Here is a 56,913-nt window from a genome sequence, read left to right as displayed (position 1 = left end):
TGTGAATTCCATTCCAAAGGCCTTACAAGCAAAAAATCCAGTGGCTGATCCCAAGGCAAAAAAAGGGGGTAGGATTCGCATCTATTCCCACCAGTTTCCCAAGTCTTTGAACTATTACTTAGACCAATTCACAACAACAGCACGAATCTTTACAAGTCTCTATGAGCCACTTACGGCTTACCATCCTCTCACATTAGAAACTATCCCTCATTTGGCTCGTGAATGGAAGATCTCTCCTGACAAAAAGAAGTTTACGTTTTATTTGGATCCGAATGCACGTTGGTCGGATGGAAAACCCGTCACTGCAGATGATGTGATTTTTACCTATGATACGATTATGAATCCGAAACATGGAACGGCTGTATTTCGCATTTCTTTATCCAGGTTTTTGAAACCTGTGAAATTGGATGAGTTAACCGTTTTATTTGAAGCAAAAGAAGTACATTGGAATAATTTTAATGATATCGCATCTTCTATCTTTATTTTACCAAAACATCATTTTGAAGGAAAAGACTTTAACAAAGAAAATATGGAGTTCCCTGTAGTATCTGGTCCATACAAAATCACGGAAGTCAAAAAGAACCGTTACATCAAATTAGAACGTAGAGGTGATTGGTGGCAAAGAGCTTATCCTTTTAACGAAGGAAGGAACAATTTTGATCAAATCGTCTATAAGGTATACAACGAAGAAGCTGTTGCCTTACAAGCATTCAAAAAGGGTGATATCGATATTTATCCTGTTTATTCAGCCTTTGTTTGGGTGGAAGAAGCAAAAGGAGAATCCTTTGATAAAAATTGGATCGCCAAACAACGGATTTTTAATTTAAAACCAATTGGATTTCAGGGTTGGGCAATGAACTCAAGAAGACCAATTTTTTCTGACAAACGAGTGAGAGAAGCAATGAACTTACTCGTAGATAGGAAATTGATGATCGACAAACTCGCGTATGGTGAGTATGATCCAACCAATAGTTATTATCCAGATTTTTATTTAGGTGGTGAACCTAATCCCAATACTCCTACAAAGTTTGATATTGAAAGAGCAAGGAAGTTACTTGCGGAAGCAGGTTGGAAACCAAACGCAGAAGGAATTTTGGAAAAAGATGGAAAACCGTTTCAGTTTTCTATCTTAGATCGGGATAAAAAAACAGAAAAATACTTCACTGTCTTTTTGGAAAAAGCAAAGGAAGTGGGAATTCGTGCTTCGATCGATACACTTGATTTAGCAGCTTGGAGTGAACGTGTTGACAAATATGATTTTGATATGACATGGGCTGCTTGGGGTTCTGGAATTTTTAAAGATCCTGAATCCCAATGGTTGTCCAAGCATGCCGATGAACAAGGCCAACCCAATCTTCCTGGACTAAAGATCCCTGAAGTGGATAAACTTATTGAAAAACAAAAAACGGAATTTTCTGTAACAAAACGAAATGAAATCTTAAAACAAATTGATCGGATTGTATATAAGGAATACCCATATGTTTTGTTATGGCATTTGCCTAGCACAAGACTTTTGTATTGGCAAAAATATGGAATGCCAAGTTTACCACTGGGAAAATATGGAGATGAAAGTTTTTCTTCAGATTATTGGTGGTATGATGCCGAGAAGGATCAAAAACTTTCGGAGAGTCTTTCTAAAAAAGAAAAGTTCTTCGACTATGAAGCCATTGTTCGTTGGAAGTAAACATCTCTCGTGACTGAGAAACAAGGTCCAATCAAAGGGATCCGAGATAAGATCTCACAATTATGGAATCAATATCCAAATTGGGGAAAAATTCCCCAATTTTTGGAGTTATTGGAAAAGGGTCTCGACAAAGAGCTGTTTGTTGACCCTAATAAAAAACAAGAACCAATTCCACTGGAAGATCTTCCCGTGGATGAAGTTCTAAGAAAGTCTGGTTTCATTCGTAACTTTTACGAACGATTATTTCCCGTATCCCATGTCTTTCGGATGACCTATCGTTACGATCGTGAGTTCTTAGACAATTTTATGCCATTGTCTACCGATGGATATATCGGACGTGGCTCTTATAAATTTGTTTATAAACTTCCTTGGAACCAAGTCGTTAAAATAGGAAAATCGAAACTACCTTCTGATGTGATTTTTGGTTCCTTATTTAAAGAAGTGGGAAGGGATTTACCTCGTTTTTTAAAACCAGAAGAAATTGAATTACGAGATTTTTTAAAAGCTCAAACCTTTCGTGATTCCAAAAAAGATGAAATTGATTTTAAATTCAAACGATTGGGTTTGGAACGTTTGCATTATTGGAAATTAAAATCACTCATTCCTGACCTGGTCGTTCCCACCCGATTTTTTATGGGAATGCGAGTGCGAAAAAATCCATTTGGAATTCCCAATATCACGCTTACCCCATGTGACCAACAACCACTCCTTGCTGGGAAACATTTAAAAGAATTTACCATCCGCAATGAAAAATTAGATCAAAATCCGATCTTGGATAAACTGTTTCCCAAATGGAAATTGAACTTTGATTCTCATCGTTTCGGTGTGATCTCGAAATCTAAACTAAAAAAAATCGCAGTTGACTTTAATCGAGTGATTGAAGTTACCAAATACTTAGCTGAAGAAGAAAAATTGATTTTTGACATCCATGCAGAAAATATCATCATCACACTCCCTGACTTTGAATTGAAAATTTTCGACTTTCACGTGTTTGATGACTATTTATATGAACCTTCTTTGGAAAATCCAACACCCGAGATGGATCACATCAAAATCATTGAAGAGTTTATTAAATCATTTGAATTGGATTAATTGATGTTTGTTTCGAATCGGAATTTTCCTTCCTTTACCATTTTATCAATATTGATCATTGGGTATGCTTGTTACCAAAGTTTTGTTTGGAGATGGATTTGTGATGACGCTTACATTAGCTTTGTGTATGCACGAAATTTATGGGAAGGAAATGGCTTTGTTTTTAACTTGGAAGAAAAAGTTGAAGGTTATACCAATTTTCTTTGGACAATTTATTTGTCTCTCGGTTATGGAATCGGGTTTCTTCCGCAGTCTCTCTCTGTTTATACAGGAATCTTTTTTTATCTCTCGTTGCTTGTTTTGTTTTTTTATGTAGAATACAAAGAATCGTTTGGCAGTTTTTATCCACTTCTACTTGTTCATTTAGGACTTTTTTATCATCTCTATATATTTGCGAGTTCTGGATTGGAAACGGCCATGTTTACTTTTTTTGTAAACATGGGTTTCCTCTTTTGGGAAAAAAAGAAAGATGCTGTTTTTATTAGTTTTTTGTTAGCAAGTCTCACTCGTCCAGAAGGGGTTTTGTTTTTGCTTTTTGTATCTCTGGATTGGTTGCGTAAAAAAAGGTTCAGAACACCCATTCTTTTTGGATTTCTTTTTTTCATTTTTCTTCTCTTTCGGTTCGGTTATTACCAAGATTTTTTTCCAAATACCTTTTATGCGAAGGGAAATAAAGGAAGTTATCTTTCACAAGGGTTTTATTACCTAATGTATTTGTTTCAGACGTATCCTTTGTATCCTTTTGTGATGGTTCTTTCTGGCATTCAGATGTACCAAAGGTTTCGCCAAACAAAGGAAGATCTTTTTACTCATGCTGCTTTACTCCTGTATATAGTGTATGTCCTCTATGTGGGTGGAGATTTTATGGGGAATCGATTTTGGATCCCGATCCTGCCTTATCTTTCTTATTTGGCATTTCAACAATTGCAGTTTTGGACAAGGGAATCTCAAATTGAATCAAATCAACAAAAGTTATTTTACCGTTTGTATTCCAAAAATTCAATATTGTTTTCTCTCATTTTTATCCTTTCCTCTGCCATTCATATCGATCCATTGAAAATGGATGGAAATCGTATTCCCGATTGGCATGGAATCGTAGAAGAACGGATGTTTTATGATCAACATTTAATGGATGTTCGTGGTTATGATGAAGGGGCTTTGCAAGAATTTCGAGTAGCCTTTTTTGGTGCGCAAGCTCATTTTATTTATTATTTAAAACCTCAATTTGCCTTTGAAGCTGAATCGGGCTTAACCGACAAATCGTTTGCAAGAAAACCGATTGCTGTGCGAGGTCGGATTGGTCACGAAGGAAAACTCAGTTACGAAGACTTAAATGTTCGAAAGATCGATTTGTTATTAGACAATCGTTTGCCTGAGTTAGAACTTCCTTTTGTGATCTATACCTGGCGAACCATTCCACTTCGTTTTTATGTATGGAATTATGATCCTAAGAAAATGAATCTGTTATGTGAAAGAAAGGATTGGAACTGTGAAGACCTTAGACATCGTTTTAAAAAAGAAAATTGGGATCTGCATTCTTCTTTGTTTTTGGGTAAGGTCAGCTCTCCATGAGAAAAGAAATTTCTCTTCCTTATGGTAAGGTTGTCTTTGGCTCTTTGGGAAAAAAAGATTTAACTACTTCTCTTTCGGATGTATATGGTTTTCCAAAGTCTCCCATTGAATGGAGTAACTTTACGAAGTCGGTTCTCGCCAAAGAAACAAACCTTCCCAGTTCCCAGATCACCTGTTTAAACCAAGTTCATGGAGACCAAATCGATTGTGTGAGTGATTCGACCATGGAAGATCCGGGGGAAGTTCCCATCGGAGACGGATTGTATACGAGTCAGAAAAACCAAGTTTTGGTAGTGAGAACCGCTGACTGTGTACCTGTTTTTTTACATTCCACAAAACGACCGTTTGTTTCTGTTTTGCATTCCGGATGGAAAGGAACAAAGTTAGGGATCACAGAAAAAATGATCCAAACTCTACTGGATGAGGGTGATTTTTTAGAAGACTTGTCACTGGAATTTGGACCCTACATCCAAAGATCCAATTACGAAGTAGGGGAAGACGTCGCTACTGATTTCCAAAGTTTAGGGAACGATGTGTGTATGCCAAAAGGAAACGGAAAATTTCTTTTGGATGTGGGGCTTGCGATTGAAACGAGAGTGAAACGTCAGTTTGGCGATAAGCTTCAGATCAGAAATGATCATGTGGATGTGTTCCAGAGCCCTCTTTACTTTAGCCACAGGGCCAAAGAAGAGGGTCGTAATTTGAATTTTATACTTTGGGAATCTTAATGAGAGTTTCTTTGATTTTCTCTAAGATTTTTTCCCGTTTGATTGGTTTCACAATATAGTCCATCGCACCATTTTCTAAAAGTGCTTTGATGACAGATGGTGTGTTTTCTTCTGAGATAAAAAGAATCCTTGGCAAAACTCCCATCTCTTTCATATCCCAAAAGGCAGCAAAACCATCTACTTCTGGTAAAAAGATTTCAATGGTGACAAGGTCGATCTGTTGGCGATTTTCCTTGTACATCTTTAAGAGTTCTTTTCCTGTTTCGGCAATTCCTAAGATTTTGAAACCTTCTGATTCCAAAATCTGTTGGAGTTGTTTGGACTGGAATTTGGAATTCTCAGCGATGAGAATCTGATATGGTCTACCTGTGGGTCCTATGCCTGCTTGCATGATGTTCTAAGTACCTTATCCAAGTGCCTTTTCGATTTCAACCCCAATTTCTTTGGTTCCAAGGACTGTCGTGCCTTCTTCGGCGATATCACGAGTCCTGAGTCCTTTTTTGAGAACGGAACGAATTGCGTTTTCGATGGATACTGCTTCTTTTTCCATTGAGAAAGAATATCGTAACATCAGAGCTCCAGAAAGAATTTGAGCAATTGGATTGGCGATTCCTTTTCCTGCGATATCAGGCGCTGATCCACCAGATGGTTCATAGAGTCCAAACCCAGATTCAGAAAGAGAAGCAGAAGGTAACATTCCAATCGAACCTGTAATGATGGAAGCTTCATCGGAAAGGATGTCTCCAAACATATTTTCACAAAGCATCACATCAAATTGTTTTGGTTTTACGATGAGCTGCATTGCGGCGTTGTCCACATAGAGGTGTTCCAAAACACAATCAGAGTATTCTTTTTTATGAAGTTCGACTACCACTTCTCTCCACAATACAGAAGTGGTAAGAACGTTTGCTTTATCGATGCTCGTTACTTTTTTATTCCGTTTTTTAGCAGCTTCGAATGCTGTGCGTGCGATCCGTTCAATTTCTCTTCTAGAATAACGCATTGTGTCATAAGCAAATTCTTCAGGCCCACTTCCTTCACGACCTTTGGGTTTTCCAAAATAGATTCCAGAAGTTAACTCGCGTAAGATGAGAATGTCAAGGCCATCACCGATAATATCACCACGGATGGGACTTGCTTTTTTTAACTCAGGATAGATGATCGCTGGGCGAAGGTTTGCAAATAAATCAAAATGTTTGCGAAGAGGAAGTAGGGCACCTCGTTCTGGTTGTCTATCAGGTGGGAGTCCTTCCCATTTAGGTCCACCTACAGAACCAAAAAAAATCGCACTGGATGATTCACAAAGTTTTAATGTTTCTTCTGGGAGAGGAAAACCAGTGGCATCAATCGCAGCTCCTCCAACTAATGCGTGTTCAAAGCTAAATTCGCTAAATTTTGTTCCTAATGCTTTCCTTACCACTTGTAAGGCAACTTCCATTACTTCTGGGCCGATTCCGTCACCGGCAAGTACTGCTACTTTTTTCATTTCATTTCCTTTAAAACTGATTCTAAAATATCCAATCCTTCTGTCGCTTTTTCGATGCTTAAGATGAGTGGAGGGATAATACGAATGACTTTTCCTGCGGTGCTATTCACCACAAGACCACGTTTCAAACATTCTTCCACAACGGGTCTTGATTCTGTATACAATTCCACACCGATATGTAGCCCACGTCCGCGAACTTCTTTGATTTTCCCAGTGGACTCCATGATTTGTTTTAGGCGTAGGAACATTTGTTCCGAGATTGTGGAAACATGATCGAGTAAGTTTCGAGAAAGGATGATTTTAAATGTTTCATAGGCAGCAACACAGGCAAGGTGGTTTCCGCCAAAGGTTGAACCATGCATCCCTTTTTCCAATACGGATTCGTATTCTTTGGAAACAACAAGGGCACCCATTGGAAATCCAGACCCAAGTGCTTTGGCAAGTGTGAATGCATCGGGATACATACCGTAATGTTCAAAACAAAACATCTTACCAGTTCGTCCCATCCCTGTTTGAATTTCATCAAACACAAGCAGGGAATTGGTTTCTTCCGTGAGTTTACGTGCGAGGTTCACAAAGGATTGTGTGAGTGGGATCACTCCACCTTCTCCAATGATGAGTTCCATGATAATCCCTGCAATGGAACCACCATACTGTTCGAATGCTTGGATGAGAGAATCTTCATTATTGGGTTCCACAAAATGGACGTCAGCTGCTAGTTCTCCAAATCCATTGCGAACCGATTCATTGCCCGTCATGGACATAGCTGATAATGTTCTGCCATGAAAACTGGAGTGGAGCGCTAATATCACTGGACTATCAATGTTTTGGTTCACACCATGCCTACGCATCAGTTTGAATGCAGCTTCATTGGCCTCAGTTCCCGAATTACATAAAAACACTTTTCCAGGAATACTGTTTTCAATGATTACTTCTGCGAGTTTCGCCTGTTCTTCAGAGTAATACAAATTGGATGAGTGAAGGATTTTATCCATTTGGTTCCGTAAAGCTTCGATGAGATCTGCTTCCCCATGACCTAAATTAGATACCGCAATTCCAGCTAAAAAGTCAATATAACCTTTGTTATCTTGGTCAAAGATCATCTCTCCGACACCATATTGGAAAGCTACAGGATATCTGTTGTATGTACCAAGTAAGTATTTGTCAGAAAGTTGTTTGATACTATCAAATTTGGTTTTGGTTTCGGAGTTCATAATAGGCCTGCTAGTTGTAAAAAGTCTTTTTCAGCGCGAGAAATTTCAGATCCAAGAGTTTCCCAAAGGCCTGGGATCTCAGAAGATTTTTTTGGTTTTTTCAGAGAAGCAAAAGAGGAATATACTTTTACCTTAGGTTCTGTCCCTGAAGGGCGGATGGTGAGTTTTGCATTTCCTTCTAGTTCCACTTGGATCACATTTGATTTTGGCATCCCTTTGAATACAGAAGCTTTGCCTTTACCAGATGGTTTCTGTGTTTCATAATCAAGAACACTGACTACCTTTCTTCCCCCAATCATCTTTCCAATGAGGTTTTCTTTTCGTAAAGCCTCAATGGATTCTTTGATTTTAGTTTGTCCAGAACTTCCTTCTAAGGTAAGAGAATACAAACTTTCGCGGTACAGTCCATACTTCAGATAAATTTCATTCAGGTAAGAGAGTAGATCTCCTTTTTCTGCTAGGATCTCTACAAACAGGAGGGCACTGGAAAGGGAATCTTTGTCTCGTACAAAAGGTACGGGAAGGTATCCGTAAGATTCTTCACCACCGAATAGAAACAAATTGTTTTTCTTTGTTTCAATTTGTTTCATTTCTTCTGCAATGTATTTGAACCCAGTGAGAACATTTTTGATTTTGATTCCATTTTTTTTCGCAATGGCTTCTTGTAAGTCGGTTGTGACAATGGTTTTGACTAAGTGGTATACTTTGCCTTTTGTTTTTTTACGTTCAGAAAGGTAAGCTGCCATAATGGATCCAATTTGGTTTCCATTCAGATATTCATATTCCCCGTCGGATTTTCGAACACCCACACCCAACCTGTCTGCGTCTGGGTCAGTGGCAATGAACACTTCTGCTTTTTTCTTTTTAGCGTGAAACTCACATAAGGCGAGAGCTTCTTTTTCTTCTGGATTCGGGTATTTGACCGTTGGAAATTCGCCATCTGGTTTTTTTTGTTCAGGAACTAAAAATACAGATTTGTATCCAAAAAAGGATAACATTTCTTTCATATAATCTCCACCTGTCCCGTGTAACGGAGAGTATACGATTTTTAAGTTCTTACGAGTTTTTGGTTTGGCTTTTGATTGTACATTCGCATTTTTTAATTCTTTTAAATAGGATTTGAAACAATCGGCCCCGACAGACTTTACAAATTTTTTATAAACTTTGTCGGATTTGGAAATCATAGGAATCGAAGACCAATCTTCAATTTCACCAATCCGTTTGATGATAAAAGCATCGTCGGGAGGAACAAGTTGACCTCCATCAGCCAAATAGGCTTTGAATCCATTGTATTCTGGTGGGTTATGGGATGCAGTGATCACAATCCCACCACTGGCTTTGTAATACCGAATGGCATACGACAAAATGGGAGTCGGTGTTACCTTCGGAAATAGATACACCTTCACACCAAGAGTGGCACCAATCCCAGCTGATAGTTCTGCAAATTCTTTGGATAATCTTCGGGAATCATAGGCGATGACAATCGAAGGATTTTCTTTTGTGTCTTTTAAATAACTAAGGAAACCGAGAGCGGCACGACCAACGGTATACAGGTTCATTTTACCGATCCCATTTCCAATTTTCCCGCGGATCCCCCCGGTACCAAAACTGAGTGGGTGTGCATATGAATCGACGAGTTCTGAGGTGATTCCTTTTTGCCAATCTTCGTAAGCCTTTTTGGCCTCGGATTGGATTTCTGTAGAAAAAGGTGATTTCGTCCAAGATAGGATATTGTCTTCTGGTTTCAACATAGCTTACATACTAGTCTTTTGAAGCTAAGTAGTCTGGAAATCAATTTTGGAACCAAGAGAATTTTTCATAGAAGACAGACTGGAACGATTCCGTCTGAACGCATTTTGTAATTTAGGGGAAAGTGGCCTTTCCCATTTTACCATGGAGGAGATGCTTTCTTTGGCAGGTCTCACAGGGAAAGATCTTTCCAAAATTCCTATGTATGATGCACCAAACCAAGGCTCGTACGAACTTCGCCAAACGATCGCCAACTTGTATCCAGGTGTTTCCCCGGAGGAAGTCCTTGTCACCACAGGAACAGGGGAAGCCTTGTACATCGCCTTTCAACTTTTGGTGAAGCCTCAATCAAAACTGGCGCTAGTTTGGCCAGCCTTCCAAGCTCTGTATGAAATCCCAAAAATGCTCGGTGCAGAAATCCTTCCCGTCCCATATGCAAACGCATTTGCTGCTTCCACTTGGGAGGGTGTCGATGCAGATCTCTATGTGCTGAACCACCCGCACAATCCATCTGGTATGACCTTCTCCCCAAACGAGTGGGATTCACTTCTCACTCTTTTACATCAAAAAGAGAAACCCGTTGTATTTGATGAACACTACCGATTTTTACCAAAGGGTGGAGGAATGGGAAAAACGGGTGTGGATCCCAAGCATCTATTTTATGGAACAGGTTCCTTTACTAAATGTTTTGGAGTCACTGGCCTTCGGGTAGGTTGGCTCATTGCAGACAAAGACTTTATCAAACGAGCGAGGTCGTTTAAGGATTATCTCACACACACAGTAAACCCGATCTCCGAACGGATTGCACTTGGCCTTCTCAAAGAAAAAGATTCATTTCTTCCTTCCATTCAAAAACGTGTACAAAATAATATAGACCACTTCACTTCTGTTTGGCGAGAGTTACCAAACGTAGAATTTTTTTCCCCACCAGAAGGTGGGCTTGTGGGATGGCTTCGTTTACAACCAGGGATTCGTTCTGAAGACTATGCCGATCGACTCATGGAACGAACAGGAGTTTTTGTATTGCCCGGTTCCAATTTTGAAATGGAAGGGTTTCTTCGGATTGGATTTGGTGCCAAGGAAGATGTGTTTTTAGAAGGATTGAAACGGTGGAAATCATGTACGGATCTCATTTAAGACAAAGCCTCCAACTCTTTCCTGGCATCGGTGAAAAAAAAGAAAAACAATTGAGTGGGGTTGGAGTGTATGATTGGACTTCACTCATCCAATACCAAAAAACAACAAACGATCCACTTCTCTCTTCTGTATCCATTTTAGAAGAGCGTTTGGAACAGTTGGAAACGGAATTTCAGGAGGCCAATTTTTCTTTTTTTACAAGTGAACTTCCAAGCCTTGAGTATTGGAGACTTTGGCAAAACTTTCCAGAACGATTTTGTTTTTTGGATATAGAAACTACTGGGATCTCAGAATCCTCAGTCACAACCGTTGTGAGTTTGTTTCAAAAAGAAACCATTCGCACCTTTGAACGAGGAAAAGACTTAGAGTTTTTATTTGATTCCATTTTTCCCGAAGACATCATCGTTACTTATAATGGAAGGCGATTTGACATTCCGTTTTTAGAAAGAGAATTCCACTACCGTGTGAAAAACCCACAACTCGATCTGATGAATCTTTTACATTCCATAGGAATCAAAGGGGGCTTAAAAAAATCGGAAATCCAACTAGGCCTCGTGCGACCAGAAGCCATTGCAGGAATGGATGGAAGGGAAGCACCTCTGCTTTGGTATTCTTACCAACAGACAAACAACAAAGAAGCGCTTGATAAATTAATCGCGTATAACAGAGAAGATACGAAGAATCTTAAAATTGTTTTAGAGAAAACAATTGATTTGTTAACAGAAAACAGATTGTTTTAGTGTGGGCCATACATATACTCTCGGAGGATATGCATCTCAGCTTGTGTTTTGTTTAGTTTGGTTTTGACCGCATCACCGATGGAGATGAGTCCAATGATTTTGTCACCATCAAGGACTGGCATATGGCGAAATCGTTTTGTGATCATATTGTTCAAAATATCATCCACGTCTTCATCGGGACCAGCAACAGTGAGTTGAGTGGTCATCACATCTTTTAATTTGATTTTGTCAAGATTAGCATGGTCTTTGGCAACCACTCGCATCAGGTCTCTTTCGGTAAAGATTCCCACCAACTTTCCTTCGAACGTCACAATGAGTGATCCTACTTTGGCACCCACCATCATCTGAGTGGCTTCCAATACATTTCTATCTTCTTCGATGGAAAGAACGGAGGAGGCTTTGTCTTTGAGGATTTCTTTTACGGACATGACACCAAAGGTGTACCGGAATGACTCTCAGATAGCAAGAAATTTTTAAAAGGGGGAGAAAGAGAAAACGGGTTTTTGGAGCGTATCGGGATCGAACCGATGACCTTCTGAATGCAAATCAGATGCTCTCCCAGCTGAGCTAACGCCCCGTTTCTTTTATGGGCCTGACAAGACTTGAACTTGTGACCCCTCGCTTATCAAGCGAGTGCTCTAACCAACTGAGCTACAGGCCCGGGATACGAACAGTATTTTTCGAGAGGGGTCTATGGGCAATCTTTTTTTAGGATTATTTTGCCAATCCAAAGAGAAAAATCAATTGGTGATTTCCAAAATTAGGTCATCTAACAAAAGTAATGCTTCTTTTTTCCATTGAAAAACTCCATCGGAGAGCGAACAAAGTCCTCGTTTTTCCCAAGAGTGGATGGTTTGGATGTAATGGGTTTGGTTTGGAACATCTAAATAAGTTTGAATGAATTCTAAATAACGAAACGGCGAAAATAACCGAAAGAGGGTGAGGGCAAGTTCTGAGTTAGGAGTCACCTCTTCATATTTCTTTTCCTGTGGTTTTTTTTGGTAGAGGTTTGCATTCCTTGGATTTCCATACCGATGCCCTTCAATCATTCCATGTGCCCCAGGACCAATGCCAAGATAAGGTTCAAAGGTCCAATACTTGAGGTTGTGTTTGGATTCAAAACCTGGTTTGGCATAATTGGAAACCTCATACCAACGGTATCCTTTTTTTTCCATTAACTCGGGTAAGGTGAGTAAAATTTCGGATTGGATCCTTTCTTCGGGTTCTTTTTTTTTATGGTCTTTTACATCTCTGGAATACTGAGTTCCTTTTTCTAAGGTGAGAGAATATAAACTCAAATGGGGAAGACCTGCATCCAAAAAATACTCTAGGTCATTGAAAAAATCAGACTCATTTAACCCTGGAATTCCATACATCAAATCAATTCCCACTCGTTTGATCGGAGAATGAATGAGTGTGTCACGAAGAGAGTCATATTTTTCTTTGTCGTAATGCCTTCCCAAATATTCTAAACCGATGGGATTCCGTGTTTGGACACCCACATTCACACGGTTGATCCCAATCTTCGCATATGTGTCGAGTAAGTTGGGACTTAGGTCTTCTGGATTCACTTCAATGGAAATTTCTGTATCTTTGGCAAACTCAAATTCAGAACGAAGGAAGTGAATGAAGTTTTCCCAAAGTTTTGTTGTGGCCTTCGATGGTGTACCACCACCGAAAAAAACAGTATCAATGGTTTTGTTTTTTAGGTTTGGAAAATGAGAAATTCGGTTTAATGCTTCTTTTTGGTATGTTTGAAAGAGCGACAATTCATCGTTAGCTGGACCATTTCCAATCCCTTCCGAATAAAAATCACAATAATCACATTTTTTGAAACAATAGGGGAAATGGACATAGATTCCCAAAAAGGAATTTCTGACTTGCCATATGGTTTCTTCTGTAGATTGTTTCATGGGATGAAAGGTCTTTGGATTCCTTTGTTTTTCTTTCTCGGTTTCACTTGTACGATCCTTTCCCAGACACTGGTAGAACCAAACCAAAACTTTTTATGGGAAACATTTTCTTTTCAGTTTCCAGAAGCAGTTGTCATCAAAACCGAATCCACAAACCAAAAAAAACTGACGGTTTATCCAGCCAAACGGGATGGATTTTTTATGGTCATCCGCATTTTGCCATGGAGTGAACCGATCACAGACAAAAGTCTTTGGGTTGAATCCGTTTTCCAAAAACCCATCTCACCAAAACAAATGGAACGTGTTGTTTTTGGGAAAACTTTCCAAGTATACCAAGCAGACCAAATCCGGAACCAAAATGCATTACGCAACCAAGTCTGGGTGCGAATGGATGCGAAACCCTATCTTTGGATTTGGTTGCAATGGAAATCAGACCGCAAAGACCTTACCGATTTTTTTGAATCCAACCGCTTTCTTTCGCTTTAATGACCAGTCACTTGTTTTGTGCTTGTCTCTCCTTATTTCCTCGAAAGATTGGAAGTCAGTGGGGCCTATAGCTCAGTTGGTTAGAGCAGCAGACTCATAATCTGCGGGTCGAAGGTTCGAGCCCTTCTGGGCCCACAAAACAGGAAAGGAAACGATATTGTATGGAGTTTTATGAAGTAAAAATTTCTGATATCAGCCTGACCAATGTTGGTTTTGCCGTTTTTTTACGTCCTAAAGATTCGGAAGACAAACGTGTGGTTCCGATTTTCATTGGACCACTCGAAACCCATTCCATCACCACTGTCATCGATGGCACAAAACCTCCAAGACCGATGACCCATGATTTGATGTTGTATATGTTAACATCACTCGGTGCAACGGTTCAGAAAATCACAATCGAAGAAATCATCGACAGTACGTTTTATGCTAAAATCCAACTGCGTCGCGATGAAGAAATCATCACGTTAGATGCAAGACCATCTGACTCCATCGCTCTTGCCCTTCGCGCCAATGCTCCGATTTTTATCGCAAAATCTGTGTTAGATGAAACAGGGATCATCATGAAAGAAGATGAAATCCAAGGGGAAAACATCTCTTCTGAGAAAAAAATCCAAGCCCTTCCTAAGTCCAATTTACAGATTTTAGAAGAGACCTTAGAAAATGCTCTGAAAACAGAAGATTACGAAACCGCAGCAAAGATCCGCGACCAAATCAAAAAACTCATCGAAAACAGCTGATTCGATTCAACGGAAAAAACCAGGTCATCGGTAAGACATCACCGACGCATCAACCAAGTCTGCGAAAGCAAGCCGGGACTCAATAACCAATTTCAACTCACTCGATTCTCCTGATTTAACTATGTCTCATAGAAAATGAAGGTGGTGGAATTTTTTTATTGTCATCCCCATTTTGTTTGCTTACACTTGGAATCCAAAATCTAAGATTTTAGTCCCTTTGATAGGAATGTTGTATGGAAAAATTGGTTATGGATGTCGTTAACGCTGGAATCGCATTGTTTCGTTCTGGTGAAGAAAAATTAAGATCTGCAGTTGTAGATTTAGAAAAAGTTTACACTGAGTTAAAATCAAAAGGGGAATTGGATCAGTCTGCCGAGACACAAAAAATCCGTGACCTACTTAGCAAAACAATTGCCGATGCACAAGGTGCGCTTGGAAAAACGAATGCTAGTTATGATGAAATTGTAGCAAAGTTACAATCAAACTACCAATCAATTTACCAACAAATTGATACCGCAATTCCTCCACAAGTGAAGGAGAAATTGAAACAAACGTTAGATGAGCTAAAAGTCCTAATAGACAAAGCAAAATCTAAATAGTCTTCAAAATAATTTGATGAAAATCATGAGAAGCCACAGAGTTTTCTGTGGCTTTTTTTATTTGTTCTCAGAGAGTAGCCCTGATGAGTCAGTCTCCTAAAAAAATCCAATTCATTTTATTTTTAATCGTTTTTACGGATATGATGGGATTTTCCCTTTTGTTTCCACTGTTTCCAAAGACATTGGAGTTTTTTCTGTCAAAAGGAGATGATGTTTTTTTTCGTAGCTTTTATTCTTTCGCAGAAATTTTATCCTTCGGTGGTGAAACCAAATACACCTTTGTGTTGTTTGGTGGAATTTTAGGAAGTATCTATAGCCTTTTACAATTTTTAGCGGCTCCTGTATGGGGTAGGTTGTCTGACCATTCGGGTCGTCGTGCGATTTTACTTTTTACGACTCTTGGAAATACCATCGGGTATCTCCTTTGGTTATTTTCCTCTCAGTTTTGGATGTTTGTTTTAAGCCGTGTGATCACGGGAATGATGGGTGGAAATTTATCTGTGGCCTCTGCTGCTATGGCGGACCAAACAGATGAAAAATCGAGAGCAGCGGGTATGGGACTTTTAGGAGCAGGGATTGGGCTTGGATTTGTTATGGGGCCCCTGCTTGGAGGAATCAGTTCCCAGTGGACATTTTTAGATTCTTATTATTTAGCCGGTGAGTTTGTGGTTTTTCCTGCCTCTGCTTTTTTTGCAATATTAGTGTCTCTTATCTCGATGATCCTTGTGTATTTGTTTTTACCTGCCAAAAAACCAAATACCATTCCGGATAAGGAGATTCATCCGTTTTTATCCTTAAAAAAAATTGAATCTAGGAATTTGGTCAGAATCTCTCTACTCAATCTTTTGTTTGTTCTTAGTTTTTCTGGTTTTGAATTTGTTGTGAATTTTTTTCTTTCGGACAAGTTTCAATTTTCACCCAAAGAGATTGGATTTACGTTTTTGTACATTGGAATCATCATCATACTCGTGCAAGGTGGTGTTGTCAGACGGCTTTCTGGAAAAATTTCTGAGAAAAAAATTTCTTTGTATGGAGGGGTGACAGTGGTTGTGGGGATGGCACTCCTTGTCCTCATTGGTTCGGAGTTCAGTGGACTCCTGATTTCTTTATTCTTTTTGGCTTTTGGAAGTGCCCTTGTCAATCCAGGGTTATCATCCTTTGCTTCTTTGGAGAGTGGAAAAGGGGACCTCGGTCGCTCTCTTGGACTCTTTCGTAGTTTTGGCTCACTTGGAAGAGCAGTATCCCCAATCGTCTTTTCTTTGTTATACTTTCAAAAGGGACCGAGTTTTGCCTTTTTGGTATCTCTGATTTTATTAATCGTGTTTACCTTATTTCTTGCAAAACAAAAGGAAAGGACGAGTTAAAGAAACGATTCCAATTTTGCACGTAACATCGGAAACATCAGTTTTTCATCCAGTTTGTCTCCCGTGAGCGAAGTGCGGAGTAAAAAACTATCTCGGATTTTGCCATCAAAACTGTTGGCTGTAAAACTGATGATATCAATTCCCAAATGATATAAGGCTTCTGTGATTTGAAATAAAATCCCTGGTGTGTCTTTCATTCGTAAATCCATCACCGTAAAATCAGAGGAGATGGGATTGTAGAGTTTGAGGGAAGCTTCTGAATCTCCAATTTTACGAACCAATATTTCTTCTTTGGAATTCTCTCTAAGATACATCGCCACAGTTTTTCCTTCATAAAATAGGGAATATAGGTCGGTTCGGATTTGGGAAAGTAAACTCTCTGTCATTTCCTTTCCATCCCAACTTCGGATCACAAAGAGGTCTTGGACATGTCCATCACTGGATGTTTCGGCCACGGCTTCTAAAATATCCCATCTATGGTGGAATAAAACAGAAGTGACTCGATACAGAATTCCTAAATCATCCTGGGAGAGTGAAATTTTGAGGAGGGTCGTGTCTTTTCTTGGGACACAAGAGACATGTAGGATGGGTTTTTTGATTTCTTGCATGACTTGTGCCATAGATCGCTCCTAAAACTTTTGCAAATTGCTTAGAACCTAAACAGATGGTGTCAGGAAAACCCCACACTGGTTCTAAAACGTGATGACTCTTTAAAGTGCAAAAACAGTGCCAAGATCGATCTAAAAGGCAAATTTTGCGCCAACCATCACCGATTGGACATTTTGGGCAACGACGGCTTCTACTGTCAGTTTGGTGATGAGGGCATTGATTTCTAAACCGGCGATGAGAAAGTTTGTTGTGTTCGGTGCTTGTGCTTTCCCACTCACATCCATGGTCAGAGTTCCTGTTTTCGTTTGGCCAAGTGCCGATGCCGGGATGAGGGCCGCGATTTCTGCTGATAAGGAAGAGGATATCGCACTGGAATCCAGAGCCAACACAAGAGGACCAGAACGCGAGAGGTTCAAGGAAGAACTTCCAAAGTTCATCGATGTTCCCCCTCCAGCAAATAAAGTAAAAAAGTAAAAGAATCGAAATCCGGTACGGAGATCAATGGGTACACTTGTGACCGTACTGGAATAGTTAAACGTCGTAGCACCACCCCAAGTTCCTACAGCAGGCCCAAGGGTTATGGATTGTGTTTTGTTGTCATTATATGTAACGTCGATGAGTTGGCGTTGGTAATGTAACCCAAGCCCCATAGAAATACCGGTGAATTCAAAAAGACCAATTCCATCTGAATAGTTTTCTATCAATTGGTAACGTAAAGTAAAACCACCACTTGTAATATCACCACCTAGATCTACGTTTTTATTTTGTGCTTCGATGGCTTTTTGAACATCACCTTGGGAGAAGTTAAATTGAAAACCATGTAGATATAAATTGAATCTGTGTAAAAATGTTCTGAGTTCTGGTTCGGTATCAGAAGGACCACCACCCATAAGCCAACCTAAATTAACCGCCACAATGAAGTTAGGTGCAATGGAAGCACCCACATTCGGAAGTTTTTGAAAACTTAAGTTTTGGTACACAACATTGATGTCTTCTTTTTGTTGTCCAGCAACTGCAACTCCCATACCCACTTGGAACCTGTTCACAAGTCCTGGTCCCATAAGGGAAGAGTTGATATTGGAAACGACCGCCGCTTCCGACATGGTCGCAAGCACTTTGTCCGTATATTGTAATTGAAGGGCTTGGTCTAAATTGTTGATTTGAGATTGGATGGTAGTTGGAAGAATGCTACAGGCATCCCCAGAACAGGTGACTTTCGCCTCCACAAAACTCGGAGAAAGGAAAAAACTACCTAAAACAAAACTGATTGTCAGTACTCGAGTTTTCATACAAGACCCTATTATACCAAATATCGGAGTTTGGTCTATGCTTTCTTAACAATTGAGGAAGCCAGAATTTCCGAGTTTACAACGATAGATTTTTATGACAAATTTTCCTAATGGCGCCAATCCAAGAAAAACGGAAACATGTCCGTGTCAAACCCCTCGAATCTGAACCTGTGGAGATCCACTTGATGGGAACGTCTCTTTTGGACGTTTTAACAGCGAGTGATATCAGTATGGGTGGGGTGGGAATTGTCGCTCCCAACCATTTTGATGAATGGGATATGAACGAAACGGTGGAAATCCTCGTGGCTCTGCCAGGCGATTTGGCTGACTTTCTTGCCAAAGGAGTCATCAAACAAATTGGGAAAAAATCAAAAGAATCTGGAATATACGGTGTTCAGTTTACAGCGATGGGACCAAAGGGAAAACAAGATCTACAAGTCTACATCAACCGCATGGTGCGCCAAGGAAGGGTTTTAAATTAAACGATCGTTCATCGTAAATCCCGCCTAAATGATGTTTTTTGTTTGCATTTTTGAAAAACTCGATTGTTGTTCGGAAATTCTGTTTTGATCTGCTTGTGATTCGGAAGATTCGTTTTTCTTTATATTCTAAAATTCCAATTGTAAATTAGAATAATTCTATTTGAATTGAATCCATCACAATCATACCAATCCCATGGTTTTGCGGGTTGTAGGTGGATTTATGACAATGTTCCGGCTTTCTGGCGTTTCTCGTTTAGACCAACTGAAAATTTACACACCCCTCTTTTTGGACAGTTTGTTCGACTCCCATAAACGTGAATTGATGTTAACTGACCAAGCGGCAAAGATTTTGTCCAGTTTACGCAAGTTATGTGTTCCTGATTTGAATCAAAGTTATTTTGCTTTCCAACTCAATGCAGAAACAATCAAAGAAAATGAATTAAAAGTTTATGGGAAAGGAATGGTTTCTCTCATTCAAAATCTTTTGGATAATGAGTTAGCCATGCCCATTTATTATTTCATTAGAAAAAATGAGAAAGGGTCAGCCAATGAACTTCCAACTGATCCAACATGGATTGATCCATTGCAAGTGGAACTAGCCATCGTATCTTATTCAGGGGAACGAGTCGAAGAAAAGTATGCGTTTGCTTACAATGCAATTGCCGCAAGATCCTTTGTGAATATCCAGAATTTTTTAGTGGATAATTTTCAAAAAGAAACTTCCGACTTCCATCAAATTCTAATCGAAGAATTAAATACCTCTCCCACATCTCTCATTCATTCCATGATGTCAGAATTTGAAACTCCATTTTACACCAAACCAGAGTTTCGTGAGGAATTGGTGGAGTATTTAGAAAATGGTTTTGCCAATTCTGAAATTTACTTTTTTTTGCCAACACTTGGTTGGGTGTACTATGATACAACGGATGCAATTCAAAAAGAATTAGAATATGCCAGTTTTTTTGAAGAGAAAATTGTTCTCAAATTACTAGAATTGGAACCTGGATTGACGGATCGTTTCCTCGAGATGAAACAAAAAGTAGAGGATACAAAGTTCGATGAACTCAGAAACAAATCGTATCTTCCCCAAATTGAATTTTTAGAAACCATCCATTCCACTCTGTCCCATAAAAATTTTCCAATTTTGGAATTTGTTAAAATTTACCAGATACTCACTTCAAAAGCGGAAAAAATTTCGGAAGAAAAAGCGGCAAAAGAAGCCAAACAACATTTTGAAATTATGTACACCATGTTAAAGATGGGAGATAATTTTATCAGTCGCTTTTTACTCATCGACCAAGCAATGTATTCAGGGAATGACCGTGTGATCTTAGCATTACAAAATGCCGACGATGTGATGTTTTGTGAATACTATTTTAACTCTACATTCTTTTGGGTATTTTTATCAAAAGATATATCTTCGGCCAATATCGTGATGGAAAAAATCATCGAACATGACTACGAAGGGGATCATACCTTATATATCTTTGAAACCTTGATGGAAAAATATCCGTCTGTGAAAAAGAGTTTTTTATCCAACTTACGATTTCGAAACTATTACCGTGATGCAAAAAATTTAGTGTATTGGAAACAAATGTCGTTTGTCTATCGATTGTTTCGATTCTTTGTGGGAGAGGAATTTCCGAAGGAATGGGAAAAAAATATTTTATCCAAAATCAAATACAGTCAAATGAAAGCAAAGTATCTGCCTCGAAAAAATAAAACAAAGGAATCGGGGAAAAAACCTGAAACCCTTAGGAATTAAATTTCTTGTCAAAAAATGGAAATCCCTTTCTATAAGAGATAACCGTTAGGGGTGCCTAAGGTTTTTGGTGATCCAAAAATTCGGCTGAGAAATACCCTTTTTGAACCTGATCTTGGTAATGCTTGCGAAGGGAAACGGAAAAAGACCCATCGTTTGAGTGACCAATTCCATTGGTTTTGGTTGTATGATCCGCTCATCATGGCGATTCACCTTTTCTTTTTGATTCCATTCCATGGATCAGAGATTCCGGCCAAGGAAATCTCATGATACCAAACGAAACCACTCCATTCACAATACCCGAAACTACCATTCCCTTATCCAACGGAACGGAATACAAAGCCTACCGAACAGAAGGGATGTATTGTATTCATGAAGAAACATATGATTATCAACAAGGAATTCCGAAACTCAGAAGTTCTTGGATTGAAACACGAGAAAATAGGGGAGATCAAAATTTTTCCCAACTCTTTTATGCAAAACGAAACATCCTTACAGAAGAGATGTTGTATGTTGCCAAACGAGAAGGAATGGATCCTGCATTTGTTTTGAATGAAGTAAAAATTGGTCGAGCTATAATTCCATCTAACAAACGTCATCTGGAATTAGAGCCCATGATCATTGGAAAAAAGTTCCTTGTGAAAATCAATGCCAATATTGGAAATTCAGCGATTCTTTCTTCCATTGAAGATGAAGTAGAAAAACTGCGTTGGGCCTTACATTGGGGAGCAGATACAGTCATGGATTTATCCACTGGGAAAAACATCCATGAAACCAGGGAATGGATCATTCGGAATTCCCCAGTTCCCATTGGAACCGTTCCTTTGTACCAAACCTTAGAGAAAGTGAAGGGGAAAGTCGAAGATCTAAACATCCATGTATTCCTCGAAACCTTGGAAGAACAAGCGGAACAAGGTGTGGATTATTTTACCATCCATGCTGGGGTCTTACAAGAGTATGTGAAGCTTACGGAAAAACGAATCACAGGAATTGTCTCCAGAGGTGGTTCCATCTTAGCGAAGTGGTGTAACCATCATAAAAAAGAAAACTTTCTGTATGAACATTTTGATTTGATATCGAAACTAATGCAAAAATATGGGGTATCTTATTCGTTAGGTGATGGACTTCGGCCTGGATGTATCAATGATGCAAACGATGCAGCCCAATTTGCGGAATTAAAAACTTTGGGGGAACTCACCAAACGAGCTTGGGCCGATGACATCCAAGTGATGGTGGAAGGGCCAGGTCATGTTCCCATGCACCTCATTCAGGATAACGTCCGTTTACAAGAAGAGATTTGTATGGAAGCTCCCTTTTATACGCTTGGGCCACTTGTGACAGACATTGCCCCTGGGTACGATCATATCACTTCGGCCATTGGGGCTGCGATGATTGCTTGGTATGGAACGGCTATGCTTTGTTATGTGACACCGAAAGAACATTTGGGCCTTCCGAACAAACAAGATGTAAAGGATGGGGTGATTGCGTATAAAATTGCAGCCCATGCTGCCGATCTTGCCAAAGGACATCCTGGTGCCAAAGAACGAGATGATTTAATCAGTAAAGCTCGTTTTGAATTTCGTTGGGAAGACCAGTTTGCCTTGTCTCTTGATCCAGAACTTGCTAGGTCGTATCATGATGAATCCTTACCACAAGATGGAATGAAAAAAGCACATTTTTGTTCGATGTGTGGACCTCATTTTTGTTCGATGCGACTCACATCCGATTTACGGAAAGATTCGGTGGGAGTAGGTGCGGAAGATTCGAATGGTTAGTTGGTAGAGTTTATCGGTTTTGTGGATATCAAAAAACCCGGTCACTTGACCGGGTTCTCTAAAAGGTTTTCATTTAGTTTCAATTAGAAACTGGTAAATTTTGGCAGAGTGGGAACTAAAGACCTAAACTTCTTCCAATGATTTCTTTCATGATCTCAGTGGTTCCTGCATAGATTGTTTGGATCCTTGCATCGAGATACGCTCTTGCAATTGGATACTCCATCATATAACCATACCCACCAAAGAATTGTAAACACTCATCCGTGTGGCGTTTTTGCATTTCTGTCGCATACCATTTGCACATAGAAGCTTCTGCAGTCGTGTTTTCGCCTTTCATGTGTTCCATGACCACTTTGTCACAGAAAACTTGTGCCATTTCTAACTCAGTTGCCATCTCTGCCATTTTGAATTTAGTGTTTTGGAACGATCCAATCTTTTGACCAAATGCTTTTCTTTCTTTGATGTATTGGAGGGTGATGGTTTGTACAAGTCTTGTTGCTTCCACAGCGGCAACTGCAAGAACCAAACGTTCTTGTGCGAGTTTTTGCATGAGGTAACGAAACCCTTGTCCTTGTTTGCCGATGAGATTTGTCTTCGGAACAATCACATCATTGAAATATAACTCAGAAGTATCTTGAGCTTTGAGTCCAATTTTGTCTAAGTTACGACCACGTTCGAATCCTTTCATACCTTCTTCGATCATGACAAGGGAAATGGTTCCGTTATCATGTTTCACTGCCGTGATGATGAGGTCCGCCAATTGTCCGTTAGAGATAAAGGTTTTTTGTCCGTTGACCACAAAGTGATCACCCTTATCAACAGCACTTGTACGAAGGGATTTTAAATCGGAACCAGCACCAGGTTCTGTCATCGCAACCGCAAGGATGGATTCTCCAGAAGCACATTTTGGCAACCAACGTTTCTTTTGTTCGTCGTTCGCATAGGTCGAAATGTAAGGAGCGATCACATCATTATGGAGGGAAATAAAAAATCCACTATTTCCAACACGAGAAGATTCTTCGATGATGATGATATTATAAAGAAAGTCAGCTCCAGAGCCACCGTATTCTGCAGGAACATCGGGGCAAAGCAGTCCGTTTTCACCGGCCTTTCTCCAAACTTCTTTTGGTACGATATGGTTTTTTTCCCATGTTTCGTGGTGTGGTTTTACTTCTGTTTCAAAAAATTTCCGAGCCATCTCGCGGAATTGGTGGTGTTCTTCAGTAAAGGGGAGGATACGCTCCATAAAATTTGTGACTCCTTGATATGGAAATGTTACAGAAATGGCGAAATGAGGTCAATTATAAACAGTGTTCAGCTTCATATAGACACCAGGATTTTTCTTGATGTACTGGATGGCGTCTTCTTGGGAAAGCACGTAGAGCTCCGTCCCTGGCCAAGCGATAAAACTGAAATGAGAAGGTAGGCCTTTGGTGAGAGAATAAATTTCCCCTACAAAATCTCCAGCACCGAGTTCACGGATGGTTTTGTGGTTTTGCATGACCACAACCGTACCCGATCGCACAATATAGGCATTTTCAAAGGTTTGGTTTTCTTCAATGAGAACTGCTTCCTTTTTCACCGTTTCCAGTTTCAAAATGAGTTCGAGTTGGGTGACTTGGTAACTCGTAAGACCTCGGAAGGTTTGGGATTCGGTCAGGGTTTTCCAAGTATTGGTCTCTCGGATGCTATTCAGTTTGATTAAGTTTTCGTGGAGTTTGGATCCGCGGATGAACTGGAAAAATCGTGTTTTTTCAATGGTGAGAGCAAGGACATCGGTTTCCGCATACACATCCGCTTGGCGCACAGTGTCGAGGATGAGGGACGCTTCCCCAAAGTATTCGTAAGTTCCATATCGTTTCACCGCAGAGTGGTCACTGGAGAGTCCTTCAAACCGAACATTTCCTGAGGCAATGATAAAGAATCTGTCCCCATGGGTTCCTTTTTTGATGATTTGTTCTCCGCGTCGGAATCGTTCCTCTTTGACAATTTGTAAGAACTCTTTTGCTTTCTCGATGGGAAATCCCGAGAAGATATCAATTTGAGATAAAATTTCTAGAAGTTGGAAAGCTTCTTGGTGTTTGGGAGGAGTGATCTCCGGATACAATGTATTTTCAATCCCAAACTTAGCGAGAGTTAGGTGGTTTCCCTTGGGCATATCTTTGGCTGCGATATGATAGACCGTAATTCGTTTTTGTACTTCTTCCGGAAGGGATGCCAAATAACTGATTTTGGTGTGAAGAGGAGGGACTCCTGCTTCGTGGTAAATGATTTTCCGATCCCAAGGAAAGTCTTTTAGGAACTGATACCTTGTCTCTGGTAACACACCTTTTTTGTACATATCCTCGAAAGCATCAGGGTCATTTAAGTGGTCGGAAGTATAATAAAAGGATTGGTCTTGGAAAAAGAATTCAAATCCAACTGATGGAATGGAATGGAGAGCATAGTGGAAATAAAACTCACCACCATTGATGATTGTGGGTCTACCAATGACGACTGGGATAAAATCAAATAAATCTGTGATTTCCTTCCGTGGAATTTTTGTGAGACTACAGTATTTTTTGAGGAATGATTCCATCACCGTTGCGGTTGCATAAATCGTGATTTTGGATTCTTCCAAGATTTTTTGGAAAGTTCCAGCATCATGGTCTGCATGGCAATGTGTGAGAATGATGGAGTTGATGAACTTAGGATTTACGTTCGATTCCCTTAACCACTCGGTTGAGTTTACGGGTGGATCCACCATGATCCCTTGGCCATTCAACCAAATGATAAAACCTGAAGTGTTGTCTGTCGGATCAAAACCATGAGATGGTCCCAGGCAAGTGATTCCAATGAGCGGTGGTTGGAATGGTTCTTCCAAACGTTTTCCAATATCATATTTGACATGGAAGTCTACTTCCCCAGGGATTTTGATTTTTTTATCGCCATCTACAACAAGGAATTCGTTTGAAGGAAGTTGCTCTATAGTGATCCCACCAAACTTTGCTTTGTGGGATTCATCAAACAAAACAAACTCCACCACTTCTTCCATGGTTTTGTAACTACGAAAGTAGGCCATTTCTGCTTTGATGTCAGGGAAACCAAAACTGTCTGCCCCATCGATAAATTCGGAAGATAAGTTTACTTCTTGAGGTCCCATAAGGGATTCCCCAAGAACAATGGTTAGCTGTTCTTTTTGTTCTGCGGAACAAACAATAAAAGTTTTTTTGCCACCGCGAAAGAAGAAATTAAAATAAATGGGAAATTCAAGTTCGGCAATCGAGATGCCTTTTTCCACATGGAAGAACTTATTGGGGAGGACAAACACCAAAGGGGTCTTTTTTTCGAGCCCCATGGTGTCTTTAATTGTCTCAGGAGGGGATCCGAACTGGATGTACCCTTCTGAAGTATCGACTAAATATCCCCCTCTAGGGAGTGCTGTAAAACCATTCGGTTCGGAACTGACCATTAGGGGATAATTTATTTCCTACTTGTGATTTTCTATAAATTTTTTAATTTGCGGTTTTGGTAAAGCACCAATTGCTTTATCTACTAAAACTCCATCTTTATAGAGAAGAAGAGTAGGGATGGATTGGATTCCAAGTTCCTGCGCTGTCTTCTGGTTGAAATCAACGTTTAGTTTTGTAATTTTGATATCTGCCATTTCTTGTGAAAGTTCGTCAAGAACAGGAGCTACCATTCTACAAGGTCCGCACCATTCTGCCCAACAATCTACTAAAACCACGCCATTCGCAGTTTCTTGTTTGAAATTGGCGTCATTGATTTCTGTAAGTGCCATATTTCGAAATCTCCTTTTGAAACGTATAACCTTTCTATAAACTAGACTGGGGATTCTAGGGAAAATCGTCGATTATTGTTTCTTTTTTTTCTTTTTATCGTCGGATTCGAGGTCGGTGATCTTTTGTTGGAAAGACTCAATCAGTGTTTTGGTTTTTTCCAAATCTTCATTTTCGCCTGTAATTTGGAAAATTTTACGGTTCATCTCCAACATTTCCACGGAATGTTTCAAATCTGTGGAATCTTGTGTTGACATTTCGAATTTGGAACGATAGTCCTGGGCCGCTTGGTTGGCAAGTTCGATGATCAGGTTAAAGTGTTCTTTTCGGATATAATAATAGGGATTTTCGAGGTCTTGTTCTTTTTCATAGGCGATGAAATCGAATAAATTTTTCGTACATGCCGCAACACGGAAGTTGATGTCTGGCCAAGACCATTTCCACTTCGAATTGGTACCAAAGGCAGTGACCGTTTTTTTCATCGCCTGGAGCAAACCTTTGATTAAGTTCAATCGTTGTGTAGGAGTGAATCTTTCGATCTTCGCAAGTTGTTCTTTGTTTTCAGAAAGGGATCCGTCCACATTGTTCCCAACGGTTTTTTCGATGTAAGAGATACAGTTATAAATTTCTTTTCTAGCAGTTTCTAAGTAGTTGTTATTGTTGATCTCGAGAATGGCTGTGGAAAGTTCATTGATCACAATACAGGTGTTAATCGTTTTGATCGAATTGATGGCAAGGGAGATATTAAAATAAGGTTCCATGTCCTTACTTTTTTTGGCTTGTACTTTGAAAATATTGGCTTCTTTTTTTAACTCTTCGAGGTAGTTTTTGAAATCTACCAATTTGTCATTGAAGTCCGCTTTTTTTTCCTTCGTGATGGCCATGTCTGGTTTCATTTTCGGCAGAAAGACCTGGATTTGTCCATAAAAAACGTCGACCTGGGCCAGAGTTTGCCGAAACTGGAATCAAATGGAAAACTCTCCCCGCAAACGACGGGATCTTCTCGATTTACTCGATACCTACAAATACATGAACCAGGCTATTTTCTGGGATTTTTTGGATTTGGACGGGCGTTGGGACTTTGCGAACGGTTGGTTACACCTAAACCACCCGGAAGACGAGTGGCGAGTGCGAGCTTCGGAACAATTCCCACCCATTCGCCCTGAAGGCACAGACCACTAATCCAAACCAGAACAACAAAAACCAATCACTTTGTGGTTTTTGCTCCCGTATTAAAAAATGAAACCAATCCGAATCCAATGGAAATGGGTTTGGAATTCTTTTTTCCTTTGGAAATGAAACGATTGGAATTTTAAGTGATTTGGAATCGAAATGGGAGATGAGAATAAATTAAGGTATCCGTCCAAGACCAGTGATGGCCTTGGAGGATGGGAACAAATTGGAACCTGTTAGTAGGTAATCTTTAAATCAGAAATATCAATGAACTTACGGAATAACAAACTGTTGGTTTGTTTTTTTGTATCAAACACAAGAACCGCTACTTTGTTAAAACTTAAAAAATTTGGTCTGTACTGAGTGTAGTGGTGGCTTGTGATTGTTGTTTTGTATTTGTTATTGTAAATTGTATACGTGTGTTTTGGTAATGTTTCGTGCACTTGGCGTTTCTTTTCATCTGCAGTTTGTGCTACGTAATTATAAATCACTTGTTTTTCTTTGGAAGGACCAGTTTCACCAAACAGAGTGAAGGGGAGAGCTTTTGCATTGTTTTTACAAAGGTAATCCACTACTTCTGTAAAAGTAGGTTCTGGCATTTCTGCTTCAAATCCGGCAAAGTGGCGTTTTTCCATTTCTTCTCTTTTCTTTGCATAAGTTTCTTCACCCCAAATTTCTTTGGCAGTAAATTGTGTAGGCATTACATTTGAGAAGTATAAAGTTCTTTCGTCTTTTTCAGGGTCAGCTTTACGCCACGCTGGATAAGGAACGAGTCTTCTTTCGTCTTTATTGACTCGGTCTCCTTCGAAACCTGCTAATACAAAAATAGAATATTCTTGGTCTTCAGGAACTCTGGATTCCAATTCCACTTGCACATCTAAAAATTCACCTTTCCCTGTGTCAGCATGTCGTCTAACAAAACTTACGTTCTTTAAACGGATTCTAGCATCATACATGGAGAGAGGATACATGTCCCGGTTGTCTTTGGAAGAAGCGGCGGAAACTTGTGTCCCTTGTGGATTCCCTGATTCTTGTGCAAAGAGAGCACAAGTGAGGAGGGTGAATGAAAGAGCGAATATTGTTTTGTTCATGTTCCGACTACCAATTTGGTTTATACAGTTAGTATCGAAGAAATGTCCCAGAAAAATTAGGGAAATTAGGCTTTTTTCGGACGATTGTTCTCATCCACGAAGACAACCTTGGGTTTGTAGTCAGCCGAAAGGTCTTTTTCCTCCACTTGGCCATAGGTGATGATGATGACTTTGTCTCCCTTCATCCCAAGACGAGCGGCGGCTCCATTCAGACAAATGGTTCCAGAACCCCGTTCTCCTACGATGAGGTAGGTTTCGAATCGGGCACCGTTATTCACGTTCACCACACTGACTTGTTCATAGGGTTTCATACCAGCCATATCCATTAGGTCTTGGTCGACGGTGAGGCTACCTTCGTAGTGGAGTTCCGCCTCAGTAACGACGGCTCTATGGATTTTGCCTTTGCAAACAGTGATGATCATTCGGACCTCTCAAATAAAACCCTAAACATTTTGCCCGATAGATTCAAAAGGCTTTTTTGGACAAGAACATGGATTTTCGTATTGATCCTGTCCACAGAAAACGGAATGGCAGCAAATAAGGGTGTAACGACATAATTTTCATACAAATTGGGATAATGGCGATTTTCATCTACCACCCGCCCACGGAAGGCTTCCACAACCTTCATCATGACTCGTTTTTCTTCCCGAGACAAGATGAGGCCATCCAGTGGCTTTACAAATCGTAAAGCAAAACCTTGGATTCCATTCCCTTCAATTTTCGGCACAACTTCGATATGACCCTTGTCTTTTAAAAACAAAAGGGCCTCGTTCAGTTTGACGGGGTAAGGTGAGTCTTCTAAGTGGATATAGTCTCCTCGTGTGATCATCTCCGCATGTTTTTGGAAATGGACACCATCCGAATAGTAGAGGAGCTTTGCTAAATCTAAGCGAGCTCTGCCATTCGGGGATTTTTCGAGGATCCAAAGGATCGCATGCAAAAGTTTCTCCATCAAAAAGGACTACCTTCCTATCTCTTTCCTTCGATTGTACCCTACCAAAGATACTTGGATTTCCAGGAAAATGCCAGGAAAAATCGAAGAGAATCCATGCTCTTTTTAGAACACAGTCCATGTTTGACAGGAGGCATAGGCGCGAAAGCGGAAAATCTTTTGGTTTCCAAGGAGTACTTAACGACACTTGGAGTAGAACTGGTTTCCATTCCGAGAGGAGGGGATTTTACGGCGCATGAACCTGGCCAAATTGTGGGATACCTCCACATTGACCTGAAAAAACGGAATCTCAGTTTGGGTGCGTTTTTACAAATCATGAACGAGAGTTTGGTGGTAGCGGTGAAAGGCACTTGGGGACTTGTTGTCGTGGAAAACCCAAAAGCACCGGGCCTTTATACGGAAACCACTCATAAGAAACTCATCTCCGAAGGGGTGTATGCTAAATCCTATTTTACGAGTTTTGGTTTTGCTTTGAATGGGACAAATTCTCTCTCTACCTTTTCTTTCATCCATCCATGCGGGGCAAGGTCTGAGGATATGACCTCCCTTTTGGAACTGGGACTGGAGGATGGGTTTTTGGAAAAACGGAAGGAATTTGTCCTTCGATTTGCCCGTCATTTTCTATCTCTTCTCCCATAACTTTGATTTTTTATGTCCTTTCCCCAAGTTTGGCCGAAAAGAATAAGGGGGAGCCATGAAATATTCACGTTTTTTTCTATCCTTTATTCTCTTTTTGATCCTCTCTGAAACCCTTGCTCTCAGTGGAGTGGTTTGGACATTTTATGAGTCCTTACAAAATGCTCTCATCCAAGAACAGTTTATCTCGGACCATAGAGCAAGGGATTTGAGTCTTGCTTTAGCGAAATCAGCAGAGACTAGGCAGAATAACGAAGATTATGTGGAGTTAGAAAAAATGTTCCAACGGTATGTGGAACAATCTAAAAATGATCCCGAACAATTTCGATTTTTAAAAATCAGTTTGTATGCACCCGATGCAACTCTTCTTGTTTCCACCGATACCATTTATACCATTGATGAATTAAAAAAACGAAAACCTGACGAAGAACTGGCAAAATCTACCTTCTTTCGAAAAGGGATACGGATGAAAAAATGGGAATGGTCCGAACCGGAAAACGGTGAGAACCCCATCGTCAATTCCAAACGGGACCCAAAACTGCGTGATGGTTTTGAGTGGGTATTAACATATCTTCCATTAGCAAAATCGAATACAGTTCGATTGACGACACCCTTGTATAAACCTGGAACTTTGGATGTTTCGGGCCTTGTGATTTTAGTGTATGAAAGGGGAAACCTAGGTCTCTTATTTGAAAACCAATGGAAACTTGTGGAGTGGATGGTTTTCAATTATGTCCTGATTGCACTCGTTGTGAGTTTGTTACTAACGGGAGCTTTTGTTGCTTATTCGGTGTTTGTTGCCAAAGAAACGGTGACCCAACCAGAAACAGGGGAGTCCTTGCCCATCATTCAGAAAAAAACCATGGAAACAATAGACCTTTCCGTTACTCCAGTGAGTCATTTAGAAGAAGAATTACAAATACCACAACCACAGAGTCATACGATGGAGAAAGAAAAGGAAGTAGAAGTATTACCTGGGGGACCTGTTGTGAATCATATCAAAACGGAACCAAGTGACACAACCATTCGTGATGCAATTTTCTTAGGATAAATTATGGAATCAAAAGACAAAGTATTTTCCATTCAATTAAAAGGTGGTTTAGACGGAAGTAGTGCTGACGATTTTTACCGTTATTTTGAATCACAATTAAACAAAGGTTATCGTAAGTTTTTATTCCAACTGGGATCACTTGATTTTATCACTTCGAATGGGATCAGTATCCTCGTGAAAATTCACAAACAAGTGCTGAAGGCAAATGCTGTGTATGCCATTTATGGATTAAAAGAAGAAGTGGAAGATGTTCTGAGGTTGGTTGGTCTATTTGAGAGACTACCAGTGTTTCGTAGTCATAATGCCGCTGAATCTTTTTTACTCCAAGTCGATGTTTCTCCTAAAGAGACTGTAGACAGTCATTCAAAATCGATGCAAGAAGCGCCAACTCGAAAGGAAATGGACTCTGAACCAAAATCGGAAGAGAACCGAATTCGATTTTACTTTACTGGAAAATCGAAAGGGGAAGGGAAAGAAATTCGAGACAAAGAACCAATTTCCACATTGGAATCTTTGCCGACAGAACAAACAAATGTCAACCCCAGTCCATCGCCTATGGAAACGGTTCTGGAAGAAAAAATCAATCAACTCCGATTAGAAATCAAGGAGTCCCTGCAATCAGAATTGGAAAGAAGATTTTCTGTTTATAAATCAGGAAAAGAACCAGAAACAAAATTGGACAAAATTCCAAATTACATCCAATCCAAAACCAAACAATTGGAAACAATCGAAAGGATCATCCAATGTGAAGTGTGTGGGACAAGGCTTCGGCTTTTTAAATTTGGAAAACACGAATGCCCTAACTGTAAAATACAGTTCCAATTGAGTCCAAACGGCTCCATCCGTTTTCTTGAAAAATTAAATCCACTCTAAATCCTGGTCGTATGACAAAACAAACGCCTGGGAACGAATCCAGTACAAAACGATCCCTTGCTTTATCTTTTTACACATTTTTATCTAGAATTTTAGGTCTGATTCGTGACCACTTTATGGCTGTTAGTTTTGGAACAGGGATGGTGGCCTCTGCTTTTAGTGTTGCTTACCGGCTTCCCAATATGTTTCGAAACCTTCTGGCAGAAGGGACTTTAAGCCAATCCTTTATGCCTATTTTTTCTGAGTATGAAAAAATGGGTGTGATGGAAGCCCGAGTGATGGCAGGAACAGTTCTAAGTTTTTTATTCCTTTGTTTATCCATTTTTGTGGCTTGTTTTTGGTTCTTTGCGGCGAGGTTTTTACCCACACTTGTGGGTGGAACACCAGAATATGGAAATTTGGTCGTTGAACTTTCGTTAGTTCTATTTTTTCTTATCATGACGGCAAGTTTATCTTCGATTTTTATGTCGATATCGAATTCGCATCACAAGTATTTTGTTCCGTCATTATCCCCAATCATCCTTAACTTTAGTTATCTGGCAGTCTTTCTTTTTGTTTTTCCGTTTTATCATGAAATCAAAGACCGGGTATTTTACCTCGCGTATGGAATAGTATGTGGTGGGGTATTACAATTACTTGTACAAGGTTGGTTTGTTTACAAAAATGGATTTGGTCCCATCTTTCGATTGGATTTCAAACACCCTGCCATCAAAAAGATTTTTAAACTCATGTTACCTGCAGCTCTTGGTGGGAGTTTTTACCAAATCGGACTGCTTGTGGATATCTTTCTTGCTAACTACATCCAAAACCAAAACCCAGGACTTGGTGCTGTTGTGAGTTTGGATTATTCCCAGAGGCTCGTCCAACTCCCCACGGGAATCATTGGGGTTGCTCTTGCGACTACCATCCTTCCATCTCTTTTGAAGGATTTACGGGAGGGCAGGGAAGGAAATGTGCCAAAGGAGATTGCCGATGTTTTATCATTTGCATTCTTTTTGACTTTACCAGCAAGCATTGGTTTGGCGGTGCTTGGGGAAACGGTTTTGGATTCTATTTACTATGGGGGACGTTGGGACCATCTAGCCACTCTCACTGCATTTTTTCCCTTAGTGTTTTATTCTCTGGCGATTCCATTTTATAGCATCAACAAAGTGCTTGTTTCTTCCTATTATGCTTTCTCCGATACAAAAACACCACTTCGCATCCAATTGATATCTTTTGTCCTCAGTGTCGTAGTGAGCATTAGCCTAATGTTCTTTTTGAAACATTCTGCGATTGCCCTTGCATCGGCCCTTTCGGCGATTGTCACCTCATCTTTGTTATTGTATTATTTGAAAGCACACCAAGTGCGAATTCCTTTTGCCACTGTGGGAAAACGGGTATTAAAAATGGTACCCGCACTCTTTGGGCTTTTCTTTTGGCTTGTGTTTTCAGAATGGGTGATCAAACCAAACTTACAAAATTGGGGAACGAATGCACTTGGACTCAGTCATGCCAATCTCAGTCGTTTGAGTTTATCTCTTTCGATGGTTCCGGCAGTTGTCTTGTATTTTGGAATCGCAACCTACACAGGACTTTCGGAATCCGAAATCATCTTAGGTAGGTTCTTACGAAGGTGGAAACAGAAAAAGGTAAACAAATAAAAAACCTGCCCTCCGCATCACAGACGACAGGTTCTATGATTACCTGAGCTTAATTTCTGGATTCTGAAATCAATCCCCTAACGTTACTTAGGGGAGAGTTTGGAAACCACTTCCTCACAACGTTTGCACAAAGTTCCTTCTTTTTCTGAAACATGGCGCCAGCAGCGAGGGCATTCGTGGTGGTGAGGTTTTCGAATTTGGATGGAACCTGTCTCTCCTTTCCATTCAGAATACACTTCACTGATTTCTTTTGGATCAAAGGATACTTCGGAAACTACAAAAAATAAACTAAGGTCATCTTTAGAAAACTTTGAGTTTTGTAAGGAATTTCCAGGGATGAACACTTCTGCTTCCAGAGACTTCCCTAGTTTTCCGAGTTTCCTTGCTTCTTCTAATGCTTTTTGAACATCTTCTTTGGTAGCGAAAACAGGATTCAATTGGGCTTCGAGGGCATCATCGATCCACTTTGTAAGGTCTGAAAAATCAGAATAAAACACGGAATCTTTTTTTCCAAAACTAGACCACACTTCTTCCGTCGTAAACGATAAGATGGGTGCGAGAAGTTTGGAAAGGACTTCCAAAATCACAGCCAGTGTGTATTCCGAGGAACGTCTTGTTTTAGATTCTTTCGCATCACAATACATCCGATCTCGAATGATTTCAAAGTAATCTTGTGATAAATCTACCGTACAGAATACAAGGACCTTGTGATACACTTGGTGGAACTGGTAGGAGTCATAGAGTTTTTTCACATCTTCATTCAGTTTCGCCAGTTTGTGTAGGTAATACCTATCAATAGTTTCCAAGTCTTCTGGTTTCAAATTCCATTCGAGTGTGGAGGCATTTGTATTCCCAAGCAAATAGCGGAAGGTGTTACGGATTTTGCGATAGGCTTCAGAGACAGTTTTGATGGAATCTTTTCCAATTTTCACATCATCTCGGAAGTCTTGAGTGCTCACCCAAAGACGTAAAATATCAGCGCCGTATTGGTTGATGATATCGGTGGTAGGATTGATCACATTGCCAAGGGACTTGGACATCGCGTGACCTTTTTCATCCAACACATACCCATGGGTGAGAACCGATTTATAAGGGGGAGTTTTACGGATGGCCATCGATGGCCAAAGCGAAGATTGGAACCAACCTCTATGTTGGTCAGATCCTTCCAAATACAAATCGGCAGGTTCTTTACCCATAGAATCACCAAACACAGAAAAGCTGGAAACGCCGGAATCAAACCAAACATCTAGGATGTCTTTGTCTTGTTTGAGGTCCTCTGATCCACATTTGGTACACTTTGTTCCTTGTGGCAATAAGTCCTTGGCTTCTTTTTCATACCAAACTTCGATCCCTTCTTGTTTCACAATTTGGATGAAGTGTTGGATGGTTTTGTCATCCAAATGGGTCTGACCACAAGACTTACAAGTGAAAGAAGGAATTGGTACTCCCCAATTTCTTTGTCTCGACAAACACCAGTCAGGTCTAGATTCCACCATAGAACGAATCCTTGTGATTCCCCAATCTGGGATCCATTGGACTTTGTCTATCGCCTTAAGAGATTCCTCACGAAGTCCATTATGATCAATGGAAAAAAACCATTGTGGTGTGGCTCGAAAGATAAGTGGTTTTTTACTTCTCCAACTATGTGGGTAGGAGTGTGTGAATTCTGAAAAATGAACTAGAGCATTTTTTTCTCTCAGCAGTTCTACAATTTTTGGATTGGCATCCCAAATTTTGATCCCCTTCATCATTTCAAATTCGTCCGTATAACGGCCGTAATCGTCTACTGGTGAAAGTGTTGGAAGTCCTGCGGCAGTTCCTACGCGGTAGTCGTCTGTTCCATGTCCAGGAGCTGTGTGTACACAACCTGTTCCTGCATCGAGTGTCACATGGTTTCCAAAAAGAGAAATCGACTCACGTTCTAAAAAGGGATGGAGGAAAACCATTTGTTTTAAATCAGCATTTGTTAGAGATTTGATTTTGGTAAGTGTGATCCCCGTTTTTTGTTCCACTGCTTCTTTTAATCCATCTGCCACGATGAGTCGGCCATGACTGTCTGATTGGAAAAGAGAATAGGGAAGTTCTTCGTTAAAACAAATTGCCAGGTTTGCAGGAAGAGTCCAAGGAGTTGTTGTCCAGATGAGGCAATATGTATCCGTTTCTCCTTTTACAGCAAACTTCACATAGATGGAAGGAGAAACATGGTTTTGGTATTCGATCTCTGCTTCTGCATGAGCCGTCGCCAAATCAATGCACCAATACACGGGTTTTTTTCCTTTGTAGATATAACCCTTTTCAAAAAGAGAACCAAAAACTTCTACAATCCGTGCTTCAAACTCTGGAGCCATGGTTAGGTATTTGTGATCTTCGTCCCAAAAACAAAGGAAACGACTTAAGTCTTCTCCTTGTTTGCCAACAAACTCGGCAGCATACTCGCGGCATTTTTTTCTAAGTTCGCTTGGACTTGTGTTCCTTGCTTCTTTTCCTAGATTCTTTAACACCTGTACTTCGATGGGAAGTCCATGGCAATCCCAACCAGGGATCATATCCGTTTGGAAACCAGAAAGGGTTTTGGATTTGATGATGATGTCTTTTAAAATTTTATTGAGTGAGTGGCCGACGTGAAAGTTTCCATTGGCATAGGGTGGTCCATCATGCAAAACAAAGGATGGTTTGTTGTTTCGAATTTCTTTCATTTTTTGGAAAACTTTTTCTGTTTTCCAAATTTGAATTTGGCCTGGCTCACGTTTTGCCAGGTCGGCTTTCATGGGAAAATTGGTCTCAGGAAGGAGAACTGTTTTAGAATAAGGATTTTCCGTTTCTGGTTTGGCCATAGTAAGACCAATGTTTGCACTCTAGGCCAAAGAGAAAACGGAAAAAAAATAGAGAAATCCTTATAGTTTCACTCGAACTTTCGGTAACTCGTCACGGAGTCTCACCACATCGGATTTTTCCAATAGAGTTTTTTGTAAGATGAGCTGTTTCAGAAAGGAAAGTTTTGCCAAGTTTTTGGGGAGTGTTTTGTATTCTCGCATGAGGCTTAGGTCAAGGATTTCCAAATTCGGTAGGTTTGCGATCACTTCCACATCCGCTTCTGTTAGTTGCACTTTGGTTTCGTCAAGTGCAAGGGTTTTTAGATGTTTTAACTTAGCAAGGACAGGGGGTATTTCTTGTAATTGAGTGCGGCCAAGGAGTAACACTTCCAAATTTTCCAAATTTCCTAGTTCTTCCGGAAGAGTGGTAAGTGGATTTCCAAACAAATTTAAAATCTTCAACTGTTTTAAATTTCCAATTTCTTTAGGTAGGGATGTGAGTGAGTCATATTGCAGTGTGAGTTCTTCCACTTTGGAAAGATTCCCGATTGAGGTAGGTAACACAGCTATTTCTTTATTGGAAAGATTTAATACTCGTTCTTCTTTGTGTTCTTCCAACCACATTTCAGCATTCACTTTTTCCTTTTTACAACCAAAGGAAAAGACCAAAACCAAGGAATAAAAAATGATGGGAGAAAGTTTCAACTTCATAATACCAAACTTCTTACTTTAAATATTTATTATAGCCAAATTCTAATTCGCGGATGATAAACTGAATATAATCCATTTGGTCGCGGTCAGATTTATAAAGACTTGCTTCTTTGCGATAGTATTCCGCGAGTTGTGTGCGAAATAAAATTGTCCGAAAATCTGATTTGGATAGGATCAGTTCCTTTGACCTGTTTTTTAATTGGATGGCTTCTGGAATTTTCATCACCACAGAAATTTGGATGATTGCATGTTCAATCTCTGCGACGATTTTATTAGAATCCTTTTTTTGGTCAGCCGCTGGGAGTTGTTGTTTGATTTCTTCCACACACTCTTCGATATGATTTCGTAATCGTTTGAAATCGTATACTTTCTCTGCGATGCTATTGAATTTTTTTGGATAGATGAAAGTCTCTGCTACCTTGGCAATCGAAAGAGATCTGTTTTCTTTTGTTTGCACTGGTTTTTGTTTTTCTAGATTGGGTTTTGGTTTTTCATCTTTTCTATACAAATAACCAAGGATAAGCCCCATGATAAAGCTAAGGAAAAAACCGCTAGCGATGTATTCGAGGCTACCGATCAGTAAAGAGACAACAGTGACAACAGAAGCCAATGTTAAAAAACTAAATACTCCAATGGGAACGTGAAATTTTTCTTGTAAGGCGGAAAAAGAAATTCTCGGTTCTTTTCTTGTTTGGTTTTCCGGTTCTGTTTCTTCTTCTATTGTTTCTTGTAATATTTCCTCTTTGTCGATGGAAACATCGGAACGATTTTTTAAAATGATTCGGATTTGGTCGAGGATCGGTAGTTCATTTCGATATTCGGAATTTGTTTTAGCTAGTTTGAGTGTATTTTCTTCTACCTTCGAAAGATACTTTTGGTCAAGGGCAAATAGGACATGAAAATTTTCCTCTTTCATTTCCAAACAACCATAAGTATCCGATAAAGTTTTTACAATTTTATCCATGACCTTCTTTTTTTCTGAATCCGATGTTAGGTTTAGAGTTTTGATTTCAGAGTATAAGTTGAGTTTGGTGAGAGTGAGTGTGTTTTTCGTATTTTCTTCGATTTTTGTACTCAAAAGTTGGATGAGAGAAAATAATTCATCTTCCGCATCTTCTTTCTCTTGTTGCGATAGGAAACGAGAAAGTTTTTGTAAAATGACAAGGCTATCTTGGATTCCATTTTTGACGCGAATGGAATCGTCACCACTTAGTTTTTCAAAAGGAAATTCTCCTAAAATTTGAGTGACCTCTTGTAATAAGTTTTGTCCTTGTTTCAGAAGTTCTTCTGTTTGTTTTGGAATTTTGGATTCTAAATCATTTAATTTTTCTAAATAGGATTCATAACGATTTTCAGTCGCAAATCGTTTTAAGTAGGGGAAGGCAAATTGTTTGAGTCCATCCAGTTGTACGGTTAGGTGTTTTGCGTATTCTGGATGGTGTGACCCACTAGGTAAAACAAAATGATAACCTGGAACGATTTCTACTAAGTTTGCTGTTTCTTTTCCACGAGTGATGACATCTAAAATGAAATCTTTTACAGGTAAGGGACCAAAGGGTTCCATACTTTTACGAAGGATACGTTCCAGTTCTGATTCAAATCCGAGTTTGGTAGGGAAAAAATAAACTTTTCCTTTTTGATCAACACGAAGTAAAGACGAACCTGGGTTTTCATTTTCTAAAATCAAATCGAGGTTGGATTGGTTTTTGAGTAAAATATCCACCAAATCAATGCTATACTTAAAGCACGATCTTCTAAAGGGAACAATGTCTGTTCTTTCATTGATTTGAGGAGAAATCATACTCACACGAAAAACCAGTTTTTGGTCTACGAGTAAAATAAATGGGTAAAAATAAACGACAGGTTCTTTGTTGTGTTCCGTAAGACCTGCGAGTTCTTTCAGTGCTTCTTTGATGGCCGGATTGGATTTATGAGAATCCGTTAAGTGCACTTGTTTGGATAATAGTTCGGGGATCAAATCCAAGGTTAAAAATAAAGTAGGAGTGATCTCCGCACTACCATGCATTTCTAACCTGCGGTGCCTAACTCTTAATTCTTCTAAGATGGCTTGTGAGGTTAAGGAATAACTTGCGATATTCTTTGGTAGGGAAATAAAATAGGTTGGTTCAGAAACACTGTTTGAGAGTGGATTTTCTGTTGCGCCAAGTTCTGAAAATGGATCCAAAATGCACCTGCTAAGTCACAAGTTTACAGGAGAATTGTGGAAGGGCAAGAGAGAAAGTGACGTGATTTAGCTTTTTTCCTTACGGACATACACGTACTTAGAATCGCAGTAGAGAAAATTGATCACTTCTCCTCGGATATCATTTATTGACTCGCATTTACAACGTTTTATTCGTCTATTAACATATGGATATAAGATTGGCAGCTGTTCTATTCGAACGCCAAAGGAAAGTAGATACATTTTTTGTTTGGGCGATACTAGCTCACGTACCCCTCGTTTTTTTTCTATCCCTCGGTTATGGTGCTACATTCGTAGTCACAAGTTCAGCCATAGTTTTTTCGTTATTATCATTTCTCTTTTATCGATTGTTTCGAGGTAGTTTTTTCTTACGAGCTTGGAACGGAGCCGTGCTTATGATGTTTAGTGCTCTTCTCATCCAGGCACAATTTGGTCGGATTGAAATGCATTTTCATGTATTCAGTGCACTTGCCATTTTATTTGTGTATGATGATTGGAAGGTGTTATTTGTCGCCGCACTCACAATCGCCATCCACCACTTAGTTGGAAATTACTTACAAGAGTTTGGTGTTGTGCTTTTTGATACCAAGGTCATTGTTTATAGTTATGGAACTGGTCTCGAAATTGTATTCACTCATGCACTTTTTGTGGTCATGGAAACAGGGATTCTGATTTATTTTTCATTTTCTTCTGTCCAGGATTTGCGAGTTCAAATTGAAACCCAAACCAATTTAGAAACCGTAATGGCCGGAGTCACTGCAGCCATTGACGAAGTCTCTCACGAAACTAAATTATACTTAGAGAATTCCAATCAAATCGCAACGGCAGTTCGAGAATTTGAGACCTCGTTCCAAAACCAATCTTCTTCCATCGAAGCAATTTCTGCTGCCACGGAAGAAACCACTGCGTCAAGCCAAATGATTTTAGAAGGATCCAATCGCCAAATCAAAGAAGTGAAAACTGTGGAAGAGTTAAACCGAAACTTATTCAATATGAATGAAGGTTTTGTGAAATCATTGGAAGTGATGCGAAAAAAAATCCAAGAATCAGCCGAGTCTGTTAAAAAAACAGAAGCTGAGTTTTCCACTTTGTATCAATCCATGGAAGTCGCTGTGGATGATTCCGAGAAAATGGAAGAAATTTTAGATTTGATTTCTGACATTGCTGAAAAAGTAAACTTACTATCGTTAAATGCATCGATTGAAGCGGCAAGAGCTGGAGATGCGGGACGAGGTTTTGCTGTGGTTGCCTCAGAGATTTCGAAACTCGCTGATTCAACCGCAGATGCGACAAAAAACATATCCTCCATTTCAGGAAAAATCAAATCGGCCATCCAAGTGAGTTTTAAACAATCCAACCAAATCAACCAAACGGTTCAAGGATTTGTGAAATCAATTTTATCTTCAGAAGTGGGTATGGGTGAGTTAACAGAGAAAATATCTGGCACACTCTCTGCATTTGAAAAACAAGAAGAAGCTTTGACTACATTAGATCAAATTGCTAAGGAAATGCAACTTTCGAGTAAAGAACAATCTTCCAGCATGGTAGAAATATCCGATTCCATTATGGATTTAAATTTAAAAACCCAAACCAATTTAAATACAAGTTCTGAAATGATATCTTTCATTGATAAAGGCAATGTGATTTTTCATAATTTAAATAGTTCTGTAGAGACACTTGCCTCTATGATTGATCATGGAAGTAAAACCTAAATTAAAATTTAGGATCCTTCTTTGGGTTGTTGTTGGAATTGTAATTTTAGGATTTAGTGTAACCTTACAGGTTTTATCTAGTTCTTATCGAAAGATTCCTTGTGATTTCTGCAAACATCGTTTTTTAACGGAACCAACATCCAATTGGATCATCATCTATCCAGGATTAGTTGGTTGTGGAAAAAAATGTCCATTGGCACTGGAAGCACTTCGAAAGTTTCGCGTTCAATTTCCGAAAACATCGTTTTCTATTTATTTTTTAGTAACAGATCCATCAGAATCAGAAGAAGCCATTCAAAATTATTTGGCCTATTACCAAACATCTTTGGAAATACTTGCCCTTCGTCCCAATTCAGAAAATGAAAAAAGTTTTTACAGAAGATTAGGTGCTTATTTACCAGAACATGAAGTTCTGAAACAAAGAGATGAACATGGGACCCAATTTTTTCTGATCCCACCAAATCGGGAGATTGTGTATGCTTTACCGAAAATCGAAGCATCTGATTGGGAAAGAATTCAAAGAGAAATCAATTCCCAATCAAAATGATCCTTTAGTGGATCATATGATAGACTTCTTTCATCTCCTCTCTCAGTAACTTCATTTTATTTTGCACTTCTGGATGAGAGATATCTTCCGGATTTAATAGATAATTTTCAGGTCCAAGTTCCCGAATCATCATCTTTGTTTGCCAAGTGTTATCTTGTGGCATATTGATATCGGAAAGGAAGGTATAGTTTCTTTTGATTTCTGGTTTGATGAAATCTAAGATCGAATTGAAATGATGATCGTTGTAAATTTTTCTTCCATCAGCAAGACGAGTGTAACCTCGCACTACATAATCAATGTACACAACGTCACATTCAAATGCTTCAAATAAGAAATTGATGGAGTCAAGAGGAATGATTTCCCCACATGTGGATATATCAATATCAACTCGGAAAGAACAAATTCCATCTGGATCAGCCGCATCCGGGTAGGTGTGAACTGTGATATGGGATTTGTCTAGATGCATACTTACTTGCGCCGAAGGGATGGGATTTCCACCACCTTTCACATCACTCATAAGAACCATGGCAGAAGCACCGACCGGATCGTAATCCTGGGCAGAAACGGATAGGATATTGGCATCAATGCGTTTGACGATCTCTTTAGAAATCTCTGTAATTTTTGTCGCATTATATTTGTCGTGGATATAACTTACATATCTACCTTTTTGTTCGTCATCGAGTGTGATGCAAAAATCGTAGAGGTTAAAACTCAAAACTTTTGTCAGATTATTGAAACCGGAAAGTTTGATTTTTTCTTTATCCATTGCTACCTGCTTGTATAAAGAACAGAAATTCGGTGATTAGGTAAGAGGCAACTGAAATAACGAAGGGGTTTTAGAAAAGTCATGGAAAACAAAATGGAATGGTGGAAACAAACTTCAATTTATCAAATTTACCCTTGGTCGTTTCAGGATTCCAATGGTGATGGAATTGGCGATTTACAAGGGATTCTCAGCCGTTTGGACGAGATTCAGTCCTTAGGTGTGGAAACGATTTGGTTTTCTCCCTTCTACCTAAGCCCTGGGGAAGATTTTGGTTATGACATCGCAGATTATACGAAGATCGACCCTCGTTTTGGCACTATGGAGGATTGTGAACGGTTAATCAGGGCCATTCACAAACGAAAGATGCGGGTTGTTCTGGATATGGTGATGAACCACACTTCCGACAAACATCCTTGGTTTTTAGAATCAAAATCTTCCTTATCAAATCAGAAACGGGATTTTTACATTTGGAAAACAGGGACGAAAAAACCACCTAATAACTGGATCTCCATGGTGGGAAAATCGGGTTGGAATTATGATGAGTCAACAAACGAATACTACTATAGCAATTTTTTGTCGTTCCAACCTGACCTAAATTATCGAAATCCAAAAGTCAAAAAAGAAATGTTTGCTGTCCTCGATTTTTGGTTACAAAAGGGAGTGGATGGGTTCCGTTTAGACATTTTTAATTCTATTTACAAAGACGAAGGATTTCGAAATAATCCATTTAGTTTTCGTTTTTTCCCAACACCAGATAACCATGATGAGGCGTTCTTTCAAAAAAAACAATACAACTTAAATCTTCCAGAATCCTTTTCCTTTGCAAAAGAAGTTCGAAAACATATTTCCAAATACAAACATAAACCTTTTCTCATTGGAGAAGTTAGTGGCTCTGACCAAGTTTTAAAATCCTTTTTAGGAGAAAAAGCCGATGGTCTCAATTTGGTTTTTCAATTTGAACTGATTCATTTCCAATACAAAGCAAAGTTTTTCAAACAACTGCTTGAGAAAAATGAATCCGTATTTCCGAGTCCCTATACACCTACTTATGTTTTAGGAAATCATGACCAAAGGCGTTACATCGATCGGTTAGGTGGCGACCTCCGAAAAGCAAAATTATTAGTTTGTTTTCAATTTATGGCAAGAGGAGTTCCCGTCGTTTATTATGGGGAAGAGATTGGTCGAAAAGAAGGTAGGATTTCCAATTTTTTTGGGAAGGATCCAATTGCAAAAATGAATCGTTTTGTACCATTGTTTCTTTCTAACTTGTTAGGAATTTATATCAATCGAGACAATTGTCGTCTGCCCATGTTATGGGATGGTTCAAAAAATGCAGGTTTCTCAAAAGGGAAACCCTGGTTACCCACGGGTTCCTTTCAATCAGAAGATACAGTGGAGTCCCAAAAACAAGATCCAACTTCATTGTGGAACCATTACCAAACCATGTTTACCTTTCGTAGAAAAATGTCGGTAATCAGAGAAGGAAGTCTAAATACCTTACCTACAGATTCAGACGATGTATTGTGTTTTGAAAGAAGAGGGAGTGAGAATCACCTGATGGTGTATCTCAATTTTGGAGAGAAAGTCGAACGACTGACGGTAACAAATAAGGGAAAATCCCTCTATGGTTTTGGAGGTGCGAATGTTTTAGGTGATACTTTAGAATTGCCTCCTCATTCAGGCCTAATTTGGGAAGTAGGGAAAACCAAGGTCTCAAAGAAGTAGGTGTCCATTTAGATTTAAAATTTTTAAAACCTTTTGGATTTGAGGTTTTACATTGATTAAAAATAATTGAACTCCTTGTTTTTGATAGGTCATCTTTTTGTATAAAAGAAGTCCAAGAACAGCAGAAGATACTTCTTCCACATTGGAAAAGTCGATATAAATCGCACTCGTTCCATTTTGGAGGAGGTTTGTCATGTCTTCATCCAATCCTTTTGTGGAATACAAATCCAATCGATTGGTCTCGATTCGGTAGTTTTTTTCTTTTGTGAATTCCGTAACCATTTTGTTCCTCACAAACTGATCTACGGTAACGAATCAAAATACCTTAGGTACTCTTAACAAAAAATGGATTCAAAAAATTTTTCTGTAAGCTAATTTTTTTAGAATTCACTTAAGTTGGTTTATGGATGGATATGGGAATTTCTTCCTTTGTTACCCAAAAAGAAAGAATGAGTTTGTCTCCACTGATACCACTTAATGGAAACTAAATCCCAGAGGAAATAAAAGATCACTCCCGAATCCAATTTGGAATGTCCCCAAGTGCGTAAACCAAAGGTATAACCGATCTCTGCGATTTTATCTGTTTTGACAATTCCTAAGATTTCAAAAAGGATTTTGTAACCTCTTGGATTTAATTTGTCTTTGGTATCTAAATATACCGATTTACGAATTCCAAAAAATCCACTCATTGGATCTGAAATTTTTACAGGAAATAACCATTCAGATATCTTAGTTGCAAATAGACTTGCTAACTTACGATAGATGGGAAAATTACCATAACCTCCATCCTCACTCCTTCGTGTTGCGACAACGATATCATTTTCTTTTAAGAGCCGAATGACATCGGGAATTTTAGTATAATCATGTTGGAAATCTGCATCTACGACTACAAATTGGTCTCCACTTGCCTTGTTGTATCCAAAAGTCACAGCAGAACTTAGGCCTTTTTCATTTCTTCTCACAAACGGTTTGATCCTAGAATCATAAGCGGCCAATACTTTTGTTACTTCATAAGTGCCATCGGGAGAGTTGTCGTCTACGATGATGATCTCAAAAGGTAATGAATTTTTTTCTAATACATGAGTGATCGTTTCTACGCAGTTTTTGATATTACCTGCTTCATTGTATGTAGGAATGATGATACTTGTTTTATCTTGCATGACTGGTCATTCAACTTTTTATTAATTAAAAAAGCCCCTTTGTTAGATTTTTAATACACAGTTCTCCTGCTTGGCAGGAAGTTAAAATGGCTTGGGAACAACCATCAAATAGCTGGAATTGTTTGGTGCAGAGGATTTCACAAGCAAACTGAACCAGTTTTGGATCTTGTAATTTCCTTTGTTCTTCACTCAAACAATTCTTTACTGACTCACACATGGATTTACATTTAGGAGCTTCATTCATCGAAACTTTTTTCCCGAATTGAGGAAGGTTGTTTTTTGAAAGATCCCAAATCGTGATCGAAAACAATAGGAGGACTAAGATTCCATACTTTTTCATTTAGTTTCCTCTCTTTTCCATAATGTGATTTCTGTTTGGAATTTTTTTGAATCCATCTTCAAGAGGGAAGTGACAACAGTTGGAAAATCCAAATCGAGATGTTGAGTCCAATGGAACCAAGATTTGATTGGAGTGAATTCATTGGGAACTTTTCCTTTTGTGTAATTGATCAGATATTGAGTATTCCTACAATTTTCATCGATAGTCAATGGAAGAGAAAATTGGATTTTGGCGTTCTGTAATTTGTTTTGTGCATCCATCGCAGTCCAAGGATTTTCTGCGACCACACATATGGATTCCTGCTGAATCTCTTTTGTTTGAATTCGTAAGTCAGGATCAGACATGGGTCTCAGTAAAAAAAAGATCACAATGGGCAGAAGGGATAGTTGGGAAAAAAGGATTCCTTTCCACTGGTGGTCTCTTTTTTGAAAAAAACAAAAGCTACTTGCGACAAGGACCGTGAATAGTAGTGAGATACCAAATAAATAAGGTAATCTAACAAACATCGAAAGAATTACCAAAAGGAAATAAACAAGGAGTAAGGAAATTTGGTTCGCTTTTGTCATAAGGACTGATTGCCAACTGATTCCTTTCATTGCAGGAAGTAAAAATATGAAACTAATAAAAGGAGTTACATAATAAGGGTCCTTCCTATTTGGTAGGAGATGTAAACTTGTAACCAAAAGAAAAAACACTAAAACGGTTTGCACATACGTTTGGTGTTTTGTTTGTATTTTCTGAGTGATCGAATTCCAAACGAGTTGCAATAAAGGAATCGTAAAGGGAACGGTATATAAAACCCATCCTAACCATATACGAAGTCCTGGTTGGTTTGCGGAATAAAACTTCCCCATATTTTCTGTGATAAAGAAAAATCGCAGTAAGTCTTTGCCAGATGGCACATAAAAATACAAAAAGAGAATCCAAAACAAAGGAATGATCGCAGTTAAGGCAAAGGAATAAACAATCCATTTCTCTTGGAAAATATGTTTCCATTGAAAAGATAATTTTCCCTTACGGAATCGAATGAGTTTCACATAAAAATAACTGAATAGAAATAGAATGAGATATACATGTAGGATTGGTCCTTTGAGTAGATACCCAATTCCAGACAAAAAACTTCCAGAGAAAAGGTAAGAGAGTTTTTTTGTTTTCTGGTAAAGGTAAAAACAATAAAAATAGATTAATAAAAAGAAAACCATAGGGCCTTCCATCATCAGAAGTCCAAAAAATTTAAGAGATAAAAAGGAAAATCCAAAGAGTAGTGATGTGAGTACTGCTTCGCTTCTAGACCTTCCCATTTCCATCACCAATCGGTAAAGTAAGAGGAGGCTTCCCGTTCCAAAACATATGGAAACCAATCGTTCGGATACATAACTCATTCCAAAGATTTGGTCACTGGCCATTCCCATCCAAAAAAGAAGGGGAGGTTTATAGGGGTTCGGAAGTCCAGATAAACTGGGAATGAGGACACTTCCTATCTGCAAACTCTCCCGAACCGAGCGAATGTGCATAATTTCATCCCCTTGAGGGAATGGGGCATCGGGGGAACCGATTATGGTTCCCATCATAAACACTAAAATGAGAAACAAACTGGAAACCAAAAATGCCATTGATTTCCATAAACAAAGATACTGACTAGTCAGTCAATATAATTAAACGGAACTGGCTGTGAAATCGAATTGAAACTAGGTTTCCGCATCAATGTTTTTTTTCTTAAACTCGAGTGATGAGTCGTCTAAAGGCACATTTCTTTTCCGATAAGGATTGTAGAATTCAATTCCATGGAAATTTACTTTTGATTTGGATTGTAGAATTGGTGAACGTTTGTGTGGAAAAATTCATCGATCGAAGAAATATACTCGTCAGCTCATTTCTCTTCTACCTAAACTGAACTAGATGCCAAGATTGTTCCAAGAAAATGAAGTCCTTCTTCAGGAAGGTATTTCTTTGTTAGAGAATTTACCTGCAGAGATTTACACACTGAAACCTAACGATCAACCTTCCTCTCCTGGGGAACATTTTCGCCATATCATTGAACATTATCAAATGTTTTTAAAAGGTATGAAAACTGGTCAAATTGACTATGACAGAAGGGAAAGAAATTCTGCTATCGAAACAAGTTCAATCCTCGCGATAGAATTATTACAGGCGATCCAGTTAGAATTACAAAGCAATGAAATTCCTTTTGGTCCAATTCTTGTCTCTCAAAATTACAATCCTGAATATCCAAAACCAATGATTCCTTCTTCTGTAGAAAGAGAGCTCTTGTTTTTAAGTTCTCACACAGTTCATCATTATGCCATTATCGCGATGGTTTTAAAAGAATCCAATATTGCTGTATCTAAGAGTTTCGGATATTCACAAGCAACCTTATATGCAAAAGAACAAATGCAATCGAAAACATAGAATCGATTCTCTACCAATCAATTGGGAAATAATCTTTTAAAAATTTTCCAATCCAATGTTTTCCTGTGTTCACTCCATCAAAGAGGGGATCAACGACCCTAGCTGCTCCATCAACAATGTCAAGGGGAGGTTGGAAGTCATGTAGGTCCTGTTTTCGTTTGGCAAGTTCTACTGGATCTTCATCGGTCACCCAACCTGTATCTACAGCATTCATAAAAATTCCATCTTTGGCAAAGTCTTCCGAAGAAGTATGGGTCATCATATTGAGCGCTGCTTTTGCCATATTGGTATGAGGGTGTCTGTCTTCTTTTTTAAATCGATGGAATTTCCCTTCCATGGCAGAGACATTGATGATGTGTTTTTTGCCAGTGTTGTCTTTTCGCATGAGACCAACCAAACGGTTACACAATACAAATGGAGCTACTGCATTGACAAGTTGGACTTCTAACATCTCTGAAGTGTTAATTTCTCCTAGTTTTAGTCGCCAACTATTTGTTTTGCGAAGATCTACTTGTTGTAAATCTGCATCTAACTTGCCTTCAGGAAATACTGCTTCCAATTCATGCGAATTATCATGTGAATAGGGAATTTGTGAGAGCGCAGCAGAAGAACGAATGCCTACCCCAGGAGTTTTATGGTTCCAACTAACCGCTAACGCAGTGGCCGTGTCTTTCATTTCAGAATCAGATCGATAAGAATCTAATTCGTTTTTACAATGTTGGTAGAAAGTTAATAATTTTTGAACCTCTGAAGGTAAATCAGAGATGGGAGTTGCCTCCATTTCCAATAAATGTGAATAAAAACCGGGAGGCCTTCTCACTGTTTGTGCCGCATTATTGATGAGGATATCCAATCGTTCTAAATGGTTTTCTAAAAACTTACAAAAGATTTCAACGCTGGGAGTATGGCGTAAATCCAATCCAAAAATTTGTAATCGATCTTTCCATAAATGAAAATCAGATTCTTTTGCGAAACGAATCGCTGAATCAATTGGAAATCTGGTTGTGGCAATGACTCGGGCCCCTGCTCGTAAGAGGAGAAGGGTGGCTTGGTAACCAATTTTCAGGCGGGAACCTGTGATGACTGCCACGGTTCCTCTTAAGTCGGCCGTTTGGTACCTTTTAGAATAATTGAGCTCCGCACAAGAAGGACACATGGAGTCGTAAAAAAAATGAAGTTTTGTATACGGAGTTTTGCAAATGTAACATGGTTTAGGTTGTGATAATTCTGTTGCTGTATCCCAAGACCAACCGGCAGTATTGGAAATTTGTAATGGTGCTTTGAAAACTGCCGATTCTCGGGCTCGTCTAATTCCAGTTAAAGCAGTTTTTTGCTTTTCTTGTGTTTTGATAATCTGTTTTTTTTCGATACGGACAGTTCGATTCCGTTTCCGGACTTCATTTCGATCTGGTCTCGAAATTTTGCCGCAAAGGATGATGAGTTCAAGGCGTTTTTCCTCAGGTAAAGTGACGAGTTCTTTGGGTGAATTGATAAGTGTCTTTAATTCACTCAGTAAAGAATCGATGTCCATAAAACCAGGATTTTAGGAACATTTGGCTAAGCAACTCTCTTTGGGATTAGATTTTCTGAATTCGGATCTTCCGTTTTCCAGTAAAATGGATGGATCCATCCAAAATGCAGGAATCTTCCATTTCTAATCTAAGGTTTTCCACTTGCTCTCGCATGTTTTGTATGACCTCTATGACATCACTCACATCGTTACAATTCAAATGGAGAAGTAACTTCTCTTTGTCATAATATAACGCTTCTAACTGTTGTTTTAATAAATAATGTTGTGTGTCATCTGATTGATTTTGATTCGTTTCCTCGGTAGATTCTTCGATCATCAATTCTCGAATTGGTTTTGTTAAAAATTCTTGGATCTCCGATAAATCTTCCTCATGAATCATTGGTTCTAAGGCAATGAGGATATAGGTAGTAAGGGATGCTTTGATGATCAAATCGGGTTCTGCTTCCCCCCGATTAAAATTTTGGTATTGGATTTGTGTATTCAATTGTTTCCAATAACATTTTAGTTCTACGTATTTTGAAAAAAGAAGCACACTTAATTCTTCTTTTTCCTCTACATCATCCAATATATGAATGAATTGATGGATGACAGAATCAAACCAGAATTGAATTTTTTCCTTCTGTTCCAGATTTTGATGGAACCCTACCATCCAATCATCTAAATTCTCAGAAACAGAACGTAAAAAGGATTGATTTGTTAATTTATCTTTGATGATACGTAATTCCATACTGTTCCCTACCGAATTGATTTGTTTTCGAATCTATGTTTGGGGATATAGGCGGAACGAATGGATTCAATGTGAATTAAATTAGTATCTACTTTTCTATAGTTTTCTTTGAAAGAATAATACCTGGATAATTCCTTTCCCAAATTCTCAAATTCCTTTAAGATCGTATCCGTATCAGATGTGCCAAGGGCTAATTCTAATTCTTCTTTCTCTTTGTACAAAGTGATGATTTGGGACTCTAGGTTTTCTTCTCTTGATTCTTCCATCTGATATTAGACGGATTACTTTTTCAAAACGGAAATAATATTAAATTCGACCAAAATGCTCCAAGGACGTTTGCTTTGCCCAATTCGTACAGGTTTTAGTATACGGACATTTTGATTGGCATCGAGTTCAGAAAAACTTTCTCCCCGTTGGATGGCAAGTAGTGCATCGGGAGGAAGGGACTCCACATGTGTTCCTAATTTTTCGATCTCGGGATTTGATGCGTAATTTCCTTCGTAAGTGACAAGAGATGTTTTACCGAATCCGAACAGTCTTTTTGGTGATAATTCTTTTTGTAGTTGTTCTAATGAAAAGTCAGCACCAAGGATTCCTGCAAAATGGGAATGCAGAAATAAATTGGTCATGAGGCTTGTCATCTTCACAGTTTTTCCTTCGATTGGATAATCATAAGGTTCCATCATCACATCTTCGCCCAAATCACGAGGTAGGATATACCATTCATTTTCACCTGGTACATCGTATCCTTGGAGAGGTTCGATTGAGATACGTCCCGTATGTCTATGGCAGTAAGGAACAAATCTACCTTTAGGATCATGTCCTTCTTTGTTTGCGTATTCTAAATCCTTTTCATCAATCACATTTGGTTCGCAACAGATAGCATATGCTAACTGTTGTTCGTTTTGAATCAAATATTCTTGTAAAATTAGAAGTAAATGTTCTCGTTTCATCCCAATATTGGCATGAACCAAACTTTGAATTAAAAACTTTAATCCATATAAAGAAGTAGCCATGATATAAAACTTGGATTCGAGTTCTTTGGCTATATTATTTGTCCACAATTCTGCATATTCGATGATGGATTGTTTTCCCATCTCCAAAACATCTGCGTTGGCTTCTGAATTTTCTAAATTGATACGTGATAAAATTTCGGAAATTTTTTTGGTAGCTTCGGAAGTTTGAAATGATAGTTTCGTGACTTCATTGGCAACAATTTCAAAACCGCGGCCATGTTCCCCGGCTCTTGCTGCTTCGATAGATGCATTTAACGCTAGTAAGTTGGTTTGTTTTGCAACTTGTTGGATGGAAGACGCAACGGAACCAATTTCTTTAGAACGTTCTCCAAAGGAATCAATGAGTTCTTTTAGTTTTCGCATCCCCAAATTTGAATATTTATCATCCATTTTCTAACCAACCTTTGGAATTAGACCTAGTGATAGTATCGGAGTCGCCTTAAATCTTATTGATATCCAGCCTGTTGCAATCGAAATAGTTTTTCATATTTTCCTTTTTTCGCAAGTAAACTGTCATGGTCACCCCATTCCGTTTTTTTGCCTTGTTCTAAAACTAAAATTTTATCAGCCATCCTTACCGTCGAAAAACGATGGGAAATTAAAATCACAGTTTTACCAAGTGTGTGTTCGCGGAAATGTTCAAAAACTTTCATTTCTGCTTCCGCATCAATTGCGGAAGTTGGTTCATCCAGTATCAGGATGTCGGCTTCGGATCGCATAAAGGCTCTGGAAAGCGCAATTTTTTGCCATTGTCCCCCAGAGAGTTCTCTACCATCTTGGAACCACTTTCCTAAACGCGTATGGTATTTTAGGTCCAACCGATTGATAAAGTCATGTGCCATGCCTAATTTAGCAGCACCGATCCATTGTTCTTCTGATTGGACTTGATTGACATCACCCATTCCAATATTATCTCCAACCTTAAATTGGTATTGGACGAAATTTTGAAAGATAACCCCAAACCTTTTTCGTAAACTTTCTTCCTCCCAATCAATTAAATTGATCCCATCTAAGTAAATGGCACCTGTCGTAGGTGTATACAATCGAGTTAGCAGTTTGATTAACGTAGTTTTTCCAGAACCATTTTCACCAACGATTGCCATCTTATCTCCCGAACCTAACTCAAAACTAACGTTGGTTAAAGAGTCTGTTTTGGATCCAGGGTATTGAAAGGAAACTGAATCAAAAACAATTCCTGATTTTCTGTTTTGAAATTTTATTTTACCAAATTTTTGTAAAATTGGTAAATTCAGAAATTCCATTAAATTTTCAATATATAGATGGTCTTCATAGATACCACCAAACGCAGAAAGGGCATTGGCAAATGTACTTTGGCCTTGTCTAAAAATTACCAAATACATCGTCATTTCACCTAAGGTGATTTTTTTTTCCAATGCTAAGCTAATCACCCAAACGTAGGTTCCATAAAACGCCAATTGGCTGATGAGTCCTAAAAAAAAACTCACAACTGATTTTTTCATAGTTAGCTTTTTGTCTTCAGAATAAATCTTTTGAAAGTTTAGTTTATATCGATTTAAAAACTCTTTCCCTAAGTTGAATAATAAAATTTCTTTGGCATTATCTTCCCTTGCCATCAAAGTTTCGAGATAAACTTGTTCTCTTGTTTCTTTGGCTTTCCAGCGGAACAATCGGAAACTATGATTTGAAAAACGTGTTTCTGCAATGAAAGTAGGGATCGCCGCTATGATTAATATCAAAGAAGCTAGTGGTGATAACTTCACAAGTAATCCAAAAAAACTGATGATGGTAATGGAAGATTGAGTGATGGTGAAAAACCGATTTACCATGGAAAGTGGTTTCGAAGATGCCTCCGAACGTGCTTGTGTCATTTGGTCATAGGTTTCTGAGTTTTCAAATTGAGTGAGATCTAAAGTGATCGCTTTCGACAAAATCTTTTCATTTACTTCTTGCCCAAGTTTGATTCTGAGTAGTGTCGTACATAAAAAATAAAGTTTTTGAGATCCAAAATAAAGGATGGTGATGATCCCTTCTAAATAAACATAAATTGCAGTGTCAGAATGTAAAATATCCTGCCAACTCGAAAGAATCATGTTTGAATTTAGAATAGAATCAATGATTAGTTTCCCAATCCAAACGAGGGTTGATGGGAATAAACCATTGATAATGGTTAACAAAGTGATCAGTATTGTCAGTTTTTTTGAACTTTTGTAGGAAAGATGAAATGCGATTTTAGAAGATTGAACGATACGGTTAAAAGTTCCGAACATATTGGTTAGATTGTTTTTCCGATTCCGAATCGGTAGCTTTTTTTGATTTATTTCTAAAGAATCCTACGAATTCCTCTTTTCGAATTGGAGATTCTTTGATCTATGTAATACAAAGATGGCAAAAGATCGATTAGATAAAGTCCTTGGAAATTATGGACTCGGCACACGTTCTGACGTGAAAAAAGAAATTTACCAAGGCCTTGTTATGGTAAATGGGCAAATCATAAAGGACCCTGGTTTTAAAGTAAGTTTAGATGACGAAATTCAATACTACGATGAAATTTTAAAACGAAAAGAGTTTTATTATTTTATGATGAATAAGGCACCAGACTGCATCACTGCGACGGAAGATCCGAGAGAAAAAACAGTCATGGATTATTTATCGGATAGGCATCGAAATATGAATTTGTTTCCGGTGGGAAGATTGGATAAGGAAACGGAAGGATTGTTATTATTTACAACAGATGGTACGCTTGCTCATTATTATACTTCTCCTAAACACTTTGTCGAGAAAGAATACTACGCAGAAATTTCCGAACCAGTAACAGAGAACGATATCCAAAGTTTTGAAAAAGGAATTCTTTTGGATGATGGATACCAAACATTGCCTGCTAGATTAGCTATTCCCAAACCTGTGGAACCTACGATTGTCACAGTTTGGCTAAAAGAAGGAAAATACAGACAAATTCGAAGAATGTTTCAGAGTTTAGGAAAAGAAGTTTTATATCTTAAACGAGTCAAAATGGGTAATTTGGTTTTGGATCCAAATTTATCTTTGGGTAGTTACCGAGAGTTAACTCAAGAAGAAGAAACGATTTTGAAACAAAAAAAATAATTCATTCGATAAACCTTTCAATTTTTTCAAAAAAAGCAGCAGGTGCTCGTTTCGGTCGAGAGTTGAAAAGAGATACAAACAATTGTTCGTCTTTCATACTGGCGATCAATGTGCCATTTGCATCGATAATGTCTTGGCGAAAGTAAAAACGGATTTTCTCAAAACTTTCTATCCAACTGTATAATTTTACATTAGATCCAGGATTTGGTTGATGATAGATTTTGATTTCACCACCCATAAAAAAAGTTGTAGAATCGGTTTCTTTAATCAATTGGAAATCTACAATTTCTTTAAAAAACAAAAATCGTCCTTCTTCGAAAATTTTCCAAATAGCATCTGCCGGTAAAATCCAAAAACAATTCATTTCACTATAAGGAATATAATAATCATGTTCGATCTTATTTTGATGAACAGGCATAGGACGAATTGTCAATTGATGTAAGTTCATTTCTTGCAGATTTGGTAAAGAGGTTAGTGGAACAATTTTCTCTTTTTGTATCAAAGTAGAAATACTTTCCATTTCACATGCTTTTTTCCCGTCTTGACCGAAGAGCGTTTGTTTCCAAAACAAAGATGAATTGGACATTTGGAACACTTGCGTTTCTACTGTAATGTCAGAATTTGTAAATTGTTGGTTTAAAAAGCGGACATAGGATTGGTTTGGAGAAAGTGAAATCCCTTCATTTAACATTCGCTCCATAGGGAATCCTAATTCTCTTAAAACTTCACATCTTGCATCATAGGCAAATTTTTCATATGTTCTACTTGTGACATGACGATTCCAATCCAAATCAAAGTGTCGCGTAGTTAAAGTTTTATGATAAATTTGAGTCATGAGGTCTTTATTTCGTTTTTCCAATTTGGGTAAACAAAAATTCAAACAAAGAATCAGGACATGATTGCAAATTTGACCCGAAATAGTTTGAAATCGTAAATTGAAACAATTGAATTGAAGGTCGAGTGATGGGGGAAATGCGGTGAATTTGGGATGAGAAGTTGGATGGATTGATTACCTAAAAGCGGACTTGTTTGATTCCATAAAAACGGATATTTTTTAGGTATGACTTCAAGACATGGGAAACGGTTAGGTATCAGATGAAGGGTAACACTTTTTAGTTAACTTTCTTGGTTTATGAACTTTGTATGAGTTAGGATCAGAAATGATCAAGAATAAATTATGATCGATGAGTCCTAACTTATTGGAACCGAACCAAATGGAAACAGAATCGTTTTCATTTTTGATGCTCACATTAAAACCGTTAAATGGATTCCCAACCATAATGAGATGTCCATTGTAAATGATGTAACCTCTGTTGTTCACATGCCTTTGCTTGAATCCATAAGGATATGAGATAAGTAAATCAGCATTTGGATCGAATAGTTTGTCAGACTTCACGTAGACTTGTTCAGGAGTCTTCATTCCTAGAGCTTCATGAGGTCTGTTTCTGTTAAAATCGATTCTCCACTTATCGAAGAGTTTTTGGAAGAGTGTGATGTTTCCAACGATCTCCTGTTGTAATTCTCGAGCCATGTCCCTATGCATGCGCTCATGAGCGCCATTCTGGTACGGTTTTGCTGGTTTAATTCGATCAAGTTTGATGCCAAGAGAGAGCCACCAAACAGAAAGTTTAGTGAGTCCCCAAAGAGACTGCATAGAAGCGAAAGGAGGCCCATTGTCGGACCGAATGACATCAGGTAATCCGTAGATAGAGAATAACCTAGTAAATTCAGCCTTAACGGAAGCAATGTCTCCTTTCTTAAGAGTCTTGATTGAGAGAATGTATTTGGAGAAATCATCTCTTACCGTGAGTGGATTAACGTTCTCTCTTTCAGGAGTGTACCACCATCCCTTGAAGTCAACAGTCCAAACATGGTTAGGTCTAGTAGCTTTCTCAGGCATAGAGATTTTTTTTACCAGCGTTTGTTGGTCTTCTTTCTATCCAAAAGTCCTTCTTTCCCTTCTCTGAGAAACCTTTCTTTCCACTTAAACCCACACTTAGTGGAGATACCATACTGAGCACAAAGCTGAGTAAAATTGACACCTGTCTGTAACGAATCCAGAACGAATTGAAATCTTAAATCAATGGTATTAAACTCCTTCCAAGGCATCCCTAAAGCCCTCCTAAAAAGGTGATCTAAAGGGACGAATAACCTGAAAGTGTTACCTATATCTTGCTACAAAAGTGTTACCCATGTCCTGAGGCATTCACTGACCAATTGCAATTAACGAACTAGGCTATTCGACGTTTCCCGACCCTGAGTCCCAGCGGGACGTTAGGGACTGGTCACGTAGCTTGCGCATGCAAGCGAGTGCCAGGAGGGGAATGTGTCGCAGACCAAGCGAGGCCGTAAGTGCCGAAGCGAAGTGAGTAGCTGCTGTTATGCGACGTTTCAAATGTCCAAGCACTCTGCTTTGTATATTTTATTCTTTTCAAATCCTAAATATTGTAAGTAGGATTTTTTAGTAATATTTGATTCAGCAGATTCAACCATTAAGTGCAACAAAATGAGAGGTTGACTGGCACCCCTCAAACGAATTTCTTGAAGTTGCGA

General features: G+C 38.9%; 54 protein-coding genes, 3 tRNA genes and 1 riboswitch (1 of these 58 only partly in view). Of the genes, 24 read left to right on the top strand and 33 right to left on the bottom strand.

Annotated elements, in window-relative coordinates:
- The 4 genes in view from EHQ59_RS08830 to EHQ59_RS08815 are tightly spaced (at most 30 nt apart) and all read left to right on the top strand, a layout consistent with a single transcriptional unit that may run on beyond the window.
- Nucleotides 1-1,684, top strand: partial view of an extracellular solute-binding protein gene (locus tag EHQ59_RS08830; protein WP_244245453.1) — the 3' portion only. It extends 164 nt beyond the left edge of the window; only the last 1,684 of its 1,848 coding nucleotides appear in the window; its start codon lies beyond the left edge, outside the window; the stop codon is at nt 1,682-1,684.
- Nucleotides 1,685-1,714: 30 nt separating this feature from the next.
- Nucleotides 1,715-2,776 carry a hypothetical protein gene (locus EHQ59_RS08825; protein WP_244245463.1) on the top strand — a complete coding sequence of 354 codons (1,062 nt, stop codon included), beginning with the start codon at nt 1,715-1,717 and terminating at the stop codon, nt 2,774-2,776.
- 3 nt (nt 2,777-2,779) lie between these two features.
- A complete protein-coding gene (locus EHQ59_RS08820) occupies nt 2,780-4,348 on the top strand; it encodes a hypothetical protein (protein WP_135619305.1) in 1,569 nt (522 codons plus the stop codon).
- Entirely contained in the window at nt 4,345-5,076 is a 732-nt protein-coding gene (locus EHQ59_RS08815) for a purine nucleoside phosphorylase YfiH/LACC1 family protein (protein WP_135619304.1), read from the top strand. Before EHQ59_RS08820 ends, EHQ59_RS08815 begins: the two co-directional genes overlap by 4 nt.
- Here the strand turns inward: EHQ59_RS08815 and EHQ59_RS08810 are convergent.
- The 4 genes from EHQ59_RS08810 to EHQ59_RS08795 are packed head-to-tail and all read right to left on the bottom strand — an operon-like array spanning nt 5,057 to nt 9,527.
- On the bottom strand, nt 5,057-5,467 hold the full coding sequence (locus EHQ59_RS08810) for a response regulator (RefSeq protein ID WP_135619303.1): 411 nt from the start codon (nt 5,465-5,467) through the stop codon (nt 5,057-5,059). The genes EHQ59_RS08815 and EHQ59_RS08810 overlap by 20 nt on opposite strands.
- A gap of 15 nt (nt 5,468-5,482) precedes the next feature.
- Entirely contained in the window at nt 5,483-6,562 is a 1,080-nt protein-coding gene (gene leuB, locus EHQ59_RS08805; RefSeq protein ID WP_135619302.1) for a 3-isopropylmalate dehydrogenase, read from the bottom strand.
- Nucleotides 6,559-7,776 carry an aspartate aminotransferase family protein gene (locus EHQ59_RS08800; RefSeq protein ID WP_135619301.1) on the bottom strand — a complete coding sequence of 406 codons (1,218 nt, stop codon included), beginning with the start codon at nt 7,774-7,776 and terminating at the stop codon, nt 6,559-6,561. Before EHQ59_RS08800 ends, leuB begins: the two co-directional genes overlap by 4 nt.
- A complete protein-coding gene (locus EHQ59_RS08795) occupies nt 7,773-9,527 on the bottom strand; it encodes a phospho-sugar mutase (RefSeq protein WP_135619300.1) in 1,755 nt (584 codons plus the stop codon). Before EHQ59_RS08795 ends, EHQ59_RS08800 begins: the two co-directional genes overlap by 4 nt.
- Before the next feature lie 46 nt (nt 9,528-9,573).
- Between EHQ59_RS08795 and EHQ59_RS08790 the strand changes: the two genes are divergently transcribed.
- Complete coding sequence (locus tag EHQ59_RS08790) at nt 9,574-10,662, top strand: pyridoxal phosphate-dependent aminotransferase (RefSeq protein ID WP_135619299.1); 1,089 nt, start codon at nt 9,574-9,576, stop codon at nt 10,660-10,662.
- Nucleotides 10,644-11,402 carry a ribonuclease H-like domain-containing protein gene (locus tag EHQ59_RS08785; protein WP_135619298.1) on the top strand — a complete coding sequence of 253 codons (759 nt, stop codon included), beginning with the start codon at nt 10,644-10,646 and terminating at the stop codon, nt 11,400-11,402. The genes EHQ59_RS08790 and EHQ59_RS08785 overlap by 19 nt, the downstream gene beginning before the upstream one ends.
- Here the strand turns inward: EHQ59_RS08785 and EHQ59_RS08780 are convergent.
- The 4 genes from EHQ59_RS08780 to hemW all read right to left on the bottom strand — a co-directional run bounded on the left by EHQ59_RS08780 (nt 11,399) and on the right by hemW (nt 13,315).
- Nucleotides 11,399-11,830 (bottom strand): CBS domain-containing protein, encoded by a 432-nt coding sequence (locus EHQ59_RS08780; RefSeq protein ID WP_135619297.1) that lies wholly within the window; start codon nt 11,828-11,830, stop codon nt 11,399-11,401. The two genes, EHQ59_RS08785 and EHQ59_RS08780, sit on opposite strands and share 4 nt — an antisense overlap.
- 76 nt (nt 11,831-11,906) lie before the next feature.
- Nucleotides 11,907-11,979: transfer RNA gene (locus EHQ59_RS08775), tRNA-Ala, on the bottom strand.
- A gap of 10 nt (nt 11,980-11,989) precedes the next feature.
- A tRNA-Ile gene (locus EHQ59_RS08770) sits at nt 11,990-12,063 on the bottom strand.
- 79 nt (nt 12,064-12,142) lie between these two features.
- Entirely contained in the window at nt 12,143-13,315 is a 1,173-nt protein-coding gene (gene hemW / locus EHQ59_RS08765; protein ID WP_135619296.1) for a radical SAM family heme chaperone HemW, read from the bottom strand.
- A gap of 3 nt (nt 13,316-13,318) precedes the next feature.
- On the opposite strand from hemW, the gene EHQ59_RS08760 reads away from it, so the two are divergent.
- From EHQ59_RS08760 to EHQ59_RS08740, 5 genes are all read left to right on the top strand, one after another.
- Nucleotides 13,319-13,801 (top strand): hypothetical protein, encoded by a 483-nt coding sequence (locus EHQ59_RS08760; protein WP_135619295.1) that lies wholly within the window; start codon nt 13,319-13,321, stop codon nt 13,799-13,801.
- A gap of 61 nt (nt 13,802-13,862) precedes the next feature.
- Nucleotides 13,863-13,936 (top strand) — tRNA-Ile (locus EHQ59_RS08755).
- A 26-nt stretch (nt 13,937-13,962) separates the two neighbouring features.
- Nucleotides 13,963-14,538 (top strand): bifunctional nuclease family protein, encoded by a 576-nt coding sequence (locus EHQ59_RS08750; protein WP_135619294.1) that lies wholly within the window; start codon nt 13,963-13,965, stop codon nt 14,536-14,538.
- Nucleotides 14,539-14,771: 233 nt separating this feature from the next.
- The gene (locus tag EHQ59_RS08745; RefSeq protein ID WP_135619293.1) at nt 14,772-15,137 is read left to right on the top strand and encodes a phasin-related domain-containing protein; all 366 of its coding nucleotides are present in this window, start codon (nt 14,772-14,774) and stop codon (nt 15,135-15,137) included.
- 83 nt (nt 15,138-15,220) lie between these two features.
- Nucleotides 15,221-16,501 carry an MFS transporter gene (locus EHQ59_RS08740; protein ID WP_135619292.1) on the top strand — a complete coding sequence of 427 codons (1,281 nt, stop codon included), beginning with the start codon at nt 15,221-15,223 and terminating at the stop codon, nt 16,499-16,501.
- Here the strand turns inward: EHQ59_RS08740 and EHQ59_RS08735 are convergent.
- Together EHQ59_RS08735 and EHQ59_RS08730 are read right to left on the bottom strand one after the other, a co-directional pair.
- Complete coding sequence (locus EHQ59_RS08735) at nt 16,498-17,121, bottom strand: hypothetical protein (RefSeq protein WP_135619291.1); 624 nt, start codon at nt 17,119-17,121, stop codon at nt 16,498-16,500. The two genes, EHQ59_RS08740 and EHQ59_RS08735, sit on opposite strands and share 4 nt — an antisense overlap.
- A gap of 120 nt (nt 17,122-17,241) precedes the next feature.
- Nucleotides 17,242-18,399 carry an Lsa36 family surface (lipo)protein gene (locus EHQ59_RS08730; RefSeq protein ID WP_135619290.1) on the bottom strand — a complete coding sequence of 386 codons (1,158 nt, stop codon included), beginning with the start codon at nt 18,397-18,399 and terminating at the stop codon, nt 17,242-17,244.
- A gap of 110 nt (nt 18,400-18,509) precedes the next feature.
- Here EHQ59_RS08730 and EHQ59_RS08725 point away from each other — a divergent pair, with 110 nt between their 5' ends.
- From EHQ59_RS08725 to thiC, 3 genes are all read left to right on the top strand, one after another.
- Nucleotides 18,510-18,881, top strand: a complete 372-nt coding sequence (locus EHQ59_RS08725; RefSeq protein WP_135619289.1) for a PilZ domain-containing protein — start codon at nt 18,510-18,512, stop codon at nt 18,879-18,881.
- 220 nt (nt 18,882-19,101) lie between these two features.
- Entirely contained in the window at nt 19,102-20,646 is a 1,545-nt protein-coding gene (locus tag EHQ59_RS08720; RefSeq protein ID WP_135619421.1) for a hypothetical protein, read from the top strand.
- 37 nt (nt 20,647-20,683) lie between these two features.
- Nucleotides 20,684-20,796: riboswitch (TPP riboswitch) on the top strand.
- A 113-nt stretch (nt 20,797-20,909) separates the two neighbouring features.
- A complete protein-coding gene (gene thiC, locus EHQ59_RS08715; protein WP_135619288.1) occupies nt 20,910-22,418 on the top strand; it encodes a phosphomethylpyrimidine synthase ThiC in 1,509 nt (502 codons plus the stop codon).
- Nucleotides 22,419-22,533: 115 nt separating this feature from the next.
- On the opposite strand, the gene EHQ59_RS08710 is transcribed toward thiC, so the two are convergent.
- From EHQ59_RS08710 to EHQ59_RS08695, 4 genes are read right to left on the bottom strand one after another with little or no spacing between them, the layout of a single operon-like run.
- Nucleotides 22,534-23,664, bottom strand: coding sequence for an acyl-CoA dehydrogenase family protein (locus tag EHQ59_RS08710; RefSeq protein WP_108958769.1), 1,131 nt, complete (start codon nt 23,662-23,664; stop codon nt 22,534-22,536).
- A gap of 51 nt (nt 23,665-23,715) precedes the next feature.
- Nucleotides 23,716-25,869 (bottom strand): cAMP/cGMP-dependent 3',5'-cyclic-AMP/GMP phosphodiesterase, encoded by a 2,154-nt coding sequence (locus tag EHQ59_RS08705; RefSeq protein ID WP_135619287.1) that lies wholly within the window; start codon nt 25,867-25,869, stop codon nt 23,716-23,718.
- Between the two features lie 18 nt (nt 25,870-25,887).
- Entirely contained in the window at nt 25,888-26,226 is a 339-nt protein-coding gene (gene trxA, locus EHQ59_RS08700) for a thioredoxin (protein WP_083930036.1), read from the bottom strand.
- Nucleotides 26,227-26,271: 45 nt separating this feature from the next.
- Nucleotides 26,272-27,081, bottom strand: a complete 810-nt coding sequence (locus EHQ59_RS08695; protein WP_135619420.1) for a hypothetical protein — start codon at nt 27,079-27,081, stop codon at nt 26,272-26,274.
- 85 nt (nt 27,082-27,166) lie between these two features.
- On the opposite strand from EHQ59_RS08695, the gene EHQ59_RS08690 reads away from it, so the two are divergent.
- On the top strand, nt 27,167-27,379 hold the full coding sequence (locus EHQ59_RS08690) for a hypothetical protein (protein ID WP_135619286.1): 213 nt from the start codon (nt 27,167-27,169) through the stop codon (nt 27,377-27,379).
- A gap of 227 nt (nt 27,380-27,606) precedes the next feature.
- Here EHQ59_RS08690 and EHQ59_RS08685 read toward each other — a convergent pair whose 3' ends face one another.
- The 3 genes from EHQ59_RS08685 to EHQ59_RS08675 form a co-directional block, all read right to left on the bottom strand.
- The gene (locus EHQ59_RS08685; protein ID WP_135619285.1) at nt 27,607-28,461 is read right to left on the bottom strand and encodes a hypothetical protein; all 855 of its coding nucleotides are present in this window, start codon (nt 28,459-28,461) and stop codon (nt 27,607-27,609) included.
- Between the two features lie 65 nt (nt 28,462-28,526).
- A complete protein-coding gene (panD, locus tag EHQ59_RS08680; protein WP_135619284.1) occupies nt 28,527-28,883 on the bottom strand; it encodes an aspartate 1-decarboxylase in 357 nt (118 codons plus the stop codon).
- Nucleotides 28,880-29,413, bottom strand: a complete 534-nt coding sequence (locus tag EHQ59_RS08675) for a type II toxin-antitoxin system antitoxin SocA domain-containing protein (protein WP_135619283.1) — start codon at nt 29,411-29,413, stop codon at nt 28,880-28,882. The genes panD and EHQ59_RS08675 overlap by 4 nt, the downstream gene beginning before the upstream one ends.
- Between EHQ59_RS08675 and lipB the strand changes: the two genes are divergently transcribed.
- From lipB to murJ, 4 genes are read left to right on the top strand one after another with little or no spacing between them, the layout of a single operon-like run.
- Nucleotides 29,396-30,052: a lipoyl(octanoyl) transferase LipB gene (lipB, locus tag EHQ59_RS08670; protein ID WP_135619282.1), complete on the top strand. Its 657-nt coding sequence runs from the start codon at nt 29,396-29,398 to the stop codon at nt 30,050-30,052. The two genes, EHQ59_RS08675 and lipB, sit on opposite strands and share 18 nt — an antisense overlap.
- Nucleotides 30,053-30,107: 55 nt before the next feature.
- On the top strand, nt 30,108-31,100 hold the full coding sequence (locus tag EHQ59_RS08665; RefSeq protein ID WP_135619281.1) for an LIC_12071 family protein: 993 nt from the start codon (nt 30,108-30,110) through the stop codon (nt 31,098-31,100).
- Between the two features lie 3 nt (nt 31,101-31,103).
- Nucleotides 31,104-31,973, top strand: a complete 870-nt coding sequence (locus EHQ59_RS08660) for an STAS domain-containing protein (RefSeq protein ID WP_135619280.1) — start codon at nt 31,104-31,106, stop codon at nt 31,971-31,973.
- Nucleotides 31,974-31,984: 11 nt separating this feature from the next.
- Entirely contained in the window at nt 31,985-33,616 is a 1,632-nt protein-coding gene (gene murJ, locus EHQ59_RS08655; RefSeq protein ID WP_135619279.1) for a murein biosynthesis integral membrane protein MurJ, read from the top strand.
- A gap of 83 nt (nt 33,617-33,699) precedes the next feature.
- Here the strand turns inward: murJ and ileS are convergent, their stop codons facing one another.
- The 3 genes from ileS to EHQ59_RS08640 are packed head-to-tail and all read right to left on the bottom strand — an operon-like array spanning nt 33,700 to nt 39,325.
- The gene (gene ileS / locus EHQ59_RS08650; RefSeq protein ID WP_135619278.1) at nt 33,700-36,450 is read right to left on the bottom strand and encodes an isoleucine--tRNA ligase; all 2,751 of its coding nucleotides are present in this window, start codon (nt 36,448-36,450) and stop codon (nt 33,700-33,702) included.
- A 60-nt stretch (nt 36,451-36,510) separates the two neighbouring features.
- On the bottom strand, nt 36,511-37,140 hold the full coding sequence (locus tag EHQ59_RS08645; protein WP_135619277.1) for a leucine-rich repeat domain-containing protein: 630 nt from the start codon (nt 37,138-37,140) through the stop codon (nt 36,511-36,513).
- Between the two features lie 13 nt (nt 37,141-37,153).
- Nucleotides 37,154-39,325 (bottom strand): hypothetical protein, encoded by a 2,172-nt coding sequence (locus EHQ59_RS08640; RefSeq protein ID WP_135619276.1) that lies wholly within the window; start codon nt 39,323-39,325, stop codon nt 37,154-37,156.
- A 197-nt stretch (nt 39,326-39,522) separates the two neighbouring features.
- On the opposite strand from EHQ59_RS08640, the gene EHQ59_RS08635 reads away from it, so the two are divergent.
- Together EHQ59_RS08635 and EHQ59_RS08630 are read left to right on the top strand one after the other, a co-directional pair.
- Nucleotides 39,523-41,055, top strand: a complete 1,533-nt coding sequence (locus EHQ59_RS08635; RefSeq protein ID WP_208652350.1) for a methyl-accepting chemotaxis protein — start codon at nt 39,523-39,525, stop codon at nt 41,053-41,055.
- Nucleotides 41,039-41,602, top strand: coding sequence for a thioredoxin domain-containing protein (locus EHQ59_RS08630; RefSeq protein WP_135619274.1), 564 nt, complete (start codon nt 41,039-41,041; stop codon nt 41,600-41,602). Before EHQ59_RS08635 ends, EHQ59_RS08630 begins: the two co-directional genes overlap by 17 nt.
- A gap of 4 nt (nt 41,603-41,606) precedes the next feature.
- On the opposite strand, the gene speD is transcribed toward EHQ59_RS08630, so the two are convergent.
- The gene (gene speD / locus EHQ59_RS08625; protein ID WP_135619273.1) at nt 41,607-42,368 is read right to left on the bottom strand and encodes an adenosylmethionine decarboxylase; all 762 of its coding nucleotides are present in this window, start codon (nt 42,366-42,368) and stop codon (nt 41,607-41,609) included.
- Between the two features lie 93 nt (nt 42,369-42,461).
- On the opposite strand from speD, the gene EHQ59_RS08620 reads away from it, so the two are divergent.
- Nucleotides 42,462-44,093, top strand: coding sequence for an alpha-glucosidase (locus tag EHQ59_RS08620; RefSeq protein ID WP_135619272.1), 1,632 nt, complete (start codon nt 42,462-42,464; stop codon nt 44,091-44,093).
- Here the strand turns inward: EHQ59_RS08620 and EHQ59_RS08615 are convergent.
- The 4 genes from EHQ59_RS08615 to EHQ59_RS08600 form a co-directional block, all read right to left on the bottom strand.
- Nucleotides 44,082-44,375 (bottom strand): STAS domain-containing protein, encoded by a 294-nt coding sequence (locus EHQ59_RS08615; protein WP_135619271.1) that lies wholly within the window; start codon nt 44,373-44,375, stop codon nt 44,082-44,084. The genes EHQ59_RS08620 and EHQ59_RS08615 overlap by 12 nt on opposite strands.
- Before the next feature lie 119 nt (nt 44,376-44,494).
- Nucleotides 44,495-45,253: a polyprenol monophosphomannose synthase gene (locus tag EHQ59_RS08610; RefSeq protein WP_135619270.1), complete on the bottom strand. Its 759-nt coding sequence runs from the start codon at nt 45,251-45,253 to the stop codon at nt 44,495-44,497.
- A gap of 25 nt (nt 45,254-45,278) precedes the next feature.
- Nucleotides 45,279-45,593: a hypothetical protein gene (locus tag EHQ59_RS08605; RefSeq protein ID WP_135619269.1), complete on the bottom strand. Its 315-nt coding sequence runs from the start codon at nt 45,591-45,593 to the stop codon at nt 45,279-45,281.
- Nucleotides 45,590-47,206, bottom strand: coding sequence for an ArnT family glycosyltransferase (locus EHQ59_RS08600; RefSeq protein WP_135619268.1), 1,617 nt, complete (start codon nt 47,204-47,206; stop codon nt 45,590-45,592). The genes EHQ59_RS08605 and EHQ59_RS08600 overlap by 4 nt, the downstream gene beginning before the upstream one ends.
- 286 nt (nt 47,207-47,492) lie before the next feature.
- Between EHQ59_RS08600 and EHQ59_RS08595 the strand changes: the two genes are divergently transcribed.
- Complete coding sequence (locus EHQ59_RS08595; RefSeq protein WP_135619267.1) at nt 47,493-48,002, top strand: DinB family protein; 510 nt, start codon at nt 47,493-47,495, stop codon at nt 48,000-48,002.
- Between the two features lie 10 nt (nt 48,003-48,012).
- Here the strand turns inward: EHQ59_RS08595 and EHQ59_RS08590 are convergent, their stop codons facing one another.
- Genes EHQ59_RS08590 through EHQ59_RS08570 form a run of 5 tightly spaced genes read right to left on the bottom strand, consistent with a single transcriptional unit; the run spans nt 48,013 to nt 53,525 of the window.
- Nucleotides 48,013-49,533: an SDR family oxidoreductase gene (locus EHQ59_RS08590; RefSeq protein WP_135619266.1), complete on the bottom strand. Its 1,521-nt coding sequence runs from the start codon at nt 49,531-49,533 to the stop codon at nt 48,013-48,015.
- A gap of 46 nt (nt 49,534-49,579) precedes the next feature.
- Nucleotides 49,580-50,260, bottom strand: coding sequence for a hypothetical protein (locus EHQ59_RS08585; RefSeq protein WP_135619265.1), 681 nt, complete (start codon nt 50,258-50,260; stop codon nt 49,580-49,582).
- A gap of 8 nt (nt 50,261-50,268) precedes the next feature.
- The gene (locus tag EHQ59_RS08580; RefSeq protein WP_135619264.1) at nt 50,269-50,526 is read right to left on the bottom strand and encodes a hypothetical protein; all 258 of its coding nucleotides are present in this window, start codon (nt 50,524-50,526) and stop codon (nt 50,269-50,271) included.
- A gap of 15 nt (nt 50,527-50,541) precedes the next feature.
- On the bottom strand, nt 50,542-51,666 hold the full coding sequence (locus EHQ59_RS08575; RefSeq protein WP_135619263.1) for a methyl-accepting chemotaxis protein: 1,125 nt from the start codon (nt 51,664-51,666) through the stop codon (nt 50,542-50,544).
- Between the two features lie 56 nt (nt 51,667-51,722).
- Nucleotides 51,723-53,525 (bottom strand): ABC transporter ATP-binding protein, encoded by a 1,803-nt coding sequence (locus tag EHQ59_RS08570; protein WP_135619262.1) that lies wholly within the window; start codon nt 53,523-53,525, stop codon nt 51,723-51,725.
- Between the two features lie 115 nt (nt 53,526-53,640).
- Here EHQ59_RS08570 and EHQ59_RS08565 point away from each other — a divergent pair, with 115 nt between their 5' ends.
- Nucleotides 53,641-54,360: a pseudouridine synthase gene (locus tag EHQ59_RS08565; RefSeq protein WP_135619261.1), complete on the top strand. Its 720-nt coding sequence runs from the start codon at nt 53,641-53,643 to the stop codon at nt 54,358-54,360.
- A gap of 1 nt (nt 54,361) precedes the next feature.
- On the opposite strand, the gene EHQ59_RS08560 is transcribed toward EHQ59_RS08565, so the two are convergent.
- The 3 genes from EHQ59_RS08560 to EHQ59_RS17835 form a co-directional block, all read right to left on the bottom strand.
- A complete protein-coding gene (locus tag EHQ59_RS08560) occupies nt 54,362-55,195 on the bottom strand; it encodes an acyl-CoA thioesterase (RefSeq protein ID WP_135619260.1) in 834 nt (277 codons plus the stop codon).
- Nucleotides 55,196-55,444: 249 nt separating this feature from the next.
- Complete coding sequence (locus tag EHQ59_RS08555; RefSeq protein WP_135619259.1) at nt 55,445-56,260, bottom strand: integrase core domain-containing protein; 816 nt, start codon at nt 56,258-56,260, stop codon at nt 55,445-55,447.
- Nucleotides 56,261-56,271: 11 nt separating this feature from the next.
- Nucleotides 56,272-56,469 carry a helix-turn-helix domain-containing protein gene (locus EHQ59_RS17835; RefSeq protein WP_244245452.1) on the bottom strand — a complete coding sequence of 66 codons (198 nt, stop codon included), beginning with the start codon at nt 56,467-56,469 and terminating at the stop codon, nt 56,272-56,274.
- Nucleotides 56,470-56,913 lie beyond the last annotated feature (444 nt).

The sequence above is a fragment of the Leptospira kemamanensis genome (assembly GCF_004769665.1).
Lineage (GTDB): Bacteria > Spirochaetota > Leptospiria > Leptospirales > Leptospiraceae > Leptospira_A > Leptospira_A kemamanensis.
This window is presented reverse-complemented; position numbering and strand designations above follow the sequence as displayed.

Excerpts from the sequence above, each read along its gene's own strand:
- EHQ59_RS08820 (WP_135619305.1), top strand. The coding sequence starts at position 2,780 with ATGTTTGTTTCGAATCGGAATTTTCCTTCCTTTACCATTTTATCAATA.
- EHQ59_RS08815 (WP_135619304.1), top strand. The coding sequence starts at position 4,345 with ATGAGAAAAGAAATTTCTCTTCCTTATGGTAAGGTTGTCTTTGGCTCT.
- EHQ59_RS08810 (WP_135619303.1), bottom strand. The coding sequence starts at position 5,467 with ATGCAAGCAGGCATAGGACCCACAGGTAGACCATATCAGATTCTCATC.
- leuB (WP_135619302.1), bottom strand. The coding sequence starts at position 6,562 with ATGAAAAAAGTAGCAGTACTTGCCGGTGACGGAATCGGCCCAGAAGTA.
- EHQ59_RS08800 (WP_135619301.1), bottom strand. The coding sequence starts at position 7,776 with ATGAACTCCGAAACCAAAACCAAATTTGATAGTATCAAACAACTTTCT.
- EHQ59_RS08795 (WP_135619300.1), bottom strand. The coding sequence starts at position 9,527 with ATGTTGAAACCAGAAGACAATATCCTATCTTGGACGAAATCACCTTTT.
- EHQ59_RS08785 (WP_135619298.1), top strand. The coding sequence starts at position 10,644 with ATGTACGGATCTCATTTAAGACAAAGCCTCCAACTCTTTCCTGGCATC.
- EHQ59_RS08780 (WP_135619297.1), bottom strand. The coding sequence starts at position 11,830 with ATGTCCGTAAAAGAAATCCTCAAAGACAAAGCCTCCTCCGTTCTTTCC.
- hemW (WP_135619296.1), bottom strand. The coding sequence starts at position 13,315 with ATGAAACAATCTACAGAAGAAACCATATGGCAAGTCAGAAATTCCTTT.
- EHQ59_RS08760 (WP_135619295.1), top strand. The coding sequence starts at position 13,319 with ATGAAAGGTCTTTGGATTCCTTTGTTTTTCTTTCTCGGTTTCACTTGT.
- EHQ59_RS08750 (WP_135619294.1), top strand. The coding sequence starts at position 13,963 with ATGGAGTTTTATGAAGTAAAAATTTCTGATATCAGCCTGACCAATGTT.
- EHQ59_RS08745 (WP_135619293.1), top strand. The coding sequence starts at position 14,772 with ATGGAAAAATTGGTTATGGATGTCGTTAACGCTGGAATCGCATTGTTT.
- EHQ59_RS08740 (WP_135619292.1), top strand. The coding sequence starts at position 15,221 with ATGAGTCAGTCTCCTAAAAAAATCCAATTCATTTTATTTTTAATCGTT.
- EHQ59_RS08735 (WP_135619291.1), bottom strand. The coding sequence starts at position 17,121 with ATGGCACAAGTCATGCAAGAAATCAAAAAACCCATCCTACATGTCTCT.
- EHQ59_RS08730 (WP_135619290.1), bottom strand. The coding sequence starts at position 18,399 with ATGAAAACTCGAGTACTGACAATCAGTTTTGTTTTAGGTAGTTTTTTC.
- EHQ59_RS08725 (WP_135619289.1), top strand. The coding sequence starts at position 18,510 with ATGGCGCCAATCCAAGAAAAACGGAAACATGTCCGTGTCAAACCCCTC.
- EHQ59_RS08720 (WP_135619421.1), top strand. The coding sequence starts at position 19,102 with ATGACAATGTTCCGGCTTTCTGGCGTTTCTCGTTTAGACCAACTGAAA.
- thiC (WP_135619288.1), top strand. The coding sequence starts at position 20,910 with ATGATACCAAACGAAACCACTCCATTCACAATACCCGAAACTACCATT.
- EHQ59_RS08710 (WP_108958769.1), bottom strand. The coding sequence starts at position 23,664 with ATGGAGCGTATCCTCCCCTTTACTGAAGAACACCACCAATTCCGCGAG.
- EHQ59_RS08705 (WP_135619287.1), bottom strand. The coding sequence starts at position 25,869 with ATGGTCAGTTCCGAACCGAATGGTTTTACAGCACTCCCTAGAGGGGGA.
- EHQ59_RS08695 (WP_135619420.1), bottom strand. The coding sequence starts at position 27,081 with ATGGCCATCACGAAGGAAAAAAAAGCGGACTTCAATGACAAATTGGTA.
- EHQ59_RS08690 (WP_135619286.1), top strand. The coding sequence starts at position 27,167 with ATGGAAAACTCTCCCCGCAAACGACGGGATCTTCTCGATTTACTCGAT.
- EHQ59_RS08685 (WP_135619285.1), bottom strand. The coding sequence starts at position 28,461 with ATGAACAAAACAATATTCGCTCTTTCATTCACCCTCCTCACTTGTGCT.
- panD (WP_135619284.1), bottom strand. The coding sequence starts at position 28,883 with ATGATCATCACTGTTTGCAAAGGCAAAATCCATAGAGCCGTCGTTACT.
- lipB (WP_135619282.1), top strand. The coding sequence starts at position 29,396 with ATGCAAAAGTTTCTCCATCAAAAAGGACTACCTTCCTATCTCTTTCCT.
- EHQ59_RS08675 (WP_135619283.1), bottom strand. The coding sequence starts at position 29,413 with ATGGAGAAACTTTTGCATGCGATCCTTTGGATCCTCGAAAAATCCCCG.
- EHQ59_RS08665 (WP_135619281.1), top strand. The coding sequence starts at position 30,108 with ATGAAATATTCACGTTTTTTTCTATCCTTTATTCTCTTTTTGATCCTC.
- EHQ59_RS08660 (WP_135619280.1), top strand. The coding sequence starts at position 31,104 with ATGGAATCAAAAGACAAAGTATTTTCCATTCAATTAAAAGGTGGTTTA.
- murJ (WP_135619279.1), top strand. The coding sequence starts at position 31,985 with ATGACAAAACAAACGCCTGGGAACGAATCCAGTACAAAACGATCCCTT.
- ileS (WP_135619278.1), bottom strand. The coding sequence starts at position 36,450 with ATGGCCAAACCAGAAACGGAAAATCCTTATTCTAAAACAGTTCTCCTT.
- EHQ59_RS08645 (WP_135619277.1), bottom strand. The coding sequence starts at position 37,140 with ATGAAGTTGAAACTTTCTCCCATCATTTTTTATTCCTTGGTTTTGGTC.
- EHQ59_RS08630 (WP_135619274.1), top strand. The coding sequence starts at position 41,039 with ATGGAAGTAAAACCTAAATTAAAATTTAGGATCCTTCTTTGGGTTGTT.
- speD (WP_135619273.1), bottom strand. The coding sequence starts at position 42,368 with ATGGATAAAGAAAAAATCAAACTTTCCGGTTTCAATAATCTGACAAAA.
- EHQ59_RS08620 (WP_135619272.1), top strand. The coding sequence starts at position 42,462 with ATGGAATGGTGGAAACAAACTTCAATTTATCAAATTTACCCTTGGTCG.
- EHQ59_RS08615 (WP_135619271.1), bottom strand. The coding sequence starts at position 44,375 with ATGGTTACGGAATTCACAAAAGAAAAAAACTACCGAATCGAGACCAAT.
- EHQ59_RS08610 (WP_135619270.1), bottom strand. The coding sequence starts at position 45,253 with ATGCAAGATAAAACAAGTATCATCATTCCTACATACAATGAAGCAGGT.
- EHQ59_RS08605 (WP_135619269.1), bottom strand. The coding sequence starts at position 45,593 with ATGAAAAAGTATGGAATCTTAGTCCTCCTATTGTTTTCGATCACGATT.
- EHQ59_RS08600 (WP_135619268.1), bottom strand. The coding sequence starts at position 47,206 with ATGGCATTTTTGGTTTCCAGTTTGTTTCTCATTTTAGTGTTTATGATG.
- EHQ59_RS08595 (WP_135619267.1), top strand. The coding sequence starts at position 47,493 with ATGCCAAGATTGTTCCAAGAAAATGAAGTCCTTCTTCAGGAAGGTATT.
- EHQ59_RS08590 (WP_135619266.1), bottom strand. The coding sequence starts at position 49,533 with ATGGACATCGATTCTTTACTGAGTGAATTAAAGACACTTATCAATTCA.
- EHQ59_RS08585 (WP_135619265.1), bottom strand. The coding sequence starts at position 50,260 with ATGGAATTACGTATCATCAAAGATAAATTAACAAATCAATCCTTTTTA.
- EHQ59_RS08580 (WP_135619264.1), bottom strand. The coding sequence starts at position 50,526 with ATGGAAGAATCAAGAGAAGAAAACCTAGAGTCCCAAATCATCACTTTG.
- EHQ59_RS08575 (WP_135619263.1), bottom strand. The coding sequence starts at position 51,666 with ATGGATGATAAATATTCAAATTTGGGGATGCGAAAACTAAAAGAACTC.
- EHQ59_RS08570 (WP_135619262.1), bottom strand. The coding sequence starts at position 53,525 with ATGTTCGGAACTTTTAACCGTATCGTTCAATCTTCTAAAATCGCATTT.
- EHQ59_RS08565 (WP_135619261.1), top strand. The coding sequence starts at position 53,641 with ATGGCAAAAGATCGATTAGATAAAGTCCTTGGAAATTATGGACTCGGC.
- EHQ59_RS08560 (WP_135619260.1), bottom strand. The coding sequence starts at position 55,195 with ATGACTCAAATTTATCATAAAACTTTAACTACGCGACACTTTGATTTG.
- EHQ59_RS08555 (WP_135619259.1), bottom strand. The coding sequence starts at position 56,260 with ATGCCTGAGAAAGCTACTAGACCTAACCATGTTTGGACTGTTGACTTC.
- EHQ59_RS17835 (WP_244245452.1), bottom strand. The coding sequence starts at position 56,469 with ATGCCTTGGAAGGAGTTTAATACCATTGATTTAAGATTTCAATTCGTT.